Genomic DNA, 57,344 nt, shown 5'->3' on the forward strand with positions numbered 1-57,344 from the left:
CTTGGTCTCGTCCGTGAGCTCGCTGTGCGTCGTGTACGTGACCTCGGCGGCGGCCAGCGCACCCGCCCGCGTCTCCCGGTAGGTGACGGCGGAGGGCTTGTCCGCCGCCTTCACGAAGCCTTCGAGAGCGGCCCGGGCCGGACCCTTCGCGGCCGTCCACACCCGCAGGTAGCCGATGTTCCCGGCGGGCTTGGCGTCGACCTCGCAGCGCATGACGGCCGGTCCCTGCCGGGTGAGCGCCGCGAACTCCGGGTTCTCGGGATCGTCGATCGCCTTCGGCTTCCAGCCCTCCGCGAGCCCGAAGGAGACGGGCAGCGCGCAGGCCGTCCCGGGACCGCCGAGCGTGACGGCGGCCTTGAGGGCGGGGGCGGTGGTCTTTCTCGGGGCGGCCGGGGCGTCGGGCTTCGCGACCGTCCCGCAGCCGGTGAGCAGCAGCGCGGCCACCAGGGCGACGGCAGCCGTCGTACGTATCGGGAGTGCTCTGTCTGGCATGGCGCCATGATCCCCGACCCGACGCCCCGGGGTTGCGCCGGACGGGCGAATCCCGGACGGGGAATCCCGGACGGGCACCGGACAGCTCACCGCCCAGGTCCTCGCCACCTTCGACACCTCGGACCAGTCGCCGCCCGCGTTCGACATCGCCGTCACCGGCGGCACCGGCGACTTCAAGGACGCGCGCGGATACATCCGTACGACCCCGGACGGGGACTACGACCGGATGGAGTTCCACATCAACACGCGCTGAGCCCGTTACGACAGCTTGCCGCCGTAGTCCGGGAGCTTGAAGGCGCGCTCGGCGTGGCCGCCGACGAGGTCGGTCGTGTTGTTGCCGATGTTGGCGATGATCGTGTAGCCCTTGGCCTCGATCTCGGCGCGCTTCTCGGTCTTGTACGCGCTGATCTCGCCGAACAGGTCGGGGAGCGAGCGCACGTACAGCCCGTCGACGGGGTAGCCGGCCTTCTTCAGGTTCCAGTCCGTCAGGGAGTGGATGATCCCGGGCCGGGCGGTGACGAAGAAGACGGCCACCCCGCGCGCGTGGGCGTCGCGGACGAGCGCGCGCACGTCCGCGATGGCCGGGGTCGGCAGCTCCCAGAACGGATGGAAGTCCGTCTCCAGGGAGCTGTTGTCGATGTCGAGGACGATGGCCTGCTTCTCGCGGCCGGCGTTCTCGGAGCGCGCCTCGATGTAGGGGCGCGCCTCGGCGACGACGGCCGCCACGTCGCGGCGCCAGGTCGTGTAGTCGACGTCCGCGAGGGCCGCGGCCGACGTGACGTGGGTGTCCGGGTCGGCGGCGGAGGCGGCGGGCGCCGGGCCGACGACGAGGAGGGCCGTCAGACCGAGGGCCGTGGTGGCCGTGGCGGTGGCTTTGACGGAGGGCATGGGGGGCTCCCGAGGGGGTCGACCGGCTCAGTGGTTGACATGCTCGCGCCCCATACTGACCAGTAGGCGACGAGAGGGCTACCGGTCGGTAGCCACTTTCTGAGCGGAGATCGACACCGGGGACGACGGAACCCCCCGGTCCGGCGACGGACCAGGGGGCTCCGGGAGCTGCGCCGGTCAGCCGAGACCGGGACCGCGCACCGGGATGTGCGTGTTGTGATCCTCGGCGGCCCGGGGGCGGCCGCATGAAGGCGACGCTACGACAGCTGCGACCCCTGGCGCACCGGGATGTGCGTGAAGGTCGGCTCGGGCGCCGGGTTCTGGAAGAAGTCGTTGCCCTTGTCGTCGACGACGATGAAGGCCGGGAAGTCCTCGACCTCGATCTTCCAGACCGCCTCCATGCCGAGCTCCTCGTACTCGACGACCTCGACCTTCTTGATGCAGTCCTGCGCGAGACGGGCCGCCGGGCCGCCGATCGAGCCCAGGTAGAAGCCGCCGTGCGCGCCGCACGCGTCCGTGACCTGCTTGGACCGGTTGCCCTTGGCCAGCATGACCTTCGAGCCGCCCGCCGCCTGGAACTGCTCCACGTACGAGTCCATGCGGCCGGCCGTCGTCGGGCCGAAGGAGCCGGAGGCGTAACCCTCGGGGGTCTTCGCCGGGCCCGCGTAGTAGACCGGGTGGTCCTTCAGGTACTGCGGCATCTCCTCGCCCGCGTCCAGCCGCTCCTTGATCTTGGCGTGCGCGATGTCGCGCGCCACTACCAGCGGGCCGCTGAGGGACAGCCGGGTCTTGACCGGGTACTTGGTCAGCTCGGCGAGGATCTCGTCCATCGGCTGGTTGAGGTCGATCTTCACGACGTCCGAGGACTCGTCGAGGTGGGAGTCCTCCGTCTCCGGCAGGAAGCGCGCCGGGTCGGTCTCCAGCTGCTCCAGGAAGACGCCCTCGGCGGTGATCTTCGCGACGGCCTGGCGGTCGGCCGAGCAGGAGACGGCGATCGCGACGGGCAGCGAGGCGCCGTGACGGGGAAGGCGGACGACGCGGACGTCGTGGCAGAAGTACTTGCCGCCGAACTGCGCGCCGATGCCGATCTTCTGCGTCAGCTCGAAGACCTTCTCCTCCAGCTCCTTGTCCCGGAAGCCGTGGCCGGTCTCGGCCGAGCCCTCGGTGGGCAGCTCGTCCAGGTAGTGCGCGGAGGCGTACTTCGCGGTCTTGAGCGCGAACTCGGCGCTCGTGCCGCCGACGACGATCGCCAGGTGGTACGGCGGGCAGGCAGCCGTGCCGAGCGAGCGGATCTTCTCCTCCAGGAACTTCATCATGGAGGCCTCGTTCAGGACCGCCTTGGTCTCCTGGTAGAGGAAGGACTTGTTGGCCGAGCCGCCGCCCTTGGCCATGAAGAGGAACTTGTACGCGCCGCCGTCCGTCGCGTACAGCTCGATCTGCGCGGGCAGGTTCGAGCCGGTGTTCTTCTCCTCCCACATGGTGACCGGCGCCATCTGCGAGTAGCGCAGGTTCAGCTTGGTGTAGGCGTCGTAGACGCCCTTGGACAGGGCCTCCTCGTCACGGCCGGAGGTCAGCACGTTCTGCCCGCGCTTGCCCATGACGATCGCGGTGCCGGTGTCCTGGCACATGGGCAGCACGCCCGCGGCGGCGATGTTCGCGTTCTTCAGGAGGTCGAGCGCGACGAACTTGTCGTTGCTCGACGCCTCCGGGTCGTCGATGATCCGGCGCAGCTGGGCCAGGTGGGCCGGGCGCAGGAAGTGCTGGATGTCGTGGATGGCCTCGGCGGCCAGCTTGCGCAGTGCCTCCGGCTCGACCTTGAGGAACGTACGCCCGTCGGCCTCGAAGGTGGAGACACCTTCGGAGGTCACCAGGCGGTAGGGCGTGGTGTCCTCTCCCAGGGGGAGCAGATCGGAGTACGCAAACTCAGGCATGACGGCGGCCATTCCTCACTCGGCAGACAGCAGCGCCGCCTCCGTTGGCGGCGCGCCCTCCAGCGTAAGACGCGGGGGCGGGCGGGATCCTGTGAGGTAAGGCTCACTAAGCGCGGAGAACGCACCGGAATGGCGTGTTCGGGCCCTGGCCGCGCCCTCTGTCGGGCCCCGGTCGCGTCTCCTGTGGGTCCCTGTCGGGTCCCTGTCGGTCCCTGTCGGGTCCCTGTCGGTCCCTGTCGGGTCCCGGTCGTGTCCCCTAGGGGACACGACCGGAGTGTTGGGGGGTGCGCCCGGGGTGTTCCCTCTGGTTGCGATCTATCGCGTGTCGCTAGGCTGGTTCCGTGGACCTCGAAAAGCAGCCCGAACCCGAGAAGCAGCCGCGGCCGCAGCGGCCGGTCGCCCCCGCCGAGCCCGCTCTCGCCGGGCCCGCCTTCGCCGATCCGCAGGGCTCGCTGCGGGCCTCGGACGCGGACCGGGACCGGATCGCGGACATCCTCCGGGACGCCCTGGCCGAGGGACGGCTCGACGCCGAGGAGCACTCGGACCGGATCGACGCGGTCTACCGGGCCAAGACCGTCGGCGAGTTGGAGCCGATCGTCCGCGACCTGCCGAGCGCCCGCACCTCCCGGGACGCCGAACCGGCCTTCGCCTACGGCCCCGACGACTCCGAGGGCCCCGCGGACAACCTCGTCGCGATCTTCTCCAGCACGACCCGCAAGGGCCGCTGGCGGGTGAGCCGCCGGACGAACGCCTTCGCGCTCTTCGGGAACGTCGAGGTGGACCTGACCGAGGCGATCTTCGCCCAGCGGCTGACCACCATCAACGCCACCTCCGTCTTCGGGAACGTCGAGGTCCGGGTCCCGGAGAACATCAGCCTGCGCGGCAGCGGCAGCGGCGTCTTCGGGAACTTCGAGGTCGTGACCCTGGAAGGGGCCGACCCGCAGGCGCCGGTCGTCGTCGTCAACGGCTTCTCGATCTTCGGGAACGTCGAGGCCAAGCCCAAGCGCGGCAAGTGGATCACCGACCTCCAGGGCAAGCTCCGCAAGAACCTCGGCCGCTGACGCCCGGGAGCCGCCCGGCGGCGGCCGGAAGGTGACCGGAATTCGCCTTCGGATATCCGCAGTGCGGAACGGCGGGGCACGCAGTGCATAGGCACGCGCACAGCGGGTAGGGCTGGTGCATCGCCGCTCGCTCGCGAAGCCGTCGTCAGGAGTAGACCGTGCTGCAACTGCCGCATCAGCCCCTCCAGGTCGCCGCCGTACCTCCTCAGCGCGCCCCTGCCCGGGAGGACGAGGCCGGGCCATGGCACGCGGAGGCGGTGTGCCGCCGGGACGAGGCCGGGCTCTTCTTCGCCCCCTCCAAGGAGCCGACCGCCGCGCGGCTCGCCCGCGAAGAGGCGGCCAAGCGGGTCTGCGCGCGTTGTCCCGTGATGGTCGAGTGCCGGGAGCACGCGCTGCTCCAGCCCGAGCCGTACGGGGTGTGGGGCGGGCTCACGGCGGCGGAGCGCCGCGTCGTCCTCGCCCGGCGCCGGCGGCGCGAGGTGGAGCTGCGGAAGGCGGCAGCGACCGAGCGGATCGCCCAGGCGGGCTGACGGGACCGCGAAGTCCAGCGCCCGGTCCGTACGGGAAGGGGCGCCCCCACCGCACATGGGGGCGCCCCTCTTCGTACGGCCGGCTCCCGGCCGCCCCGCTACTTCGCCCGGTCGAAGTCGATCTGGCTGTACGCGCGCAGCTTCGAGAGCCGGTGCGTCGAGTCGATCTGGCGGATCGTGCCGGACTTGGAGCGCATGACCAGCGACTGCGTGGTCGCGGTCTCGGCGCGGTAGCGCACTCCGCGCAGCAGCTCGCCGTCGGTGATGCCGGTCGCGACGAAGAAGACGTTGTCGCCGCTGACCAGGTCGTTCGTGGAGAGCACGCGGTCCAGGTCGTGGCCCGCGTCCAGGGCCTTCTGGCGCTCGGCGTCGTCCTTCGGCCACAGCTTGCCCTGGATCACGCCGCCGAGGCACTTGATGGCGCAGGCGGAGATGATGCCCTCGGGCGTGCCACCGATGCCCATGAGCATGTCGACGCCGGTGCCCTCGCGGACGGCCATGATCGAGCCGGCGACGTCGCCGTCCGAGATGAACTTGATCCGGGCGCCGGTCTCGCGGATCTCCTTGACGATGCCCTCGTGGCGCGGGCGGTCCAGGATGACGACCGTGATGTCCTCGGGGGAGGAGTTCTTCGCCTTCGCGACCCGGCGGATGTTGACCGAGACGGGGGCGTTGATGTCGACGAAGTCGGCGGCCTCCGGGCCGGTGACCAGCTTGTCCATGTAGAAGACCGCGGACGGGTCGAACATGCTGCCGCGGTCGGCGGCGGCCAGGACGGCGATCGCGTTCGGCATGCCCTTCGCGTTGAGCGTGGTGCCGTCGATCGGGTCGACCGCGATGTCGACCTCGGCGCCGGTGCCGTCGCCGACCCGCTCGCCGTTGAAGAGCATGGGGGCTTCGTCCTTCTCGCCCTCTCCGATGACGACGACGCCGTTCATCGAGACGGTGGAGATCAGGGTCCGCATGGCGTTGACCGCCGCCCCGTCCGCGCCGATCTTGTCGCCGCGGCCGACCCAGCGGCCGGCGGCCATGGCGGCGGCCTCGGTGACGCGGACCAGCTCCAGGGCGAGGTTGCGGTCGGGGGCCTCGGGAGAAACGACAAGCTCGGGCGGAAGGTGGTGGTGCTCGGTCATCGGAACGCACCTTTCTGTACGGCGACGGCCGGGGAAAAGAGGGTGCTGCGACTCTATCGGTACGTCGACAAAATGAGCAGAGGGGCCCACGTATGAGCACGGCACCATGATGCGACCATGGTGGGCGTGGCAGGTATGCGAGGCAGGCAGACGGTACGCGGGATGTTCCAGTCCCTCGGGGTGATCATGGTCGCCGCGGGCGTGATGTATCTCTTCATCCCGCACGACGAGAGCGCCGAACCGGTCAAGGCGAAGGACTACCGGGTCGAGCTCCTCACGGCCCAGCGGGCGGCGCCGTATCCGGTGCTGGCCCCCGAGGGCCTCGGCGAGGGATGGAAGGCGACGGTCGTCTCGTACAAGCGCGAGAAGGGCGACGCCTGGCAGCTCGGTTTCCTCTCCCCGGACACCCAGTACGTGGCGGTCAACCAGTCGACGACGGAACCGGGGAAGTTCGTGCCCGAGGTGACCCGGAAGGCGAAGAACACCGGGAAGACCCAGACGGTGGCCGGACGGGTCTGGCAGCGCTGGGAGGGCCCCAAGTACGACGCGCTGGTCCGTACGGAGAACGGCGCGACGACCGTGGTGACCGGCACGGCCTCCTTCGAGCGGCTGGCCGAGATGGCCGGCTCGCTCCAGGCGAAGAAGGTCTGAGACGGTCCAGTCGAACGGGAAGGGCCCCGCACTCGTGGAGTGCGGGGCCCTTCCCGTGCGCCGTTTCCGTGTGCCGTCAGGCTCAGACGGTGGTGACGACCTCGTCGTACGACAGGCGCGGGGAGCGCGGGAACCAGGCGTCCTCGCCCGGCTTGCCGATGTTGACGACCATCAGCGGGGTGTGGTCGTCGTCCAGGAACTCCTTCTGGACGCCGGCGAAGTCCAGGCCGGTCATCGGGCCGGCGGCCAGGCCGGCGGCGCGGACGCCCACGATGAAGTACGCGGCCTGGAGGGCGGCGTTCAGCAGCGCGGAGCCCTCACGGACCGGGCGCTCGGAGAAGAACGCGTCCTTGGCCTGCGGGAAGTGCGGGAACAGGGCCGGCAGCTCCTCGTGGAACTCGTTGTCGGCCGAGAGGATCGCGACCAGCGGGGCGGCGGCGGTCTTGGGCTGGTTGCCCTCGGCCATGTGCTTCACCAGGCGCTCGCGGGCCTCGGGGGAGCGGACCAGGGTGATGCGCAGCGGGCTCTGGTTGAAGGCGGTGGGGCCGTACTTCACCAGGTCGTAGATCGCCTGGACCTGCTCGTCGGTCACCGGCTCGTCGGTGAACGTGTTGGCGGTACGGGCCTCACGGAAGAGGAGGTCCTGGGCGACGGCGTCAAGGGCGAGAGACATGCTGCGTACCTTCCGAAACTGCACAGGGGGTTCGCTCGTACAAGATTCAAGCGATGCCTCGACAGTACGCCCGAGGTTGGTGAAAATTCAACTAACCTATCCGGATAGTGGTCCGTTTCACTCGGAGTCTACCCGGCGGGCCCTACTCGTCCTCCTCCTCGTCCGCCTCGGCCGCGTGCTCCGCCGCCAGCGAGGCGTCGAGCCGGGCCCGCGCCCCCTCCAGACGGCGCCGGCACACCTTCGCCAGCTCCTCGCCCCGCTCCCAGAGCGCGAGGGACTCCTCCAGGGACGTCCCGCCCGCCTCCAGGCGCCGGACGACCTCGATCAGCTCGTCCCGCGCCTGCTCGTAACCGAGGGCCGCTTCTTCCACGCCCGCGTCCGTGCTCGTATCCGCTGCCATGTGCCGCTCCATCCTCCGTGTCCGGTTCTTTCCTCGTCCCGCTGCCCGCTGCCCGCTCAGGCCGGGTCGGGCACGCGGCGCACCGTGAACTCGCCCTCGGCGACCCGGGCCCGCAGCTCCTCGCCCTCCGCGGCCTCCTCGGGGGAGCGGACCACCGCCCCGTCCGCCCGCTGGAGCACCGCGTACCCCCGCTCCATCGTCGCGGCGGGCGACAGCGCCCGGACCCGCGCCCGCGTGTGCGAGAGCTCCGAGTCCGCCCGGTCCAGAAGGTGCCCGAGCACCCGCCGGCTCCGGGCCAGGAGCGCCGCCACCTCGTCCTCGCGGACCTCCACCATGCGCTGCGGGTGCTCCATGACGGGCCGCGCGAGCGCGTGCGCCAGACCGCGCTCCTCCCGGTCCAGAAGCCCCTGCACGGTCCGCAGCGCCCGGTCCCGCAGCCCGCGCACCCGGTCCAGCTCCTCGCCGACGTCCGGGACGACCTTCTTGGCCGCGTCCGTCGGCGTCGAGGCGCGCAGATCGGCCACCAGGTCGAGCAGCGGGGAGTCCGGCTCGTGCCCGATCGCGGACACCACCGGCGTACGGCAGTCGGCCACCGTACGGATCAGCTGCTCGTCCGAGAACGGCAGCAGGTCCTCGACGCTGCCGCCGCCCCGGGCCACGATGATCACGTCCACGTCCTCGTGCGCGTCCAGCTCCCTGACCGCCTGGACGACCTGCGGGACCGCCTTCACCCCCTGCACCGCGACGTTCCGCACCTCGAAGCGGACGGCCGGCCAGCGGCGGCGCGCGTTCTCCAGGACGTCCCGCTCGGCCGCCGAGGCGCGGCCGCAGACCAGGCCCACGAGGTGCGGCAGGAACGGCAGCGGCTTCTTCCGGTCGAGGGCGAACAGCCCCTCCGAGGCCAGGCTCCGCTTCAGCTGTTCGAGCCGGGCGAGCAGCTCGCCGATCCCGACCGGCTTGATCTCCACCGCCCGCAGCGACAGCTGCCCGCGCGGCGCGTACCACTCGGGCTTGGCGTGCACGACGACCCGGGCGCCCTCCGACACGACGTCCGCGACCGCGTCGAAGACCTTGCGGTAGCAGGTGACGCCGATGGAGATGTCGTGCGAGGGATCCCGCAGCGTCAGGAAGACGACTCCGGCGCCCGGGCGCCGCGACAGCTGCGTGATCTGCCCCTCGACCCAGATCGCCCCGAGCCGGTCGATCCACCCCCCGATGAGCCGGGAGACCTCACCGACGGGAAGCGGTGCTTCGGCGGACGTAGTCAGAGCCATGGACCGAGCGTAACCGCGCGGTACGACAACGTCAGGGGTGCGCGGCGGCCGCCCGGCCCGCCCGGGAGCTCCGAGCGGCGTCACGCGCGCGTGGACGGCCTCGTCGCGCCCTGGACGGCGAGGACGACGAGGCCCACCCCCAGCCACACCACGCCCACCACCTGAGCGGCGGCCGAGGCCTCGACGATCACCGCGATCAGGATCGCCGCACCGACCACCGGCAGCACGACGTGCTTCAGCCAGTGCGGCGGCCCCTCCGCCCGCCGCACGGCGAACCAGCCCACCACGCTCGCGTGCAGCAGGACGAAGGCGGTCAGCGCGCCGACGTCGACCACCGAGACCAGCTGGTCGAGGCCGTCGTCCCGGCGCGCCGCCCACACCGCCGCGATCATCGTCACGGTCGCGGACACGAGGAGCGCCACCCGGGGGACGCCGCCGTCGGTGCGGGCCAGCAGGTGCGGAAGACGCCGGTCGCGGCCCATCGCGAACAGCAGCCTGCCGCCCGCCGCCTGCCCCGCGAGCGCCGCGAAGGCCGCGCCGATCGCCTTCGACACGGCCACCAGGTCGTGCAGCCAGTCGCCGACCGAGGCGTCCATGGCGTCGTAGAAGGCCGAGCCCTGCTTGGCCGGGTCGGCGGCGAGCTCCGCCGAGGAGACCGGTTCGAGGAGTGCCACCAGCCAGGTCTGGGCCACGAACAGGACGCCCGCCAGCGCCAGGCAGAACAGCACCGCCCGCGCCACCTTCCGCGAGCCCCCCGTGACCTCCTCCGCGAAGGAGGCGATCGCGTCGAAGCCCAGGTATGACAGGACGGCCACCGAGACCGCGCCCACCACCGCGGCGAGCGAGAACGAGCCGTCACCGGCGAGCGGCGACCACCCGTCGCGCAGCGCCCCGTCCCGTACGAGCACCACCACCGCCGACACGACGAAGACCAGCAGGACGACGATCTCCATGGCGAGCACCGCGAAGCCGACCCGGGCCGCCGCCCGCACGCCCCACAGGTTCAGCAGCGTGGTGACCACCACGGCGATCCCGGTCCACACCCACCGGTCCACCTCCGGGACCAGCGCCTCCATCGCGATGCCCGCGAAGAGGTAGGCGACGGCCGGGATCAGCAGGTAGTCGAGCATCGCCATCCACCCGGCGACGAACCCCGGCCCCTCCCCGAGGCCCTTGCGCGCGTACGTGAAGACGGAGCCGGCCTGCGGCGCGACCCGCACCATCTGGGCGTAGCTGAACGCCGTGAACGCCATGGCCACGGTCGCCACGACGTACACCAGTGCCACGGCCCCGTGCGACTTCGCGTCGAGCGTCCCGAAGACGCCGACCGGTGCCATGGGGGCGATGAACAGCAGTCCGTACACGACAAGGTCACGGAATCCGAGATTCCGACGGAGCCCCTCATGGTCCGCCACCTGCGTCTCCTGAGCCATGGCGCCAGTTTCGGCCACGGCGCCGCTCCAACCGCTCACCGACGCGGCCTTACGATGGGACGCATGACTGCAACGCCCGCGCCGACGCCCGATTCCGCCTCCGCGACGAACCGCCCGAAGCGTGTCCTGCTCGCCGCTCCCCGTGGCTACTGCGCGGGCGTGGACCGTGCCGTGATCGCCGTCGAGAAGGCCCTGGAACAGTACGGTGCGCCGATCTACGTCCGGCACGAGATCGTCCACAACAAGTACGTGGTCCAGACGCTGGAGCGGAAGGGCGCGATCTTCGTCGACCAGGCGACGGAGGTGCCGCCGGGCAACATCGTGATGTTCTCCGCGCACGGCGTCGCCCCCACCGTCCACGAGGAGGCCCGCGCGGGCCGGCTCGCGACCATCGACGCCACCTGCCCGCTGGTCACCAAGGTCCACAAGGAAGCCGTCCGCTTCGCCAAGGAGGACTTCGACATCCTCCTCATCGGCCACGAGGGCCACGAGGAGGTCATCGGCACCTCCGGCGAGGCACCCGACCACATCCAGCTGGTCGACGGCCCCGAGGACGTGGCCAAGGTCGAGGTCCGCGACCCCTCCCGGGTCGTCTGGCTCTCCCAGACCACGCTCTCGGTCGACGAGACGATGGAGACGGTCGACGCGCTGAAGGAGAAGTTCCCGCAGCTGATCTCCCCGCCGTCCGACGACATCTGCTACGCCACGCAGAACCGCCAGACCGCCATCAAGGAGCTCGCCGGTCAGGCCGAGCTGGTGATCGTCGTCGGCTCGAAGAACTCCTCCAACTCGATCCGCATGGTCGAGGTCGCCAAGCAGGCCGGCGTCCCCGCCGCGTACCTCGTCGACTTCGCCAGCGAGATCGACGAGGCCTGGCTGGAGGGCGTGACCAGCGTCGGCCTCTCCTCCGGCGCCTCCGTCCCGGACGTCCTGGTGCAGGAGGTCCTGGAGTGGCTCGCCGAGCGCGGCTACGCGGACGTGGAGATCGTCAAGACGGCGGACGAGTCCCTGACCTTCTCCCTGCCCAAGGAGCTCCGCAACAAGGACCTGCGGGCCGAGGCCGAGAAGCTCGCGGCGTCCGCGCCCGCCGCGTCCGTCGAGGAGTAGCGCGGCGCGCCTGCCTTTACCGTGGGGTCCATGAACGTCTTCGGAGTGGACATCGGCGGCTCGGGCATCAAGGGCGCTCCCGTGGACCTGGAACGCGGAGCGCTCGCCGAGGAGCGCCACAAGGTACTGACCCCGCAGCCCGCCACACCCGACGGTGTGGCGGGCTGCGTCGCGGAGGTCGTGACGCACTTCGGCTGGACGGGGCCGGTGGGGGTGACCTTCCCGGGCGTCGTGACCGGCTCCACCGTCCGTACGGCCGCCAACGTCGACAAGTCCTGGATCGGCGTCGACGCGGGCTCCCTGATCAGCGACCGCCTCGGCGGGCGCCCGGTGACCGTCCTGAACGACGCGGACGCGGCCGGGGTCGCGGAGATGACCTTCGGCGCGGGCCGGGGCCGCAAGGGCACGGTGATCCTGCTGACCCTCGGCACGGGCATCGGCTCCGCCGTCTTCGTCGACGGCCGGCTCGTCCCCAACACCGAGCTGGGCCACCTGGAGCTCAAGGGCCACGACGCGGAGACCCGGGCCTCGACCAGGGCCAAGGAGGACGAGGGCCTCAGCTGGGAGCACTGGGCGACCCGGCGGCTGCGCAAGTACCTCGCGCACGTCGAGATGCTCTTCTCGCCCGAGCTGTTCATCATCGGCGGCGGCGTGAGCCGCAAGGCGGACAAGTTCCTGCCGCTGATCGAGGGCATCCGCGCGAAGATCGTCCCGGCGGAGCTGCAGAACAACGCGGGGATCGTGGGGGCGGGGATGGCGGCGGGGACGGAGGCGAGGGTGGTCTGAGGGGGCGGGGGCTGGGGCGGGGCGGGGATCCGGGATCCAATATCCGGCATACGAATACCGAATATTGGATCCGAATATTGGATCCGAGCGGTCGGATCCAAGCCAGCGGATCCGACCTACGGGATCCCGTATCCGGGTTACGCCACGGTCCGCCGCGCCGCCGCCGCCGCGGCAGCACGCTGATGGCGCCGCCCCATGTCCCGCACCTTGCGGACGCTCGCGATGAGGCCGGCGACGAGGGTGCCGCCGTAGAGCCAGCCGGCGTGCACGGCGAGGGCGGTCACGACGGCCATGGCCTGGCCGCCGAAGCCGCCCGTACCGCCCGCGACCGGGACGATGCCGACGGCGAAGGCGATGGGGACGCCGATCGGGGCGGTGACCAGGTCGGCGGTCCGGACCCAGAGCGCGGTCAGGGCGCTGACCGGCAGGAACAGCAGCCCGTAGACGACGGGGGAGCCGTCCAGGAGCAACTGGTCGAGGAGACCGAGGGCCAGCATGACGGCGGAGGCGAAGAGCCCGGCACCGAGCCCGGTGAGACGGGGCGAGGGGAGCCGGCGCAGGGCGAGGACGACCGGCGGCACGGGCCGGCGCCCGGCGGGCCGCCCGGACGCACGGGCAGCCGGGCGGTCGGCGACCACGGCCCGCTCCACGCGGGCGCGACCGGACGCGCGGCCGGCTCTGCCGGTCACGCGGTAGACGGCCGCGCCCTCCACGAGAGCGCCGGGCGGTGCGACCGGCGGCGTGGCGGGGGTCTGCGGCCTTCGACGGCCTTGCGGCTGACTTGTCCTGTGCTGCTCCACCCGACCAACGTAGGTCGGAAAGGGGTGGTAACCGGGTCCGGGACACGCCCTTTGGGTGACCTTGCCCCCGAGAACGACCGAAGGTCTCCGTCACTGGCCGGTTCGGCCCGCCCGTAAACTGGGGAATCGGCCCACCATCCACACTTCAGGAAGTCGCCACCGTGTCGCTCACGATCGGAATCGTCGGTCTGCCGAATGTCGGCAAGTCGACCCTGTTCAACGCCCTGACCAAGAACGACGTGCTGGCGGCCAACTACCCGTTCGCCACGATCGAGCCCAACGTCGGCGTCGTCGGTGTCCCCGACCCCCGCCTGGCCAAGCTCGCGGAGATCTTCGGCTCCCAGCGCATCCTCCCGGCGACGGTCGACTTCGTCGACATCGCCGGCATCGTGCGCGGCGCGAGCGAGGGCGAGGGCCTGGGCAACAAGTTCCTCGCGAACATCCGCGAGTCGGACGCGATCTGCCAGGTCATCCGCGCCTTCAAGGACGAGAACGTCGTCCACGTCGACGGCAAGGTCTCGCCGAAGGACGACATCGAGACGATCAACACCGAGCTGATCCTCGCCGACCTCCAGACCATCGAGAAGGTCCTCCCGCGCCTCCAGAAGGAGTCCCGGATCAAGAAGGACGTGGCGCCCAAGGTCGCCGCCGTCGAGGCCGCCCAGGCGATCCTGGAGAAGGGCGACACCCTCTTCTCGCAGGGCATCGTCCAGGGCTCGGAGAAGGCGGAGCTGCTGCACGACCTCCACCTCCTCACCACGAAGCCGTTCCTGTACGTCTTCAACGTGGACGAGGACGAGCTCACGGACGACGACTTCAAGGCGGAGCAGAGCGCCCTGGTCGCCCCCGCCGAGGCGATCTTCCTCAACGCCAAGCTGGAGGCGGACCTCGCCGAGCTCGACGAGGAGGACGCCATGGAGCTCCTCCAGTCCGTCGGCGCCGAGGAGCCCGGTCTCGCCATCCTCGCCCGCGTCGGCTTCGCCACCCTCGGTCTCCAGACCTACCTGACGGCCGGCCCGAAGGAATCCCGCGCCTGGACGATCAAGCAGGGCGCGACGGCCCCCGAGGCGGCCGGTGTCATCCACACCGACTTCCAGAAGAACTTCATCAAGGCCGAGGTCATCTCCTTCGCCGACCTCGTCGCCACCGGCTCGGTCGCCGAAGCCCGTGCGGCCGGCAAGGCCCGCATGGAGGGCAAGGAGTACGTCATGCAGGACGGCGACGTCGTCGAGTTCCGGCACGGAGGAACGTCCGGGAGCGGGAAGAAGTAGCTGCTCCAAGCCCCTTGAGCCAAGGTCGCACGGTTCGAACACGGTTCCTGTGCGGGTGACCTCTTGGCGGTCGGGGCACAACGTCAGGGCCTCCTGGTGGCTCGGGGTCGCGATCCCGACCGAGCAGCACCAGGAGGCCCTGTGTCGCCGTCTTCCGTGCTCGCGTCTTCGGAGTCCAACGCGCCGTCTCCGGCGTGTGACCGTCTCGCGCACGGGCTCGGGCGGGACGGCGGGAAGAAGGCGGGCGGCCGCAAGCGGGGTGAACACCCCCGGCCGCACCTGGAGCGCCCCTCCCCGCTCGCCCTCCTCCCGCTGTTGTCGTGGACGACGGCGATCATTCCCGGGCTTCGCTGCCGGCCGGCCCTCGGGACAGGGCTCGCGGTCAGGCCACGTCGCCCAACGCCGCAACCAGCAGCCCGCAGCGGGTGGGCCTCAGGAGCACCTGGCGCACCTTGGCGAAGAGGGTGACCTGATCGCCGTGCGAGGAGTGGCCCATGATCGCGCAGTTGGCCACCACATGCGCGTCGCTGCGCAAGTGAGGTCCGGTGGCGTCGCGCGGTACGGTCCAGTCGACCCGGTCGAAGGCTTCGGACGCCTCGGAGGCGAACAGCCCGGCGACCGAACGGGCGCTCCGGGGAAGGAGGTTGAGGGCGAACTCCCCGAGGGTGAGCGCCGCTTCGGCGGTGGGGCTTCCGCTGCGCAGGCTCACCAGGACGGCGGGCGGATCGAGGGTGACCGTCGACAGAAAGGTGCACGCCGTGCCCCAGGGGCGGGCCTCGGTGTCGAAGGCGGTGGCGATGGCCACGCCCGCGCGCATGCGTGCCGCCAAGCGCTTCATGCCGTCGGCGCCGGCCGGGCGCATCCGATGGGCCGCGCGCGTACGCGCTGTTCGGATCACGCGATGCTCCGCGCGCTGCTGGCCGGACGGCTGCGTGGCACGGGACACGGTGCCGCGGTCCGGTCGCCCGCTCCCTTGCGACGAAGGACTCGACTCCAGAAACTCGCGTCGTTCATGGCACCCTCCTGAGCTGTGCGGCAGCGGATATCCCATCGCGCCGTGGCTGTTCAGGAGAAGCGCGGCCCTCTCGACGGGTCCCGGGAATTCGGAACCTCACCTGGAAACCGGGGGCCGCGCTCCGCCGTCGGCCTCTGCCCGAGTACAGGAAACGCTCTGGACATTACCAGCGGAATTCGCTTCGCAGCAGATAGTTACCGCATGAATGCGCGTGTGTTTCCCACATGCCACCGGGCGTTCAGTGCTGTTCGGCGCCCTCCGCGTCGGGACCGGTGCGCGGCAGGACGGCGAGGGCGAGCAGGACGCCGCCCACCACGACCACGGCACCGATCAGCATGCCGAGCGCGTAGCCGTCCGTGAGGGCCTCCATCGTGCCGGAGTCCCCGGTGCGCGCGTTGGCGGCGGTGCCCAGGGCGGCCAGCCCGAGCGCGGCGCCGATCTGGCGCGAACTGTTGAGCAGACCCGAGGCGGCGCCCGCCTCGTGGGCCGCGACCCCCGTGGTGCCGAGGGAGGCCATCGGAGCGAGACAGAGCCCGATGCCGATGCTGGCGACGATCGACGGCCCGAGGACGTCGGTGGCGAACGAACCGTTGGCGGTGAACAGGCTGAACCAGGCGAATCCGATCCCGGTCAGCGCACCGCCGATGACGAGCACCATCCGGGGCGCGAGACGGCCGCCCAGCTTGATGGCGAGCACCGAGCCGAAGACGACGCCGAACGCGAGCGGCAGGAATTCGACGCCGCTGCGGGCAGGGCTGCTCCCCAGCACGCGCTGGAGGTACAGGGAGACGAAGTAGAAGGCCGACGCCATGGCGCCGCCGAGGAGGAGGACGAAGACGTTGGCGCCGGCGACCGAGCGGTTGCGGAACAGGCCGAGCCGGATGAGCGGGTCGCGGGAGGTGGTCTTCTCCACGAAGAGGAAGGCGACCAGCAGGACGACGGCCGCGGCCAGCGTCGTGAGGGTCGTGGACGAGGTCCACGGGTGCTGGTCGGTGCGGACGATGCCGAACACGAACAGGCCCATGCCGGCGGTGGCGAGGACGGCGCCCAGCACGTCCGGGCGGCCGCGCTCGACCGAGGGCCCGTCGGCCGCGATGCCGCGCCAGGCCAGGACCAACGCGACGACGACCATCGGCACGTTGACGAACATCACCCACTCCCAGCCCGCGTACTCGGTGAGCAGACCGCCGATGAGGACGCCGAAGGCCGCGCCCGCGGCGTTCACCGCGCTCCACACACCGAACGCCTTCACGCGTTCCGGGCCGGACGGGAAGGTCGAGGTCAGCAGCGCCAGCGCGGCCGGAGCCAGCGCGGCGGCCCCGATGCCCTGCCCGGCCCGGGCGGCCACCAGATGCCCCGGTTCCGTCGCGAAGCCGCCGAGGAGGGAGCCGATGCCGAACAGGGTGAGGCCGATCAGCACGAGCCGCTTCCGGCCGAACAGGTCGGCGATCTTGCCGCCCAGGAGGAGCAGCCCGCCGAAGGTGAGGGCGTAGGCGTGGATCACCCAGGTCAGGCCCACTTCGCTGAAGCCCAGGCTGGTGCGGATCTGGGGGAGTCCGACGTTCACGACCGACAGGTCGAGGGACACCATGAACTGCACGACAGCCACCGCGGCGAGCGTGAGCCCCGGCCGGGCGCCCCCATCAGTGGCCGGCGTTTCCTTTAACGAATCCGTATTGGTCACTGCGTCTCAATCTCTCTGTCGTCGCGTGTCTCGGTGGATTTTCGAACGCTTTCTAAAATGACATCGCGGCAGTGTACTGTCCATCAAGTAACCTGAGAAGTAACCCAATTGAGTCACGTCAGACGAGCTGGGCGCGGGCCACCCAGTGGTGGTCGTGGGGCGGGCAGAGCCGCTCGGGCGGAGGCGGCGCCCACGCGCAGTCGCCCGCGGCGAGCCGGCTCAGCGTGTACGCCTCCGACCGCCAGCCGTGCCGGTCGAGGAAGCCGCCGAGGTCGTCGATGCCGAGCCGGAACGCGGACCCCCGGGACTCCATGAACGCCAGGAACCTCGCATTGGCCGGATCCTGGAAGTACGCGGCGTGCGGTGCGTCGACGAGCAGCTGGGAACCGCGACTCGACAGCTTTCCGACGTCGGTGACCAGCCGGGTGAAGTGTTCGACGCGCAGGTACGGAAGCAGTCCCTCGGCGATCCACACCGCGGGTCTGTCCGGTTCGTAGCCCGCGTCCACCAGCCGCTGCGGCCACGTCTCGCCGCGGAGGTCCTCGCTCAGCGCCACCCGACGGCAGGTGAGCCGGTCCGCGACCGGAGCGAGCAGGGTCTCCTTCGCCTCCAGCTGGCCCGGCAGGTCGACCTCGAAGTACCGGGTGCCGGCCGGGAGTCCGAGGCGCCAGGCCCGCGTGTCGCCGCCCGCCGCCAGGCACACCACCTGCGTGATGCCGTCGGCGACGGCCCGACGCAGTGCGAGGTCGCCGAAACGCCCCCGCACGATGACGGAGCCGACCGTGCCGCCCGCGGCCAGCGCCTCCTCCGCCATCCTCCTCGACCGCGGCGTGCACAGCAGTTCGGCGTACTCGTCCGCCAGGTACGGGTCGGGACGGTCGTTCTCCATGGCCCTGATGACGGCGGTGATGAAGCCGGTCTCCTTGACGGCTGCCGCCTCGTCGCTCTGCCGTGCCGTGTCTGTCACTCCGCACTCCCGATGTCGCGCCGCACGGTCGGCCGCCGACGTCGGCCGACAGAGAGAGTGGGCCGCGAGTTGACCCACTCCTGATCGAACTTCCCCGTCTCCGCGTAGCTGCGGGAGATCTCCGCGAGTTCCTCCTCGCTGAAGAAGTCCCCGATGCTTTCGAACCCCCGCGGGGCCCTCTGGTGCGCCAGCGTCAGCATCCTCTCGGGCCCCATGGAGCGGTTGCTCCTCTGCAGTTCCGTCATCTGGGGCAGACGGTCCGCCTCGTACGCGCGCAGGGCGTCGGCCGGGTCGGAGTGCGAGGCGAGGTGCCACGCCAGCACCCGCGCGTCGACGACGGCCTGCGTGGCGCCGTTGGACCCGGCGGGGTACATCGCGTGGGCGGCGTCCCCCAGGAGCGTCACGCCGCCGAACGACCACTGGGGGACGGGGTCCCTGTCGGCCATCGGGTACCGGTGGATCCGTTCGGTGTCCTCGAGCAGGCGGGCCAGGTCCGTGTCCGGCGGTGACCAGTCGCCGAACTCGCGCAGGAGGAGCCTTCGCATCCCGGGGAGGTCCTCCGGGGGAGCGCCGTCGGCGGTGAAGTCCGGTGAGGCGGCGACCCAGTTGACGAGACAGCGGCCCGTCGTCCCGTCCCTGTCGATCGGGTACAGGACGAGCCGCCTCCTGTCGTCCCCCAGGACGACCATGGAACGACCGGTCAGGAACCCGCGGCCCCAGGCCGTCCCCCGGTACATCGTCACGCCGTTGGTCCGGGGCGGGCCCTCGTCCGGGTAGAAGGCGGCGCGCACGGCCGAGTGAATGCCGTCCGCCCCGACGAGGACGTCGGTCTCGACCGTGCGCCGGGCGCCGTCCCCGTACGCGAAGACCCCTCGCGTCCTGCCTCTTCCGTCGTCCAGGCCGACGAGCCGGGCGCCGGTGACGATCGCGCCGTCGCCCAGGCGACGCCGGACCTCCGCCGCCAGGACCGCGACGAGCCGGGAGCGGGACACGGAGAGCTGGGGCCATGTGTGGCCCGCCGACCGTCCTCGGTCCTCCCGCCACACCAGGCGGCCCTGCGGGTTGCACATCACCAGTTCCCGCGTCTGGACCGCCTGGTGCCGCAGCTCTTCCAGCAGCCCGAGTTCCGCCAGCTCACGGACGGCGTTGGGCAGGATGTTCAGGCCGAATCCGAGCGGACGTGGACGGGGAGCGGCCTCGAAGACGGTGACGTCCTCGAAGCCCGCGGCGTGAAGACTCGTCGCGGTGGCCAGTCCGCCGATTCCGGCCCCGACAATCGTGATTCTCATCGCCCTTCCCCACTCCGGGTCGTGACAGTGACCTCACTGCGCGGCGGTCGAGCCGGTCGCGGCCTGGTTCTGCCGGGTGAGGGTGAGGATCTCGTCGAGGAGGTCCGTGCTTCCCCCGCCGCTGCCCAGTTCGTAGAGCCGCAGCTCCTCCTGGTAGGCGCGCCGCGCCATCACCAGATGCTTGCCGCGGAACGAGGCCAGTGTCCTGAGCGCCTCCCGCAACGCCCGCACGCCGGCCTGTACGTGCCGCGTCTCGTCCGGCGAGAGGGAAGCTCCGAGGGCCGCGGCGTAACGGGAGGCCAGGGACGGCACCGCTCTCCATTCCGCGTACCGGTCCCGCCAGTCGGGGAGCGTGTGCGAGGCGAGTTCGTCACAGAACGCCAGGTACTCCTCGCTGCCCCGGTCGGATGCCCACAGCAGTACGTCGACCAGGAAGAGGGGGACATGGGCCGCGGCCGGGCCCATGTACGTGCGGCCCGCCACGCGGACGTCCTCGAAGTACGGGCGGAGCTCGCGGGCGAAGAACTCGTGCGAGACGCCCGCGAGGACGCTCCGCATCGCCGTGTCGACCGCCGCGACTCGGGAGTTGAGGCACGCCCAGTCGTCGGCCTGCTCGGGACTGCGCGGGTCCAGGGCGCACAGGGAGCGGCCGGCGTCGAGGGCGAGCACCAGTTCCGGTACGCAGGTGCGCACGGCGCCGATGAGGCTGCGCTCCATCGGGTGCCCGGTGTAGAGCCGCTCGCGCTCGCCCACGGGGTTCCAGCACGTGTAGTGGTAGACCGTGTCACGGGGGATCAGGCCCGTACGCCGGCCCAGCAGTTCGAACGGCGCGGTGGCGCCCGCGATGACGTCGAAGGCCACCACGCCGTGCCTCCTGAGGCTGCCGAGGTACATGCCCAGGTCGCGCATCGCGGCGAGGCATTCCGGCAGCGTGAAACCGGCGATGCTCTCCGCCGTGGGGAGCGCATCGCCGAGGACCCGCGCCAACGCGTCGACGTCCGCGGATTCGTTCATCTTGGGAAGTTGCCGGAGGTCGTCGTCGAGGTGCAGCGGATCGAGCCGTCTGACCCCCTCGCCGAAGTCCTCGGAAGCGAGGTCTATGTGCGCTCTGGAATGCATCTGAACCAACTTCCGGTGGGATCCCTTGGTCACGTGACGGCGCAGAAGGGGTGCGAGCCGCCCTCCCCTCCCGGCCCGCGACCTCTGTACGCCGCCGGGGCACCGGGCCGAGGAGGACGGCTCGCGGATTCCCGCGCCCGGGCGCACACCGGGCGCGGTCTCTTTCAGACTGCGGCCCGCTCAGTGGCCGATCGCAGGGCCGCGATGATGACGTCACTGGCGAAGTCGATGTCCTGCGGGCTGTGGGCGGCCGTCGCGTTCAGACGCAGGCGGGAGGTACCGGGGGCCACCGCCGGCGGCAGCGCCGAGAGCACGAAGACGCCCTTCTCCTGGCAGAGCCTCGTCCCTTCCAGGGCGACGAAGTCGTCTCCCACGATGACGGGAGTGATCGGCCCCAGGACGTTCGGGACGTTGAAACCCGCGTCCTGCAGACGGCTTCGGAGGTGGTTCGTGTTCCGCTGCAGCAAGGAGCGGCGCTGAGCGCCCTCCTGCTGGAGCACACGCAAGGCGGCAAGGCTGGCGGCAGCTCCCATCGGGGACGACGCGCCGCTGAACATGTACCCCCGCGTGCAGAACCGAAGCGCGGCGATGATCTCTTCCGAACCGGCGACGAAACCACCGGAGGACGGGATGGTCTTGCTGAGGGTGCCCATGACCAGATCGACGCTGCCGGGCAGTCCGAAGTGGTCCTCGACGCCTCCGCCGTTGGGCCCGATCACGCCCAGGCTGTGGGCCTCGTCGACGAAGAGCAGGGCGTCGTAGCGCCGGCACAGTTCGGACGCGCCGGGAAGGTCGAAGACGTCCCCGTCCATACTGAAGATGCCGTCCGCCACGACTATTTTGGTGGCGTCCGCAGGCGCTTGGCGCAGCAGCTCCTCCAGGTGGCCCATGTCGTTGTGGCGGTAGACGCGTACGGTCGCACCGAGGGTCTTGGCCGCCATGCATCCGTCGACGATGCTCGCGTGGTTGAGTTCGTCGGAGAGCACCCAGGTGCCGGGCTTGGCCATCGCGGACAGCACGGAGTAGTTCGTCACGAAGCCCGAGCTGAACACCAGGGCGTCCGCCCTGCCCACCCATGCGGCGACTTCCCGCTCCAGCTCCCGGTGAAGGTCGAGACTGCCCCCCAGGACCCGTGAGCCGAAGCACCCCGTCCCGAGGGAGTCCGCCGCCTCTTTCGCCGCTTCGTTGATCCGTTCGTCGCCGAGCAGACCCAGGTAGTCGTAGGTGGTCAGCACCATTCTCGAGGAGCCGTCACCGAAAGTGGCGTGTACACCGTCGTACTTGGCAACGGTCCCCTCGTACAGGTGACGCAGATCCCCCAGATTGGGCTGGCGTGTCTGCAGGTGGCTGAGCACGCGAGTCACGCTGTTCTGCCTGGCCTCGATCGTCATGGTTCCCTCCGGTTCGGTGGCTTTCTCCATCAATGCGTCTCCTTCATCCGGCGCATGGGCATGTGGGGACGTGTCCGCGCCGTTCACCGCCGGATCGCCACGGCGAACGACAGATCGGCCCAGGAGCCGACCCACACCGCTACCGGCTCGTCGCGGTACGAGGCGACCAGCCCGTCGCCGGACCGGCGCAGCCCGATCCGCCAGAACGTGAAATCGCCGAGCTTTCCCATGCTGCTCAGGGCCTTGAAGGCCGCTTCCTTCGCGGTGAACAGATCCCGCGCGGTGTACCCGCCGGCCGGCGCGAGCAGCGTGCGCCGCTCGTGCTCGGACAGGACGAACGCCGCCATGCGAGGACTGACGGCCGCGCTCTCGATGTCGACGCCGACCGCCTCGGCCCCGGGGACCACCACCGCGACCGCCCGGCGCTCGGTGTGGGAGATGGACCCGGCGAAGCCCCGGGGGAAGCGTGGCCGCCCGTCGGCCTCGCGGGGAACGATCCGGTCGGCCGATCCGGCGGCCGCGAGAGCCTCGGCGGCCGCGCGGCGCCCCGCCGCGGACTGCTGAGCCGGTCCGTAGGGGCGCGCCACCGGGTGGAACGCGACCGACGCCTCGGGACCGACACCCGCCGGCGGTTCCCACGCGACAGCCACCGGACGGCCCCGTGCCCTTCAGTTCCGCAGCGCCAGGACGTGCCGCGCCAGCGAGTCGATCGAGCGCAGCGCCTCCGGTTCGACGTCGTCGTCCCACTCGAACCCGAACGCGTCCTCCATCGCCACCAACAGGCTCACCAGGCCGGTGGAGGGCAGTCCGGCCTCGCGCAGGGAGGCGGAGTCGGGGACGCCGTCGGCGAACCGCTCGCTGCCGAACAGGTCGACCAGCAGTCCGCGGATGCGCTGCCGGATCTCGGCCTCCACGTCAGGCACGCGATTCCACTTCCTCCACGAACGCGCCGACGAGCGCCTCGAAGCCCTCGGGGTCGTCCAGGAACGGCACGTGGCCGGCGTTCGGGATGATCTCGCAGCGCCCGTCGGGGAACAGTGCGGCGACCTCGTGGCCGCGCTGCGGGTTCAGCAGCATGTCGTCGTCCCCGATGACGAGCAGGGTGGGCGCGGTCACGCGGGACAGCAGCGTGGAACTGGGGTCGCCCGTCTGGACGAGGGCCATCCCGTTGGCGAGCTCCTCGGGGGTGGACATCGCCATGAAACTCTCCCGGAGGCCGAGGAATCCCGGCGTGCCGCCTTCCTCGTTCATCTGCCCGCTGATCACCTGGGCGTAGATCTGGGTGTACAGGGCGGCCATGCCGTGGCTCTGCATCAGCAGCAGCCACGAGCGGTTGAACTGCCGGTGGCGCCGCATGCCCTCGAGGCCGAAGACCGGTCCGGCCAGCACCAGGCCCTTGACCCGGTCCGGGTGCGCGAGGGCCACGTCCCTGGCGAGCTGCGAGGAGGAGGACGTGGCGAGCAGGTACGTCGCGTCGACCTCCAGCGCGTCGAGCAGCCCGATCAGGTCCGCCGCGTGCTCTTCCCAGGTCGGCTCCCGGTCGAGCCGTGCGGACGCGCCGTGGTTGGCCAGGTCGTAGCTCACGACGCGGTGGTTCTTCACGAGCGCCTGGGTGTGCGCGCGCCAGAACGGAGCGGTGAGGAAGAAGTTGTTGAGCGTGGTGATGACCGGGCCCTCACCGCTGGACTCGTAGTAGAGCTCGACGCCCTCCCTGGTGCGTATGCGGGGAGTGTCGTCGCGGTACGTCAGGTCGTACGGCTGCTGGGCTTCACTGTCCGACACGGGTTTCCGTCCTTCTCTGAGTTTCTGTGGTCTGCGGACCGTGCAACACGTCCGCGTACGCGGCGACGACGTCGGCCGCCGAGGCTTCGGCGGAGACCGCGGTGCAGGACCGGCCGCAGTACAGCGCCATCTCCTCGATCCGCCCGCTGGTCGCCTCGGTCGGCACCGCCGCGCTGAACCGCGGCACCAGATACGGCTTCCCCTCGACCACCGTTCGGCCGATGAACTTCCTGGGCTGTCCGGGATCGGCGGTCACGGCCGTCGCCAGCACCCGGTGCCTGCGGCCGGGCCACCCGATCTCGTAGACGTCGGTGATCACGGTGTCGCTCGCGTCGGCCGCGGTCACCGCCGACTTGAACCGGCCGTGGGCCCGCGACTCGTGCGCGACGACGAACGCGGTGCCGAGCAGGATGCCGTCGGCTCCGGCGGCGAGGGCCCGCTCGGCCTCGGCCGGCCCGCCGATGCCGCCCGCGGCGGCGAGGCAGGCGTCGGGCAGCCGGTCACGCAGTGCGGCGACCAGCTCGTCCCGCCGCATGGTGCCCAGCAGGTGGCCGCCCGCCTCGATGCCCTGGGCCACCACCACGGCGCCGTGCTCGGCCGCGCGTACCCCGTCCTCGACGGTCCCCACCTGGACCACGAGGTGCCGTCCCGCCGCGGTGACCCGTTGGAACACCGCGTCCTCGGGCATGCCGAACAGGGACACGTACACGTGCCGCGGCGTCTCGGCGAGCACCTGCGCCAGCTGGCGGTCGAACTCCTCGGGCCCGACCACCTCCGGGATCAGGTTCACGCCGACCGGCCGGTCGGTGCCGGCGACCAGTCGTTCCAGTAGGGCCGACAGCGCGTCGCCGACCAGTTTGTACCCGCCCACGCAGCCCGCCGCGCCGGCCCGGGACACCGCGCAGGCGAGTTCCGTGCCCGCGACGCCGCCCATGCCCGACTGGAGTAGGCTCACCTCGGTACCGAGTACCGCCGCCACCGTGGAGCGCATCAGCCGATGCCCTCCAGCGCGGACACCGCCGCGGCGGTGGTGCCGAACCGGTCGGTCAGGGCGTGCACCCAGCGCTCCAGGCCGAAGGCGAGGCAGCTGGTGTGCGCCGTCTCGTCGCCCGCCTGGATCTCGCACCGCTCGCCGAAGAAGTTCCGGTGGTAGTTGACGGAGCCGATCGCCACGCCGTTGACGACGAACTCCTCCTTCACCGGGAACAGCCGCTGCATCTTCGCCTTGCCGCCGTTCTTGTCGAAGAACGGATCGGTGGCGACCTCCAGCTTGAGGTCCAGGCCGAGTTCGGCGCACAGGGCCGTCACCGTGTCCTTGGCGCGGGTCAGGTGGGCCTTCGCGGCCTCCTCCGGCCCGACGCAGACGATCTCCCGCATGGTGAAGCCGAGCAGCCGCCGCAGGCCCTGGTAGTGGTCCTCGTTGCGGAAGCACGTACCGACCGTGGTCCGCAGCGTGCCCTCGGCGGGCAGCGTGGAGCCGGCCAGGTCCAGGTAGATCGAGTAGCACGCCGCCGAGGGCAGCGCGAACGCGGTCGGCTCCATGACCTCGGTGGGCATCAGGTCGACCGGCCGGGAACTCTGCCCCAGGTGGGCGCCGAGGCGCTGGGGATCGAACCGGGTCGCGGTGAAGCCCAGGTGCGGGAAGTTGTCGTAGTAGTCGAAGGTGTCCAGGTCCTGACAGCGCATCAGGAACGGGTACCGGAACTCCGGGGCGCCCCAGTCGCCGGCCCAGCGCAGGACCAGCGCGTCGAACGCCCGCAGCAGTCGCAGCTGGCCTCCGTCGAGAACTCCCAGACCGTTGTCGGTCGCCGCTGTGGTCATCGTGCCACTTCCTTCGTGAAGAACGCCGCCGCGATCGCGTCGAGCGTGCGGAAGTCGTCCAGGTCCACGTCCTCCGGATCGATCGGCTCGCCGGTCAGCTCCTCCAGCAGGAAGATGAACTCGACGAACGCCAGCGAGTTGATGGCCCGGCTGTCGATCAGGTCCAGATCGCTGGGCAGGTCCTCCAGCTTGGGGTTGCGGCTCAGGATGAACTCCCGCACCGCCTGCATCGGTTCGGCCGTCACTTGATCAGTTCCATTCCCACGCCCGCCTTCGACAGGAACTTCCTCGTCCGCTTCAGGATCTGGTCGTGCGCCTCCACCCGGGCCGGGTGCTCCAGCGCACGGCGGCGCAGCGCGAGCGCGTCCGGGATCCCCGCGTCGCGGTAGGCGGCCGGGTTGTAGAGGGTCGCGATGCTGTACTGGAGGTAGTTCTCCAGGTACTCGGCGACCACCGGCACCTCGTCCGGGTCGCGCTTGACCACCTGGCCGAGCAGGTTGGTGAAGATCATCCGGCCGAACGCGACGTGCCGGCTCTCGTCCTGGTGGTGCACCCGGTTGATCTCACGGGCGATGTGCGGCAGCGACTCGTCGGTCGCCATGTACGCGTTGTAGTAGTCGACGATCTCCTCGAAGATCAGGATGCGTGCGAACACGATGAGCTCGCGCGCCACCGGCGACAGGTGCTGCACCGAGTCGGCCTTCAGCGTCGGCTGCGCCGGGTACAGCTTGCCGCCGTAGCGCAGGCAGAACTGCGCGAAGAACCACATGTGCTCGTTTTCCTCACCGATGAAGTGGTGCAGGAACTCCGAGGCGTCCGCATAGGTCTTCTCGTGGATGCGCATCACGACCTCGCTGAGGAGTTCGCGAATTCCATGGATGTTGAGGCTGAAGAAATTGATCGCCTCATAGCGGGTCAGCGCGAGCTGCTGCTCACGCGTGAGCTCGTCCCACATCGGGGTACCCGCCAGCGTGGTGAGGCTCTCGCTCATCCAGGGCATGTCCGGCTCGATCGTGTCAGGCCAGTCGAACATCGTGTACGGGTTGTAATACCCGGATTCGGCCATGCTCTCCAGCCGGTCCAGCTCGAGCACGATCGGTTCGATCTCAGACACCGCCATTTACTCGCCCTTCCGCACAATGATGCAAATAATTCGGCTTCAACGAGCCGATCGGATGTCCGCGCGCACATGGGCCGGCACTGGTGAACCGCATTCGTGGTGACCGAAGGAGGCGTTACCCGAAGCGGTGGACTGAATCACCTTGTTGTACGTCGACCCCAGGCACAGTTCCTGGAAGTCCTTGGTATCCGGAGACAGCCGCGCGGCCAGCTGCGCCTTGGCGATGTCGACGCTCTTGAGGACCCCGTCCTCGTCCTCCACCTCCACGCACGCGTGCGGCAGGTCGAGGGCGCCGCCGAGCACCCCGCAGAACCAGCCCCGCTTCGCCTCGGCCCGGTACCCCGCCTCACGGAACCGCTCGGCCAGCAGCAGGCTCGCGGCGATGCAGCTGGTCGAGCCCAGCTCGTGCACGAGCTTGTAGTCGGCCTGCATGGCGACCGGGATCATCTGCCAGCGGTAGCCGGCATCGAGGTAGTCGTGGGTCAGGGTGCGCAGCTCGGGGGAGACCAGAGGCGTGCGTGCGCCCGTCGTGGTGATCGTCGCCCCGTACTCGGCCGTCCCGGAGCCCGGCTCCGGGGCCGCCCCGCCGGTGATGCTTCCGCCGAAGCGGACGACGTCGGGCGCCTCGAAGCGCCAGGGCGCGGGCCCTTCGCACTCCGGGCACTCCAGGCGGACGCGGAAGTCCCAGGACTTCGGGCGCAGCAGCGGCTCGACCGGACGGCCGGCGAACCGGAACAGCATGCGGAACGTCAATTCCGGCTGCGTGTCCGACTTCTGTGAATACATGCCGAGGTTGTACAGGTCGTTCATGTCGAAATAGCGCACTCCGGCACGTTCCTCGAACGGCAGAGACGCCTCGACCAGCCTGTCGATCTCGGCCGGGCCGCAGCGCAGCAGCTCCTGTGCCACGGTCTCCGACTCGGTCTTCTTCGAATACTCGGCGGGCACGAATTCGATGGAATCCGCCACCTTTTCCCAGGGTGTGCCCGGGACTTCTGTTCGGTCTGACACGGGCTACCCCTCCAGCAAGAAGAAAGCGCCGACGGTTCGGGTCCGCCATGTGCGGACACCCCTGGCTCCTGCCTGAATCCCCGGAACGGGCTCGACGGTACCAGTCTGCAATTGCTCTGCAACAGGCCGATTTCACACGCTCCCCCGTGCGTTTTGCACAGAGAAAATCGACGACCGGCTACGCCTTTCCGGCTGCGGCGCCGACACCCGAGGCCGCGATCCGCAGTTCGCCGTGCTCGTAGCGCCGCTTGCACTCCCTGCGCTGCACCTTGCCGCTCGAGGTCTTCGGCAGCGCCCCGCGCCGTACGACGACGATGTCGTCCGGCGTGATCCGGTGACCGCTCCGTATCGCCTCGTACACCCGCGCCCGCACGGCCGCGGCGCCGGGGGAGTTGAGGAGCCGGCCGTCCGCCTCCACGACCAGCACGAGCCGCTCGGTCACCCCGTCGTCGCAGGAGAAGGCGCTCACGCTGTTCGGGTGCAGACCCGGCACGGCACGTTCGGCGGTCAGCTCGAAGTCCTGCGGGTAGTGGTTCCGGCCCTTGCGGATGATGACGTCCTTCAGGCGGCCGGTGACGTACAGCTCGCCGTCGTGCAGGAAGCCGAGGTCGCCGGTGCGCAGATGAGGCCGGTCGGAGGCCGCGTCCTCACCCACGAGACGTGCCCGGAACGTCTCCTCGGTCTCCTCGGCCCGCCCGAGGTAACCGGCGGCCGTGCAGGGGCCGTCGATCCAGATCTCGCCGACCCGTCCCTCGGGCAGCGCCCGCCGGGTGCCGGGGTCCACGATCCGCACCCGGGTGCGGCCTGCCGTACCGCCGTTGCTGACCAGGGGGACCGCGCCCTCGGTGTCTTCGCCGACGGGCCGCACGACGCCTTCGCCCAGGGCCGCCGCGGAGACCCAGAGCGCGGTGGGCTCCTGGTCCGCGCGGGAGGCGGTGGTCTTGAGCGTGTTCTCCGCCAGACCGTAACCGGGGCTCATGGCACGTGGGTTGAAGCCGTACGGCGCGAACGCGTCGATGAACGACCGGAGGGCGGCCCAGCGCACCGGCTCGGCTCCGTTGGCGGCCGTCCGCCAGCGCGACAGGTCGCCCACGGCGCCGGCCTTGCCCTCCGCGGCGGCCCGCGCGCACAGCTCGTAGGCGAAGCTGGGCGCCGCCGAGTGCGTTCCGCCGAACCGGGCGATGGCTTCGAGCCAGCGTGCCGGGCGGCGGATGAACGCCTCGGGTGCCATCAGATACGCGGGCATGCCGGCCCACAGGGGCATGACGATGCCGAAGAGCATGCCCATGTCGTGGAAGTGGGGCAGCCAGCTGACCACGGTGCCGTCGGGCTCGCACGGGCACGCCTCGTCGGTCTCGGCCGCGTTGGCGAGGAAGTTGGCGTGGGTGACCACCACGCCCTTCGGGTACCCCGTCGAGCCGGACGTGTACTGCAGCAGCGCGGTGTCCCCGGGGCTCGGCAGCGGCGGCTGCGGGGCGTTCGCGTCGTACTCGAGGGTGTCGGTGGCCAGCAGGGTGAGCCCGTCCAGGGCGGGCAGGTCGCCGAACCTCTCCCGGAGGTCGCGGGCGTCCTCGGCGGTGGTCAGCACGGTCGAGGTGCCGGCGTCGTCGGCGATCCGGCGCATCCGGTCCACCTCTTCACGCCGCCGGGGCATCTGGACGGGAGCACCGGCCACCCGCCCGTACATGCACCCCAGGACGGTCCTGACGAACTCCAGGCCCGCGGGGTACATGAGCACGGCGCTGCCGCCGGCGAGGCCGGCGGCGGCGAAGGCGGCGGCCCGCCGACCGGCGATCTCGTGGAGCTCGCGGTAGGCGAGCGTCTCGTGGGGCACCTCGCCGTCGCGCAGATAGACGAAGGCGGTCTCGTCCGGTTGTTTGTCGCTGCACAGCCGCAGGGCGTCGGGAACGGTACGCACGTCTGCGGTCGGCTGCGGTTCGGTGGTGCTCACGTCAGGATCTCCTTGTCGGCCGGTCGTGCACGGAAGAGTTCGGCGGGGAGGCCCGGGGCCGCGGCGCCCGGGGCCTCGAAGGCCGACCGGGCGCGTCGTGGTGCCCGCCGCGCGCGTACGGCGGGCCGCCGGGGCCGGTGTGGTCGAGGAGCGGTCCAGGTCAGGAGTCGGACGGTCCCGGCGGAACGGCGTTGCCGGCCGGGACGGGGGCGTCGGCGGACGGGCTTTCGCCGGGTTCGCCGAGCGGCCTCGGGGCGGGGGCCCCGGAACCGGAGGAGCGCTGGCGGGGGACCCGGCGTGGCTCGTTTCCCCGTCCCGGGGCGTCCGCCGCCGTCGTGAGGGTCCTCTCCAGCGCGTCCAGTACCGCGGTGGTCGCCTCCGCGGCCGCCGGGACGAGGTCGGTCAGGAGCAGGTAGCCGTGCACCAGGCCCGGACCCGGGACGTGTTCCACCGGGACGCCGGCGGCGGCCAGCCGGGCCGCCAGTTCGACCCCCTCGTCGTGCAGCGGATCGAACTCGGCCGTACCGAGCACCGTCGGCGGCAGCCCGTGCAGATCGGCGCGGAGCAGGTCGATCGCCGGGTCGGTGCTGTGCCGCGGATCCTGCACGTACTGCTCGTAGTACCAGCGCAGATCGTCGGCGTCCGTCAGGTAACCCGAGCCGTAGGCGCGGATGGACTCCGACTTCATCTCCGGGTCGGCCGGCGGGTACACGAGCAGCTGCGCGGCGAAGTCGACGTCCCCGTGGTCGCGTTCGTGCAGGGCGATCCCCACGGCCAGACCGGCCCCCGCGCTGTCGCCGGCGATCACGTGCTCGCGGCCGGGGAACGCGGCGGCCGCCCATTCCGCAGCGGCGGTCCCGTCCTGGAGGGGGCCGGGATAGGGATGCTCCGGCGCGCGCCGGTAGTCGGCGGAGACCACGACCGCTCCGAGGGCGGCGGCGACGCGGCGGCAGACCGTGTCGTGGGTGTCGACGTCGCCGACGGTCCAGCCGCCGCCGTGCAGGTACGTCACCAGGCGGCCCCGGTCGGTCACCGGCCGGTACGTCCGCACGCCGAAGCCGCCGTCCACGCCGTCGATCCGCTGATCGGTCACGCCGGCGACGGGTTCCCGGGTGGCGTCACGGCGCGTGTTGGCGGCGCTTTCGGCGTACCTCCGGCGCACCTGGTCGACCGTGAGCGTGCGCGCCGGGGCCTGTGGGTCGCCCGCCTGCCATGTGATCAAGGCGCGGATGAAGCGGTCCATGGGCACGAGACTCTCCTCGGGTCACACCGGCCAGGTAGTCAGCAGACGCTCATCGGACCCCGTGCGATCGGGGCGGCCGCGAAGGCGGGCACGGCGGGCACGGCGGGCGGGCACGGCGCCGTCGCGCGTGACTATTCGCCCGACGCCGTGCGAACGGGCAGAGGATCGCCCGAATACGCCCGAATCAGGTGAGCGGGCGGGACAGTGGCCGATACCGGCACGCTACAACGCCGGCCCCCGTCTCTCGCATATGCAGTTCTCACGACTTGCGGTTAAAACTCCAGCCGCAGTTCGTGATCTTGATGTGTCTTGCTTCCGAGGGCGGCGCATGCGTCCCGTGAGAGTCGGGTGACAATCGGATTGGCCGCTGCTAGCGTGGGCGGCCATTAACGGGTAGAAGATGGGGGAGACATGTTCGCCGAGGTTGTGATCTTCTGTTCGCTCACCGGCCCCGCACTTCTGAGTTGACGTGCGACAGGCGGTCGCGGCGGTAGTCGGTGGCACTTTCGGCAGCTCCAGCTGCCGAGATCTCGTTCCCCACGCCCGAGCGCAAGACTTTCGAAGCGGCATTCGGACTCGTCGCCTCCGCTGAAATCGACATCTCGCCACACCACAGACTGCCCCGGACAGCCGCGTAGTCGACGGGTGTTCGCGATGACATGCCCGGATTGTCCGACCCTTGGCGCGAGCGGTGCACTGCGGTTATGGTCCTGCGCGCCAGGCGTATCGGAATGCCGTAATTCCGGTGCGACTTTCAACTTTCACCATGGTGAAAGGCGCCGGAGAAAGCACCGCCAGCCCTTCGCACACCAGTGCTAGTCTCGACGCGAGTTACCTGCCACGAGTCGGCTCGCCGCGGGTTCCGACAGGCGGCGAGATTCACGATGACGGCCGGCGAACCAGAAGGGCTGACAGCCCACACGGCTTGGCTGATGATCGACAATCTACGTTGGGGGACGAGTGAGAATCGATGTATTCATGTCCGACGGCCTGCATCTATCGCGTTTCGGGCTCACAGCACTGCTGGAGCGCCACGAGGACATCCGAGTCGTCGGATCCTCGGAGGACAACCTCAGCGCCCTGGAGTTCGCCCAATTACACAGCCCCGACGTAGTCATCCTCAGCTTAGAAGGCGCTGACAGCGACGCCATCTCCATTGCCGAAAAGATAGCGAGCCTCCCGGGCTGTCGCAGTATGCTGCTCGTCACGTCGTCCACCCGGTCGATCGTCCGCCAGGCATTCGCCGCCGGGATCGGCGGAATCGTCGAGCGAAGCATGCGGCCCCGCCAGTTCTTCGAAGCCATCCACCGTGTCCACCAGGGCGAAAGGGTCTTCGACGCGGAGCTGACGGTCGCCGCCCTGGTCAACGAGGACTGCCCGCTGACCGAGCGGGAATTCGCCGTGCTGGAGAACATCTCCCGCGGCGACACGATCGACGAGGTCGCGGCGCGGTTGCACCTCTCCCGAGGAACCGTACGCAACTACCTCTCGTCCGTGGTGGCGAAGTTGCATGCCCGCAACAGGATTGACGCCTTGCGGATCGCCCAGAAGTCGAACTGGATCTGACCCCGCATTCGCCGACGCGGACTCCGCGTGCGCCGGGGCCGCTCTCAAGGGACGTCGCGTCCCCTCCAGCCGTCCCGGCGCACCCGCTGCGTCGCGACAGCCCGGCCCCTTTGCCTCTCCACGACAGGACAGCCATGAAGGGCCAGACAACCCGTGAACATATCTGAGTTATTGACCCATGCGCTGCATGTGATCGCGGCGCTCACCGTCGTTCTGCTTCTGGCCCGCATGGGGCGGACGTGCGCCCGGTGGCTCCGGCAGCCGGAAGTCGTCGGGGAGGTCACGGCCGGGCTGCTGATCGGCCCCGCCGTGCTCGCGCTGGCCGACCGCGAACTGTTCGACATGCTGCTGCCGCCCTCCGTGCTCGCGGTGCTCAAACTGGTCGGCCAGACCGGGCTCGTCCTCTATCTGGTCGGTCTCGCCCACAAGTTGGCGCTGGGCTCGGAGGGACCGTCGAAGCGCACCCTGTCCGCCCTCGTCGCCGGCGCCTTCGCGCTGCCCTTCGTCACCGGCCTGATACTGGTGGGCGTCATCGAGGTCTCCGGCGACTCGGGGGCCCGCGGCGAAGCGTCGTTTCCCGCCTTCCTGCTGATGGTCGCGGTGGCGATGTCCATCACCGCGGTCCCCGTCCTGTCCCGCATCCTCGGCGACCGGGGCATGAGCGACTCGCTGGAAGGGCGGTTCTCCCTGGCCGCCGCCGTGGCCATGGACGGCCTCGGCTGGATCATGCTCACGCTCGCCATCGGACTCGGCGCCGGCAACCTCTCGGGGCTGGGCAGATCCGGCATCGCGCTCCTCGTGGGCGGCGGCTGCGCCTACCTGCTGCGCATGGGGCTGCGCACCGGGCCGGCGCGCCGGCTGTGCGTACGGATGCCCAAGACCTCCGCGACCCTCCTCGGCGCGGCCGCGCTGGGTACGGCGCTGCTGACCGAGCACCTGGGCATGACCGCCATCGTCGGCGCCGCGCTGGTCGGCCTGGCGATCACCGGTGACACCATGGCCGTATGGGCCGGGCCGGTGGCCTCCGTGTCGCGCGCCGGCCGGGCGCTGACACCCGTCTTCTTCGTCGTCACCGGCGTCACCGTGCTCATCGGCGCCTTCTCCGCGGCGCCCTGGCTGCTGATCGCCGCCGCCCTGGTCCTGGGCTGCGTGGGCAAGCTGGCCGGTGGCTACCTCGGAGCCCGGCTGGGCGGCATGGGCCGCACCGCGGCCTGCCGGGTCGGGGCCCTGATGAACACCCGGGGCCTCACCGAACTGATCGTGCTGGAGGCCGGGCACCGCGCCGGCATCCTGTCCGCCCAACTGGTTCTGGCCCTCATCGTGATGGCCCTGGCGACCACGGCGATGACGGGACCGCTGCTCAGCCTCGTCGACCGCGCCGAGCGGCGCCGCGGCACCGCACCGGCCGTCCCGCCGGCCTCCCACGCCGTGCCGGCGGAGAGCGGTTCCCGCTGACCGGATTTCACTCCTCTCGTCGGCTCGAAGAGAGGAACACCGCGCCGGGCATGTGAAATTCACAGGCCGTGGTGCGACTCTAACCTCGCGCGGATACCGCAACTGTGGATAGCGTGATCACCGGAAGTCCGGCGAGGAATCCTGGATTGCGATTCCGGGCGTTGCGTCGGCCGCCGAGCCGCCGGCACCCCGAAGTATCCGACCTTGTGCCGCTCCAAGCGACGTCTTCGAGCGCGATTAGGATCGAGGAGAAACCATGGCTCGCACAAAAACGTTCGCGCTGAGCGCCGAAGAGCTTGAACAGTTCGCCCGGGACGGCTACATCGGCCCCTTCGACCTGTATACCGAAGACGAGATGGAAGCCCATTTCAAGGAGATCAGGCCGAAGCTGCTCCGGACCAAGACGTCCATCTACAGCGGGGGGCAGACGGAGTCCGGCAACACGAACCTGGCGGCCAGCTACGACCGCCACCTCGACGTCGACTTCCTCGCCGAGCACATCACCCGGCCCGAGATCGTGGACCGGGTGTCGAGCATCCTCGGCCCCGACACGCTCTGCTGGCGCACCGAGCTCTTCCCCAAGTACCCGGGTGACGAGGGCACGGACTGGCACCAGGCGGACAACTTCTCCAGCGTCGACGGTGCCAAGCACCCGCACATCGTCTGGCCGGAGGACGCGGAGTTCGGCGGCACCATCACGGCCTGGACCGCCTTCACCGAGGCGACGGTCGACAACGGCTGCCTCCAGTTCATCCCGGGCACGCACACGTCCATGAACTACGACGAGTCGAAGATCATGGAGTACAACCCGGACGTCATCAACAAGGTGGAGAAGGACGGCGTCAGGCGCGGCCTCTTCGGCTACGACTACCGGCAGCTGCAGAAGGACCCGGACTGGTCCCCCGACGAGTCCAAGGCTGTCTCCCAGGTCATGCGCCGCGGGCAGTTCATCCTCTTCTGGTCCACGCTCATGCACGCCTCGCACCCGCACAGCGGCAAGACGGACCAGATGCGGCTCGGCTTCGCCTCCCGCTACCTCCCGACCCAGGTCAAGGTCTACCCGTACTCCGACGAACTCTACGAGTTCGGAGCGCGGGCCAGCCTCGAGAAGTTCGGCAACGTGCTGGTCTCCGGTGAGGACCGGTACGGCCACAACCGCTTCGTCGACACCACCGTCAACGGATTCCGCTTCCCGGTGCACTAGGAGAAACGACACATGAGCGACACGGACAACCGCATGGCCACTGAAACGCTGCAGGCGTGGGTCATCGACGAGTGCAAGCAGCTCGGCCTGCGGGTCACCGACGGGGCCGACGACTTCTTCGAGGCCGGCGGCACGTCGCTGACCGCGGTGAAGCTGATCGAGCGGGCGGAGCGAGAGTTCGGCGACGACTCGCTCCCCGCGGACGAGCTGTTCACCACGAGCAAGATCGCGGAGATCGTGGCCAGCATCCAGCGGAACACCAAGCCCGCCGACTCGGTGTCGGACTGACGGGGTGGGCGTGGCGGCGGCGGGCGACAAGTGGGTGATGACCCTCAAGGCGGTCGCAGAGCCCTCCGGGACGTTGATCTGCTTTCCCTACGCGGGCGGGAGCCCCGAGACCTTCCGTGCCTGGTGCGACGGGATCGCGGACGACGTCGAGGTGCTGTGCGTGGTGCTGCCCGGCCGGGGGCGCCGCCTCAAGGAAGCGCGCTACGAGCAGTGGCAGCCCTTGGTGGACGACGCCTTCGAGGCGCTCTCGCCGTACCTGAACCGCCGCCACGCCTTCTACGGGCACAGTTTCGGTGGCCGGCTGGCCTACGAGCTGGCCCACCGGGCCTCGGCCGAGTACCCGGGGCAGACGAGCCGGCTGTTCGTATCCGGCTGCCGGAGCCCCGACACGCCGCAACGACGCCCCTACATGCACCAGATGACGGAGAGCGATTTCCGCGGTGCGGTGGCGGACATGGGCGGCACGCCGGCGGAGCTGTTCGAGCAGGAGAACCTGATGCGCCTGCTCCTGCCGACCGTACGAAGCGAGATCCGGCTCGCCGAGATATGGGGTGACCGTCACACCTCGGGTGTGGACGTTCCCATCACCGCCATATACAGCCCGGACGATGCGATTGACAGCTGGAGAACCATGCACGGCTGGCAGAAATTCACCACGCGGCAGTGCGAGCTGGTCGAAGTTCCCGGCGGACATTTCTTCGTGGACAGCCACCCGGAGCACGTAACAAGAATCGTCAACACACGTCTGGGGAATGTGGATGGATAAGATCGCCTTCTCGGAAGAGGCTCTGTCTGTTCATCGGAAGATCAACAGGACCGATGCCGCGTATCCCGAGGAGAGCCTGAAGGAGCTCTTCGAGGCCGCCGTCGACCGCCGTCCGGAGGCCGTCGCGGTCGTCCACCAGGAGCGCACCCTCACGTACCGCGAGCTCAACGGCCTGGCGAACAGCCTGAGCGTGCGGCTCGCCGCTGCCGGAGTGGAGCCCGGCCACGTCGTGGGCCTGTCCGTCAAGCGTTCGCCGGAGATGATCGTCGCCATGCTGGCGATCATCAAGCGCGGCGCCACGTACCTCCCCGTCGACCGCACCTGGCCGGACGACCGCCTGAACGGCATCCTCGACCGGGCCGGCTGTACGGCCCTGCTGACCGACGCGCCGGACGAACTGAGGGCGCGCTTCGGACAGTTGCGGGTAGTGCCCGTCGACCCGCCGACGCTGGACGCCGACGAGAAGAACCCCTCCCTGCGGGTCGATCCGGATTCCCTCGCCTACATCGTCTTCACCTCGGGGTCGACCGGAACCCCCAAGGGCGTTCCGATCCGGCACCGGGGCGTCGTCCGCCTGGTGTCCGACCCCTCCTTCGTCTCCCTCGACGAGAACGCCGTCGTCCCGCAGCTGGCATCGGTGTTCTTCGACGCCGCGGCCTTCGAGATCTGGGGCGCGCTGCTGAACGGCGGGACGTCCGTGCTCTACCCGTCGGACCACATCCGGCTCTCGGAGCTGAAGCGGCTCGTGGAGCGGAACGGCGTCACGGCGCTCTTCATCACGACGGCCCTCTTCAACGTCATCGTGGACGAGGCCCCGGGCACGCTCGACAGCGTGCGGACGATCCTCACGGGCGGCGAGGCGCATTCCCTGGGGCACATCGAAAGGGCGCGGAAGCACTACGGCGACGGAAAGGTCGTCAGCGTCTACGGACCGACCGAGTGCTCGGTGTTCGCCACGCACTATCCCGTCCGGAGTTCGGTGCAGGGTGAATCCGCCCTGCCGATCGGTCTGCCCATCCAGAACACGTCGCTGTACATCGTCGCGGACGGCGCACTGTGCGCGCCCGGCGAGGTCGGCGAGGTGTGCCTGGCCGGCCCCGGCCTGTCCCCGGGCTATCTGGGCATGGACGAGCTGACGAAGAAGAAGTACGTCGAGTACGACATCGACGGCGAGAAGGTCGTGCTCTACCACACCGGAGACCGCGGTTTCTGCCGGGAGGACGGCAACGTCGTCTTCCAGGGCCGCCTGGACGACCAGGTGAAGGTCAACGGCTTCCGGATCGAACTCGGCGAGATCACGCACTTCATGAACGAGGTGCCGTACGTCAAGCAGAGCTACGTCACCACGAGCGAGAAGGAATCCGGCGAGAAGGTCGTGGTGGCTTTCGTCGTGCCGGCCGACGCCGACTGCACCCCCCAGGCATGCCACGACCACCTGGTCACCAAGGTGCCGCGCTACATGGTGCCCGGAGAGATCCACGTGCGCGACAGCCTGCCGCTGACGGGCTCGGGCAAGGTGGACCGAAAGGCCCTTCTTGCCGGCCTCGGAAACCCTGAGTGAGAACGAGAGAAGGGCACGATCCAGTGACTGCGACCGGGTTGAGCATCAAGGCGGCGACCCTCTGGCTCCCGCCGGACAAGAAGGGCCCCGCGGAGGGCGAACTCACCGAGGCGGACTTCGAGCGCATCGGCGTCTCCGAACTGTACGTCGCTCCGGACGACATCGCCCCGCCCCAGATGGCCGTACTGGCCGCGGAGAGCGTTCTGGAGAAGAGCGGAGTCGAGCCGAACTCCGTCGGCTCCCTGGTCCATGCCTTCAGCTACCACCAGGGCTTCGACATGTGGTCGCCGGCGCACTACATCGCCCACCAGGCCGGGATCATCGACGGGCTTCCCGTCAACGTCCAGCAGTGCTGCAACGGCGGCGCCGTGGCGCTGCAGATAGCCGCCAAGTGGCTGGCCGCCACTCCCGAGACGAGCACGGTCCTCGTCACCAGCGCAGACCGGTTCGCCGCGCCGGGCTTCGACCGGTGGTTGACCGACGACGACGCGGTCTACTCGGACTCGGCGACCGCGGTCCTGCTCGGCCGTACCGGAGAGGGCGAGGACTTCCTCCATCTCCGTGCGCTGGAGATGGCCACGGACAGCTCGTGGGAAGGGCAGTTGCGCGGGAGCGCCGAATTCTCCTCCGTACCGCTGGGGCACGGCGCTCCGATGTCCCTCCGGCCCGCCAACCAGGAGTTCAGGGAGTCCGGTGCGGCGGCGGAGATGGTCAAGCTCGCCGTTCCCAAGGTCCACGATCTCGTCCGGCGGGCTCTGCGCACGGCCGGGATCGAGTCCGATGACCTCAGCAGCATCGCGCTGCCGCGTCTCTCCCGGACCATGCGCGAGGGCATGTTCAAGCCACTCCTCGGTGAACTGATCGGCCCGGACCACCGCTACCTCGAATGCGACACCGGCTCCCTCGGCGCCGGCGACCACCTCGCGAACCTGGTGGCCCTCGAGGAGAGCCTCGAGCCGGGCCAGTACGGAATGGTCATCCAGGGCACCGCCGGATACACGTTCTCGTGTTCCGTGGTCCAGGCGCCCGAGAAGTAGCGCGGAGACGGGAGGCACGGCCATGACGCCGAGCACATGGGACCGCGACACGTACGCCCTCTGGCACGGGACGGTGCCCACCTCGACGATCCTCGACCGGAGTGGACCGCAGGACCTCTGGGTCAGGGGCGAGGGGTCCTGGTTGATCGACGCCTCGGGACGTCGGGCCCTCGACGCCCGCGCGGGGGTCGGCAACATGGTGCTCGGCTACGGCCGTGCCGACGTCGTGGAGGCGATGAGCCGCCAGGCGCGTGAGCTGCCGTACGTCTGCGCGGTGCGGTGGGAGCTGCCGGCCCCCGTGGTCGTCGAACTGGCGCAGGAGCTCACCGCCGTGGCCCCTTCCGGCCTCGACCGGGTGCGGTTCTGCCATACGGGCGGCGCGGCGGTCGAGAGCGCGATCATGATGGCCCGCTCGTACCACCGGAACAACGGCCGGCGCGACAAGCGCCTCGTCGTGGGCCTCCGCGACAGCTACCACGGCACGCCGATGGCGGCCATGGCGGCGAGCGGGCAGCGCATGATGCACTGGGTCTTCGGTCCGATGCCGGAAGGGTTCCACCATCTTCCGGAACCGACCGACGACTCCGGCGCCGAGCTCGCCGCACAGCTGGACGAGCTGGGGCCGGAGCGCATCGCCGCGCTGATCGTCGAACCGGTGAAGGGCCGGAACGGACAGCCCCTCCCCGACGCGTACCTGCGAGCGGCACGCGAGTACTGCACGAAGAACGACATCCTGCTGATCTTCGACGAGGCGTTCACGGGGTACGGGCGGATGGGCGAGATGTTCGCGGCCGGGATCTCCGGGGTCTCGCCGGACATCATGTGCCTCGCGAAGGGCATCACCGCCGGTTACTCGGCGCTGGGCGCCCTCCTGGCCACGGAGCGGATCTACCAGGCGTTCGACAGCAGCAGCACGGTGTTCGCACACCAGTCGACCACGGACGGCCACCCGGTGGCCTGCGCCGCGGCGCTCGCCACGCTCCGTGCGTTCGCCGCCGAGGACCTGGTGGCGAACGGCCGGGTCCTCGGCCGGCTCCTGGGCGACCGGGTGAACGACCTGCTCAAGGGGACGCCCGCGTTCGGGGGCGTCCGGGTCGTCGGCGCGTACGTGGGAATCGACCTCGTGGACCAGGACGGCAACCCGCTCTCGATGCGGGCCCGGAGCGATCTCGAGTCGGCGTGCCGGCGCGAGGGCCTGCTGATCCACTACACGCCCGACACGGTCGTGCTGATGCCTCCGCTGACGATGACCACGGAGGAAGCGGACTTCGCCGCGCAGACCTTCGCGGGCGTCGTGTCCACGCTGGAGCCGGCCGCCGTCTCCTGAGGGCCGTCCGGCCCGCACCGACGACCGTCACCGGTGGTGTCCCCGAGGGGAAACCACCGGTGACGGTCGTTTCTGCACGACCACGCGCGGACGGACGCGTCAGTGCCGTTCCGGGATCTCCGGGTAGCGGGCGGCGATCGCCGCGCCGGCCCTGGGACCGCGGGCGAAGGCGAAATCGGCGGTGTCCAGCGGACGGCCGGTGACCCGGTCCACCACGACCGGGTCCGCGGCCACGCCCGTTTCGACGTCGACCAGGACGAGACTCCGGTCCTCCGGGGCCAGGTGATGGTTTCCATAGGCCGCCATGACCAGGATGAGCGGACGCAGTGCACGCCCCCGATCGGTCGGCCGGTACTCCCGGTCGGCGGGATCAGGGGCGCCGGCCTCGGCCTCGAGGAGGCCCTTCGCCGTCAGGTGGTCCATCCGCTCCGCGAGCACATCCGCGGACATGGCCAGGTTCCGGCGGATCGATTCGAACCCGGTGTGGCCGTCGAAGACCTCGTGCAGGATCTCCAGAGTCCACCAGGGGCCGATGGTCTCGACCGTGCGCGCCAGCGGGCAGTCGGGAATTCGCGCCTTGCTCACCGTCAGCTCCCATCGTGGGCCGGGAACGGTCGCCGGAATGATCTGGTGACCGGGTCTGTGTCATCGGGCCCGCCGGGAAGGGCGAGCGGAAAGAAAGCGGCAGGGAGCCCGGGCTCGTCCTCAACCGGAGTGAACCTTCAACGACCCGTACTGCCGCAACCCGTACAGCAGCGGGCTCGACGGCTGGTTCGCCCGTGTCTCCACCTGGAGGACTTCCCCGAAGACCACGACGTGGTCCCCGACGGGCCGCGTCTCGCTGACGCGGCAGTCCGCGATCGTGTGGGCGTCCTCGATCAGGTGCGGCAGTCCGGACTCCGCTTCCGGGATCCATTCGACCTTGTCGAATCGGTCCGGCGAGCCGGAGGCGAAGAGATCGGCCACGGGCCCGGCCCGGTCGTGCAGCAGGTTGACGGCGAACGCCGACACCTCCAGCAGCGCCGCCAGGGTCGGGCTTTCGCCGCGCAGGCACACCAGCAGGGTCGGCGGCTGCAGGGCGACGCTGCACAGCGACGAGCACGTCATGCCCCACGGCCGGCCGTCCGGTCCGGCAGTCGTCACGATGGCGACGCCGGCCGGATGCGTCGTCATGAGGGAGCGGAACGTGGCCTGGTCGACCGGTGCTCGCGCCACCGTGCCAGTGACGGGATTCGGCATGGCTTGCTACCTCCTCGCTCGGCCGCGCAGCCGACTAGGAACGCATTTCCTTCAGCCCGTGGACGTGTGCCAGGTACTCCGAGTGGCTCGGCAACTTCTCGACCAGCGAGGCGGCCTGATCGCGGATCAGGCGCAGTTCCTTGGTCGCGGCGATGTCGTCCATCATCGCCAGGCCGGGCAGCGAACGTACGTCGAGCCCACCGAGGCCCAGAATCATGGCGGTGTAGGAGTAGGGCTCGAACCCGTGGTAGTAGGGGAAGACGGTGTCCGGGTCGGGCAGCTTCACCTTCCACTGCTCGATTCGCTCGGCCAGCGCGTCCGGCATGGTACGCGTTTTGGCATCCCGCCAGTACTGGTTGTCGGTGCGCTTGGCCGCGACGTAGTGCAGCACGAGGAATTCGCGTACGCCGTCCATGACGTTGGCCACTTGCCGGTTGTAGGACTTGCGCAGCCGGTCGTCGTCGCGCCCGCCGGGGAAATGCTTCACCAGCTGTTCGATCGCGTTCTGGATGAAGAAGATGCCCGTCGATTCGAGCGGCTCGACGAACCCGCTGGACAGGCCGATGGCGACACAGTTGTTCACCCAGGAGTTCTCGCTCCGGCCGATCCGCATCCGGATGTGGTTGGCGGTCAGGTCCTTCGCCGCGGGGCCCACGTACTCGCGGAGCGTGCGCTCGGCCTCGTCCGGGGTGCAGTAGTCGCTGGCGTACACGTAACCCGTGCCGATCCGGCCGAACAGCGGGATCGTCCAGATCCAGCCGGCGTCCTGCGCGCTGGCCCTGGTGTACGGACCCATTCCCTGGTCGGACATCTCCATGGGCACGCGCAGGGCGACCGCACTGTCGTTCGGCAGGGTGTCCTGGTAGGAGAGGAACGGCACCTCGAGCCGCTTGTTGAGCAGCATGCTGCGGAACCCGGTGCAGTCGATGAAGAGGTCGCCCGTCAGGTCGCCGCTCTCCTTCGTGCGCACCCGCGTGATGTCACCGCGCTCGTCCACCTCGGTGTCGACCACGTCGTCCAGCACGTGCCGGACTCCACGATCGGTTCCGTACCGGGTGAGGAACCTGGCCAGCAGCGTGGCGTCGAACTGGTACGCGTAGGGGAACTGGGCGGTCTGCTCCGCCATGGTGGAGCGCTCCGCCTCGCGCTCGCCGGCGTCGAGACCCAACAGGCTTCCCCCCAGCTGCCGGGGCGAGCGATTGGCCTCGCAGAGCGCGGCGATCAGCGAGCAGTCCCTGTCGTAGTCCGCGCTGGGCCGCTTGTGCAGCCACCAGTCCGCGAGCGACACGCCCTCCACCGTCCGCGGCCGCTCGAACGGGTGGTAGAAGTGGTGCCCCTTGGCCCGCCAGTTGTCGTAGCGGATCGCCAGCTTGTAGGTGCCGTGACACTCCGGCATCCAGTCGGTCTCGGCGAGGCCGAGATAGGCGAAGAAGTGCCGGATGGTACTGAAGGAAGCTTCACCCACACCGACGGTGGGCACGTTCTTGGACTCGACGAGGGTTACCGCGAGCCGATCGCCGAATGTCGCTTTCAGATACGCCGCCGTCATCCAGCCCGCGGTCCCGCCACCGACGATGACAACACTCTTCGCCATGATTCCTCACTTCTTTCCTGCTGACCCGAATTCCGGAAGGACCTCGTACACCGTCGGTTTCGGTCTATGCGGCAGAAGGGGCGCCGCTGTCGCCGCATTCGTCGACGAATTCCAGGATCTTGCGCACCCCGGTGTCGAGTGCCGTCGGATCCACACAGAACGCGACCCGGACCAGGTGGCGCGCCCAGGGCGCGTAGTCGTGGGAACGGATCCGCCCCTGCTCGTCGACGTCGGGACGCATGGCGAACCCGTTGCCGGGCACGACCGCGACGCCCTTGCTCTCCAGCAGCCGGGTCGCGAACGTCTCGGCGTCCAGCCCGGTCCGGGCCACGTCGAGCATCGCGTACCACCCGCCGGCGGGCAGTTCACGCAGCAGTCCGGCCTCGACCAGCGGCGACAACGCCACGTCCCGGTTCCGCTGCACCAGCTTGCGGTTGAGCGCCGTCGCCTCGGACCGGCTGTCCAGTGCGGCGATGCCCGCGTACTGCACCGGGGTCGACGTGCCGATGATGTTGGCCTCCTGGGCGACCTTCATGACGTCGGCGGCCCGGTCGTTGGCCAGCGCGATGTAGCCCAGCCGGTAGCCGGTCATCGCGAAGCTCTTGGAGAAGCTGAAGACGCTGTGCACGATACGCTCGGCGACCGGGACGTCACGTTCGAGCGAAGCCGTCGAAACGTGCTCGCTGTCGTAGAGGAAATGCTCGTACGCCTCATCGCTGATGACGTGCCAGCCCCGGCTGCGCGCCAGCTCCAGCAGGGCCCCGAGTTCACCGCGGTCCAGGACGACGCCGGTCGGGTTGGCCGGCGAGTTGATCAGCAGGACCCGGGTGCGCGGCGTCGCGGCGGCCGCGATCGTCTCGGGGTCGGGCCGGAAGTCGTCGCCGAGCGAGTACAGCACCGGCCGGAAGCCGGCGAGCAGACTCTGCTGCAGATGGACGGGCCAGTGCAGTTCCGGCAGGAGGATCTCGGCTCCGGGCTCGGCCAGCGACTGCAGCAGAGCGGCCAGGCCCTGGCACGAACCGGGTGAGATCAGCAGCCGGGACACGGCGGTGTCCACCCCGTTGTCCGTACGGAGCTTGTCCACCAGGGCCGCGCGCAGCTCGGGCAGGCCCTCCACGCCGGTGTACTTGGTGTCGCCGCGCCGTACGGCGTCGACGAACGCGTCGGCGACGTTGTCGGCGGGGTCGAAATAGGGATCGCCGACGTGCAGCTTCACCACGTCGACGCCGGCCTCCTCCTCTCGTGCCTCCGCTGCTCGGTAAATCCGGTGCAGACACGACGACGGAACGGATCCGGCGACGGAGAGGATGTCGGGACTCACGCTCGTACCACCTTCGCTACGTTGAGAATTCTGGGGAGTCACAAGAGGCGTCACGCTGTGCGGCCGCCGTCGACGGGTATCAGTGCTCCGGTCACCCAGCCCGACAGTTCGGAGTCCAGCAGCGAGCACACCCACCGGCCGATGTCCGTGCCGTCGCCGAACCGCCCCATCGGAGTCGACGCGAGAAGATCGACGCGCATGCGCTGGGTATCCGCTTCGTCCAGTCCGGTCTCGTTCCACATCGGTGTGTCCACCGGGCCGGGCATGATGGCGTTCACGCGTACGTCGGGTGCCAGCTCCCTCGCCAGCGAACGCGTGAGGCTGTTGAGAGCCGCCTTGGTCGCACCGTAGAAAGCGCGGCCGGGCATGGACAGCGCACCACCGACCGACGAGATGTTGACGACGCTGCCGCGGTGGGTCCGCAGCTGCGGCAGCGCACAGCGGATCAGTTCGGCCGGCGCGCGGACGTTGACGGCGAACATCGCGTCGAACAAGGCCGGGTCGATCGCGTCGAGTCGGCCGAACCGGGCCAGACCCGCGTTGTTGACCACGGCGTCGAGCCTGCCGAAGGCGTCGGTCGCGGCTGCGACGATCCGCTCCGCGGCGCCCGGTACGGCGACGTCCTGAGCCACCACCGCGACGGCGCTCCCGTAATGCTCCGCGAGGTCGCGCAGAGGCTCCTCACGACGCCCGACGACCGTGACGCGGGCGCCCGACTTCAGCACGCATTCCGCGATCCCCAGACCGATACCGGTGGCCGCGCCGGTGACCACCACGGACTTTCCGTCGAGCGTCATCGCAGCACCTCGCTCTCCGCCAGAACCGCGCAGATGTCGCCGACCAGATCGGTCGGGTCCGAGAGGAACCAGAAGTGCCCACCGGGCCAGGCCCGCACACTGAACCGTCCGGTGCCCACGCCGGCCCAGGCGTCGAGCTGCGCACCGGTGACCAGCGGATCCTCGGTCGTGTAGTAGCCGCGCACCTCGCAGTGCAGCGGTTCGGGGTGCTTCGCCGGCCGGTAGGTCTCGTTGAGGGTGATGTCCGAGCGGAGCACCGGCAGCAGCAGCTCGCGGAGCTCGGCGTTGTCGGCGACGTCGGGGTCGATCCCGCCGAGGGCCCGCAAGGCGCCCCACAGCTCTTCGTCGCCGGCCCGGTGCGTGGTCCCGCCACCGGCCAGCCCGGGCGCGGGCGAGCCCGACACGAAGAGCCGGCGCGCGGCACTGCCGCTCGACTGCAGGACTCTCGCGGTCTCGTACGCGGCCAGGGCGCCCAGGCTGTGTCCGAACAAGGCGCAAGGAGCCGGATCCAGCCGCAACAGCTCCTCGGCGACGCGCGATCCGATCTCGGCGACGCTGCCCGCGGGTGCCTCGGCTATCCGGTCGGCGTGTCCCGGGTACTGCACAGCCAGCAGCGACGCGTCCGTGGGCATCGCCGCCGACCAGGCACGAAAGGTCGCCGCCGAACCGCCGGAATGGGGAAAGCAGACCAACCGGACGGCCGGGCTCTCCACACCGTTGAGAGGACGCAACCAGCCCCGGTCACGCGTTCTTATGCCGTTCACGTCTCCGAGCTTCACCCGAACCCTCGGCCCGCCCACGGCAATCTGTCAAAGCTCTGTCGGGCCCGACGCGGCTCACGGCCCACTGTCCGAACCTGAAGGCGGTCGCAACCTAGGAGGACACATGCTGGACGGGTTCGTGCCCTGGCCACCCGAATACGCCGATCGCTACCGCCGCGCCGGCTACTGGCGCGGCCTCTCGCTGCGGCAGCTCGTGGCCGACAGCGCCGCACGCCACCCGGACAAGGTCGCCGCCGTGGACGCCACCGGCCGGGTCACCTACGCGGAGTTGCTCGACGAGGCCGACCGCGTCGCCTCCGGTCTGCTCGATCTCGGCATCGGCCGCCACGACCGGGTGGTGGTGCACCTGCCCAACAGGATCGCGTTCCTGTCCACCGTCCTGGCCTGTTTCGGCATCGGCGCGATCCCGGTGATGGCACTGCCCGGTCACCGCCGCGACGAGATCCTCCACCTGGTGCGCTCGTCGGGCGCGGTGGCCTACGTCGGCCCGGACCGGCTGCGGGGGTTCGACTTCCGCGCGCTGGCCCGCGAGGTCCGCCGCGACGCGCCCGGTCTGCGGCACGTCGTGATCGCGGGCGAGGCGGACGAGTTCACGCCGCTGCACGAGCTCGCCCGTTCCGGCGTACGCGAACTGCCGCCGGTCGACTCGTCCGAGGTGGCGCTGCTGCTGCTGTCGGGCGGGACCACGGGTGTGCCGAAGCTGATTCCCCGGACCCACGACGACTACGCGTACAACATCTCCGCCTGCGCGCAGGTCGTCCAGTTCGACGACAGCGGCGTCTACCTCGCCGCGAACCCCGTGCCGCACAACGCCGCACTCGGCTGCCCCGGAGCGCTGGGCGCCCTGCTCCTCGGCGGAAAGGCCGTACTGGCCGCCAGCCCCAGTCCCGACCAGGTGTTTCCGCTGATCGAACAGGAGGGCGTCACCCTCACGACGCTGGTGCCCGCCCTGGCCCTGCTGTGGGCGGAAGCGGCTCGCTCCACTCCGGTCGACATGAGCGGCATGACCATCCAGGTCGGCAGCTCGAAGTTCGGACCCGCCGCGGCGGAGCGGGTGAGCGAGAGTCTGGGGTGCCGGATCCTCAACGTGTACGGCATCGGTGAGGGACTGATCACCCACACGCGCCTCGACGATCCGCCGGCCGTCGTGTTCGGCACCGAGGGCAGGCCGGTGTCTCCGGACGACGAGATCAGGATCGTGGACACCGACGACAAGGACGTCGTCACCGGTGAGACCGGCGAACTGCTCACCCGCGGTCCCTACACGATCCGTGGCTACTTCGCCGCGCCGGACCACAACCGCCGGTCCTTCACCGCGGACGGCTTCTACCGCACCGGCGACCTGGCCCGGATGACCGAGGACGGCAACGTCGTCGTCGAGGGCCGGCTGAAGGACATCATCCATCACCTGGGCGAGAAGGTGTCCGCGGAGGAGGTGGAGGGCCACGTCCTGACCCACCCCCTGGTCCTGGACACCGCCGTGGTGGGCGTCCCGGACGGTGACCTCGACGAGCGCGTCTGTGTGTTCGTCGTTCTCCGCGGTGACGCGGACACGGCGGCGGCGCCGGTCTCGTTGCGCACCATCAGGGAGCACATCCGCGAGCGCGGGCTGGCCTCCTACAAGCTGCCGGACGAGGTGATCGTCGTACCCGAGCTTCCGCGTACTCCGGTCGGCAAGATCGACAAGAACGCGCTGAAGGCCACACACCGCGAACGCCAGACGGTCTAGGGCCGCCGGCCCGCGTCGGACCGGACGAGCCCCGGTCGACCTGCCTCAGGGGAGGGTCGACCGGGGCTCGTCGGTTGTTCCGATCCGGATCAGTACTTCGGATCCGGCTTCATCAGGCCCATCGCTATCAGTACCCGCGACACACCGCTGACCGCCAGGATCGTGAGAGCCTGGGGGACCCCGAACGCCGTCGGCACGCCCATGATCGCCTTCCGCGCCGTCCGGTGATCGCTGTGCGGACCGAACAGCCGGTAGATGTGGGGCATCTGGGATCCGACCCACAGCCTGTAGGCCAGCCGCGGATTCAGGAAGACGGCCGGACGCCACGGGGAGCATCCGATCACCTTCGCGAAATCGATCATGTAGTGGTTGTAGTGGACCAGGGTCCGCAGCTGGGGATTGCCGTGGAAGACCTCGTTCTCGTACGACGCCTGCCGCTCGATGAGCCCCCGGAGTCGCACGGGGTCCGGCAGCTTCGCCTTGCCGCTGCACAGGAGGGCGAAGTACCGGCTCTGCATCTCGGAGCAGGCCGGAACGCCGCCGGCGGCCGGCCGCGCCCACCCGATGAAGACGACACCGGTGCCGAGATCCGGATGGATCATGTGCTTGTACAGTCTGCGCACGTCGGTGATGTCGGAATCCTTCAGGATGCCGAAGTCCTCGACGTAGCCCGTGTTCAGCATGATCGTGTCGATCTCTTCCCGGCGGCCGTCCTTGAAGAGGACGTAGTCCTTGCCGAGGCGTTCGATACCCGTGGCGTTGACGGAGAGTCTGCCGTCGACGATCCGGTGGATGAACGCCTCGTTCTTGGTCAGGAAGTGGTGGAAGAAGTGCCGGTTCTTCGAGTTCCACGCCGCCACGGCCCTGGCGGCGCCCGTCCTGCCCCGGCTCCTGGTCCTCCGCATGCCGAACCGCATGAACGCGCCGGCGGCCGCCAGGGGCACCGAATGCAGCAGGTGTGAGGTGTAGGCGTCGTTCGTGTGCTCCCGGCCTCCGGGGTACCTCTCGACGATGGGCTGGTAGCGACGCACCGACAGCGTGCAACTCTCGGCCACCTGGGCGATCTCGTTCACGACGTCCGCTGCCGTCTCGCCGATCCCGATGCACAGGACTCGTTTTCCGCGGAACGGTTCGGCGTTCCGGTAGTGGGCCGAGTGCACGATCTCGCCCGCGAAGTCCTCCTGCCCGGGAAGCTCGATGTAGTTCGGGACCCGGTGGGTTCCCGTGGAGACGACCACCGCGTCGAACTGATGCGCAACCCTCTTCTCGGGGGCGTCCGTCGGTGCGACCTCGACGGTGTAACCGCCGTCGTCGTTCTTCGAGATGCTCAGCACATCGGTCCCGACCTGAACGGTGGGGCCGAGGTGGAACTTCTCGGCGAAGTCGAGCAGGTACTGCCGGTATTCGCCGGCCGACCAGAACCGTCGCTCCTGGTTCTCCGGCGGCGGGAAGCTGGAGAACGTCATCATGTAGTTCGAGATGGTCAGCATCGTCGAGTCGTAGGCCCCCGCTTCGTCGGCGCCGACTCCGGAGCGGAACACTCCGCCGATCTCGGTGCTGCGCTCGAAGCAGGTGACCGAATGGCCTTCGTCCAGCAGCTCCTTCACCGCGACCAGGCCCGACGGACCCGCACCGATGACGCAGACGTTCTTCCTCATCTTCACCTCTCGACTTCGGTCGTGCTTTCTCGGATGTGATGCCGCCTCACCGCGGCCGGCGTGCGAAGTGAACCGGCAGGCTCTCGTAGCCGGTGAGGAAGTTGGAGTAGATGGGGCGGGGCGTTCCGCGCAGCTCCATCCGTTCGACCTCGGCCACCAGGGCGCTCAGCAGCGCCCGCAGCTCCGCTCGGCCGAGGTGGGCGCCCAGGCAGTAGTGCGGGCCGTGGCCGAACGCCAGGTGCCTGTTGGGGGAGCGGGACAAGGTGAAACGGCGCGGTTCGTCGAAGACCGACTCGTCGTTGTTGGCCGAGATGTTCCACAGCGTGACGATGTCGCCCTTCCGTATCTTCTTTCCGTGCAGCTCGAGATCCGATACGGCGGTACGCGCCAGATGGATCCCCGGTGTCGACCAGCGGATGATCTCCTCGACAGCCGAGTCGAGGGAGACTTCGCCCGTCCGCAGGGCCTGCCACTGATCGGGGTTCTCGATGAGCGCGAGCACCGCGCATATCGCCGATATCCGAGAGGTCTCGTCCCCGCCGAGAATGAGGCTGTAGCAGTTGACAGCGATTTCCTCGAGGCTGAGCGGGCGGTCGTCGATCTCCGCGGTCGCGAGCATGCTGATGACGTCGTCGCCGGGGTTGTCCCGCCGGTCCTGGCCCAACTCCATGAAATAGAGCACTATCTCGTTGCGGGCGCCCAGCGCATCGAGATCGCTGCTGTCCGCATGGCCCGAGGACAGCGCCATCTTGTTCCACTCGAGCAGGCTCTTGCGGTCCGCGGCCGGAACGGACATCAGATCGCAGATCGTGTTCATCGGAATCTGCTCGGCCACCGAGGCGGCGAAGTCGAACGTGTCCAGCCCGACGACCCCCGACACCAGCTCGGCAGTGCGCCGGCGGACGTTCTCGACGACCTCGCCGAGGACCCGTGGGGTGAACGCGCTGAACATGAGGTTACGGAGCTGCCGGTGGCGCGGGCCGTCGGTGACCGCCAGCATGCTGCCGCCTGCGGAATCGTCGCCGCGCAGCACGACATCGAGGACGTTTCCCCTGGCGGAACTCAGAGCCGCGTCGTGGAACAGCGACTGGATGTCGGCATATCGGGACACCACCCAGAACCCCGGGTACCGGTCGGTGGGTCCATGCCAGTAGACGGGGCGCTCGGCACGCACTTCACGCCAGAACTCGTGGACGTCGTTCTCAACGAATGTGGCCGGATCGGTGAGATCCAGGGAACGGAAACCGAGAGCGGACTGAGTCATTGCCCGATGGTGACAGGCGAAGACCGGCCACTGTCCGAACTCTTGCCCGTTCCTTTCGGCCGGTCCGGTCGGGCGCGACAGCCGGGCCGGTCGTCGCCGCTCGGCGAACCGGCTGCCCGGGCGTCGGGCCGGGGGAGCGCGGGCTGGAGCACGGCACGCACGCGCCGGCGGGCCTGTCAATATGCAGAATGCACGGGGACGAATGCAGAGTGAAGCTGTCTACATATGACAGCCGACTGCTAATGTCGACACCGCTTCCGGGGTGCGGCGGCAGGAATTGACGGCCGCTGTTCGCATTATAGGCAGGTTTCAGAAATTCTGCTCGAAGAGGGGAATTAAGTAATGCCGCATCCATTCGAGGACGACAGTCGAGACTATCTGGCGCTGCTCAACGAGGAAGAGCAGTACTCGTTGTGGCCGCAGGACATCACCGTTCCCGACGGCTGGCGGGTCGCGTACGGCCCGGCCGCCCGGGCCGAGATCATCGACTACATCGACCACGCCTGGACGGACATGCGTCCGAAGAGCTTACGGGACGTGATGGCTGCGAACGGCGGCACGCCGGCCGAGGCGTGACCCGTGGATCAACGGAACACGGTTATTTGGGGGAGATGCCTGTGAATGTTGATGTGAAGAATCGGGTCAAGTTCGTCCGCTGGCCGGCGGAAAGAAAAATCCGCGAGGAGTGTAAGGCCCGGGGACACCTGTGTCTTCTGGTGGTCGAGTACGGCGCGTCCCCGCCGGAGCATCTGAGTCTCTACGAGGACTGGGTGCGTCCTCCCATCGTTCAGGAAGATCTTCAGGCCCGGCTCCGCCAGCTGGAGCATCGGGCCGTTCTCAAGTCGAAGCCCGTGGTGGACCCGACAGGAATCCTCTACTTCGAGGATTCGTCCGTCACGCTCTCCTTGACGCAGTGCGAGATGCTGGCCCCGCTGGTGGACCGGTACGGCCAGATCATCTACCGCACCGAACTGCGCGAGATCCTCAAGAAATCCGGTTCCAGTTCGTCCAGCAACGCGCTGGACCTGCATGTGATGCGGCTGCGCCGACGCCTGCAGATCGTGGGTCTCGCGGTGCGGAACGTCTGGGGACGCGGGTTCGTCCTCGAGCCCATCTAGGGCCTGCCCGGCCCTGATCCGCCGGACACCCCCTAGCGGCATCGGCGCCACCAGGCGTCACGGCGTCGCGACGCTGAGACCGACGTGTGCCTGACTGCGCAGCTCGCGCAGCTCCGCGAACGGGAGGGTGCAGCGGCTGACCAGGTGGTCGGCTCCCGCTGTGCCACCCGTTCCGGCGTGGTGGCCCAGCACCCGGGTGATCAGGCTGATGTGGCCCACCTGCCATCGCCAATAGCCGTTGCCGACGTCGAGCAGGGCTTCGATGATGCGGTAATAGACGCCCGCTTCGATGCCCTGCCGGGCCACGTCGGAAACGGTGTGGCCCGACCTGGCCACCCACGCGGCGAACGATTCGTACAGCGGCCCCTCCTGCTCGGCGTTGCCGATGAGGTGGGCCAGCCGGTGGAATTGCTCCGACTGCGCGCCGCTCGCGGTACCGAGCAGCGTCCGGAACGTGGCGAAGTCGCGCAGCGGCAATCTGTCGAGAGCGGTCAACTGGGCGTGCAGCACGCGCATGAGTTCCGCGGCACGCTGGAGGAGATCGACGATCCATTCAGCGGTGGACGTGTCGTCGCTCGTCGTCAGTTCATCGACGACGGCCTCCAGGTCGGAGATGATCTGCCTGAGCCAGAGTTCGCTCGCCTGGTGCGTGATGATGAAGAACTGCTCCGAAAGCACAGTGGACTTCATTGCCACGGATTCCGCGGCGCGGGGCTTCTGGAGGGACAGCAGAGTATCCAGTTCGAGGTAGTCACGATACTTTACGTCATCGGTCACTTTGATTCCTTCTCTCCATGCGGAAGGCTCAACGTCGCCAGGCCCTGTCTCATCATGGAGCGGCCGGCGGCCCGGTGAGCGCGTGGAGAAAGAGTTCTTTCACGGCCCGGTCGGCCGGCAGGGAGCCGTGCCATCGTCGATGACCGTTGCCCAGTTCATGCTGAAACCCTGTTTCGGAGGCGGAGCGGAGTTGAACACTGTTTCGGACATATTCGAGTCCGTGGTGGCCAGGTCGGGTGATGCGCCGGCCGTCGTCTTCGGAGACATCGTCGTCGACTACGCGGAGCTGAACGAGAGCGCGAACCGGCTCGCGAGGCGGCTGATGGCGGCCGGCGTGGGGCCGGACTCGCTGGTCGCCGTCGCCGTGCCGCGGTCGGCCCGGCTGATCATCGCGGTGCTCGCGGTGCTGAAGGCCGGTGGCGCGTACCTGCCGCTGGACCCGAGCTATCCGACCGAGCGGCTGGCCCACATGGTCGTGGACGCGCGGCCGGTGCTGTTGCTGCGGACGGAGGACGTCAGCTCACTGCGTCTGGACGTGCCGGAGGTCGTGCTCGACGACGCCTCCTTCGAGGCCGCGTGCGCGCAGGAGCGCAGCGACGACATCGCCGCGGACGAGCGTCCCGTGCCGCTGCATCCGGACCATCTGATGTACGTCATCTACACCTCCGGTTCGACCGGCGTCCCCAAGGGGGTCGCGGTCAGCCATGCCGGCGTCGCGGATCTGGTCTCGACGCAGCAGCGGCTGTACGGAGTCGGTCCCGGCGAGCGCGTCCTGCAATGGGCCTCCTTCAGCTTCGACGCCTGGTTCTGGGACTTCGCGCTGGCGCTGCTGAACGGCGCGACGCTCGTCATGGCCGAGCAGCACGCGCTGATGCCGGGAGAGTCGCTGCGCGAGACCATGCTGAAGTACGACATCGATCACGCGGTCCTGCCGCCCGTCGCCCTGGGCGTCACCGAGAGCGAGGGACTGCTGGTCGGCGGAACGATCACCTCCACCGGCGACGTCTGCACCCGGTCCCTGGCCGAGGAGTGGTCCAGGGGCAGGCGCCTGTTCAACGCGTACGGTCCGACGGAGGTGACGGTCGGGACGTCCATCGGCGGACCGATCGAGGGTGTCCAGGAAGAGGTGACCGTCGGCACGCCGTGGGACGGCGCCGCGGTGTACGTGCTCGACGAGGGCCTCCAGGACCGCCGCGACGGCCAGGAGGGCGAACTGTTCCTGGCGGGAACCGGCGTGGCTCGCGGCTACCTGAACCGGCCGGGCCTGACGGCGGCCACGTTCGTCGCCGATCCGTACGGCCCGCCCGGAAGCAGGATGTACCGGTCGGGCGACCGGGGCAGGGTCGCGGCCGACGGCGAGCTCTACTTCACCGGCCGGATCGACAATCAGGTGAAGGTCCGCGGCTTCCGCATCGAACTCGGCGAGATCGAAGCGCGACTGGAGAGTCACCCCGCGGTGGAGATCGTCGTGGCGGTCGTCGGCGGTGACGACGTCGCCAGCGAGCACATCGTCGCCTACGTGAAGACGTCGGCACGCCACGAGGTCTCCGAGGCGCAGTTGCGGGAATACGCACGCGGCAGCCTTCCCGAGCACATGGTGCCGTCGAGCATCGTCGTGCTCGAACACGTTCCGACCCTGCTGAACGGAAAGGTCGACCGCAAGGCGCTCGCCGAGCGGGCCGTGCGCACGGCACCGGGCAGGACCGGCACGGACGGCGCCTCTCCGCGTGCCGTTGCCGCCGCGACCTCGTACGAGGAAGTCCTCTGCGGCATGGTGCGGGAGACGCTGCAGGTCGACGAGGCCGGCCCGCAGGACAACTTCTTCGACCTGGGCGGCCATTCGATGCTCGCCGCGAAACTGGTCAGCCGCATACGCAAGGAGCTCGGCGTGACCGTGCCGATGCGTTCGATGTTCGAGGCCGGGACCCTGGCCGAGCTGGCGCAGGTCGTCGAGCAGGCCGAGCAGGCCGAGCAGGCCTGATCAGCACCTGTCGAAGTGAGCGTGGGGCGCGGCGAAGTCATGAGCGTGCAAGGGAGCTTGGAAATGTCATCGGAGATTGTTGACCGCAGCGCGGGGGATCTCGCCGCCACTGATGCCGGGATGGACCGGGACGCCCTGCGCCGTGAGGTGTCCGGCCTGCTCGGCATCGAGGTGACCGAGGCCGACGACGACAGCAACCTCTTCGAACTCGGCCTGCAGTCCCTGGGGATGATGCGGCTGGCGAGCCGGCTCAGCCGTACCGGTTCCGAGGTCACGTTCGCCCAGTTGTCCGACGATCCGCGGCTGTCGGCCTGGTTCGAGCTCCTCACACCCGGTGCGGGGACCGAGCCGTCACCGCGGTCGCGGAGCGACGCCGAGGCGGAGCACGAGGTCGGGGCGGAGCACGAGGTCGGGGCGGGGCAGCCCTTCCCGCTCACGCCGGTGCAGCAGGCCTATCTGATCGGCCGTGCCGACGACCAGCCACTCGGCGGAGTCAGCTGTCACGCCTACCTGGAATTCGACGGGCAGCAGGTGGACCCACAGCGTCTCGAGGACGCCGTTCGCGCCCTGATCGAGCGCCATCCCATGCTGCGCGTGTCGTTCGCCGACGACGCCACCCAGCACGTCATGTCCGAATCGCCCTGGCCGGGTGTGACCGTCCACGACCTCCGGGACCGTGCGGGCGACGAGGCGGCGAAAGCCGCCCTGGCTCTTCGTGACGGGCTGTCGCACCGGCGCCTGGACGTCGACCGGGGCGAGGTCATCGACGTCCAGCTGACCCGGCTCCCCGGTGGCGTGGACCGGCTCCACTTCAACGTCGACCTGCTGGCCTCCGACCTCGCCAGCATCCGCGTGCTGCTCGGTGATCTGGCCGTCCTGTACGACAACCCCCTCGGCCTCGGCGACCTCACCTACACGTTCGGCCGGTATCTCGCGGATCAGGACCGGACCCGCGGCGCGGACCGAGAACGGGCCCGCGCCTACTGGCAGGAGAGGCTGCCGTCGCTTCCGGGAGGGCCGAAGCTCCCGCTTGCCGCCGATCCGGAAGCCGTCGTACCGAGGTTCGTCCGCCGTTCCTGCGAGCTCACGGCGGACGAGTGGCGCATCCTGGAGCGGCGGGCCGGCGAGGCGGGTCTGACGCCCTCCGTGGTGCTGGCCACGGCGTACGCGATGGTTCTGGGGCGCTGGAGCGGGGACGAGCACTTCCTGCTCAACCTGCCGCTGTTCGACCGCGACCTCGACGCACACCCCCAGGTCGACCGCATCGTGGCCGACTTCACGGGGCTGGTCCTCGTCGAGGTCGACCTGTCCGGCGGCGGCACCTTCGCCGACTGCGCCCGCGCCATGCAGAAGCGGATGCACGAGGACATCGGCAACTCCGCCTATTCCGGTGTCGACGTGCTGCGTGACTTCCACCGCACCGACCCGGACGCACCCCGCACGGCGCCGGTCGTCTTCGCCTGCGACCTGTCGGCGCCGCTGGTTCCGGACGCGTTCGCGGCCCGCTTCGGCGAGCCGACGTGGATGATCTCCCAGACCCCGCAGATCTGGCTCGACCACCAGGTCTACCGCAACCGCGACGGCGGCGTGCTGCTGGTGTGGGACGCCGTGGAGGAGCTCTTCCCGGACGGTGTGCTCGACGCGATGCTGTCGGCCTACGAGGCCCTGGTCCGCGGCCTGATGGACGGCGAGTGGGCGGCGCTTCCGGAGATCCCGCTGCCCGCCGAGCAGGAGGAGCGGCGAGCGGCGGTCAATGCGCAGACCCGTACGGTGACCGAGAACCTTCTGCACACCGCGTTCTTCCAGCGGTCCGGCGAAAGGGCCGGGCAGCCCGCCCTGTTGTGGGGCGAGCAGGAGGTGATGGCTCACGACGAGCTGGCGCAGCGCGCCCTCGCCATCGCCGGCGCACTGGTGGAGCGTGGCATCGGCCGCGGCTCGTACGTCGCCGTGACCGCGCCGAAGAGCGCCGAGCAGATCGCGGCCGTGCTCGGAGTTCTCGCGGCGGGCGCCGCGTACGTGCCGATCGGCGTGGACCAGCCGGCCGAACGGCGCGCCCGCATCCTCGAACTCAGCGGCGCCCGGGTGATGCTCGCCGGCAGCGGGCTCGTGGAGCCGTCCGATGCCGGGATCGAGGTGCTGACGATCGAGGCGGCGATGCGCGCGCGCCCCCTGGGGGCGCCGGTGGCCGCCGACCCCGGTGACACCGCGTACGTGATCTTCACCTCGGGCTCGACGGGCCTGCCCAAGGGCGTCGAGATCAGCCACCGCGCTGCGGTCAACACCGTCGAGGACGTCAACGAGCGGTTCGGGATCGGGGCCGGTGACCGGGTGCTGGCGGTGTCCGCGCTGGACTTCGACCTCTCGGTGTGGGACATCTTCGGGTTCCTCGCGGTCGGTGCGGGCGCCGTGCTCGTGCCGGAGTCCGGTCGCCGCGACGCCGCCGAGTGGCTGACGCTGTGCCGACGGCACTCGGTGAGCGTCTGGAACACCGTGCCGGCCCTGCTCGACATGGCGCTGACCTCGGCCGAGGCGTCCGCGTTCCCCGCCACGTTGCGCCTGGCCCTGCTGTCCGGCGACTGGATCGGGCTCGACCTGCCCGAGCGGCTGGACCGGGCGACGAACGGCCGGTGCCGGCTGATCGCGCTCGGCGGCGCCACCGAGGCCGCGATCTGGTCGAACGCGTACGAGGTCACCGCGGTACCGGACGGCTGGCGATCGATCCCGTACGGAAAGCCACTGCGGAACCAGAAGTTCCGGGTGGTGGACGGACGCGGTCGGGACTGTCCCGACTGGGTGCCCGGTGAGCTCTGGATCGGCGGCGCCGGTGTCGCGCTCGGCTATCGGGGCGACCCCGAGCTGACCGCGGCGCGCTTCCCGCGGCAGGACGACGAGCGCTGGTACCGCACCGGCGATCTCGGCCGCTACTGGCCCGACGGCAACCTGGAGTTCCTCGGCCGCCTCGATCACCAGGTGAAGATCAACGGCTTCCGGGTCGAGCTGGGAGAGATCGAAGCCTGCCTGCAGGCGCATCCCGCGGTGGCGCAGGCCGTGGCGGTT

53 protein-coding genes (1 of these 53 running past the window's edge) are annotated in these 57,344 nt (G+C 69.7%); 19 read left to right on the plus strand and 34 right to left on the minus strand.

What is annotated here, in order from left to right; translation table 11 throughout:
- The 3 genes from ABZ318_RS06220 to ABZ318_RS06230 form a co-directional block, all read right to left on the minus strand.
- Positions 1-492 (minus strand): lipoprotein (locus tag ABZ318_RS06220; RefSeq protein WP_356901323.1); only part of this gene is annotated, 492 nt, incomplete at its 3' end.
- Between the two features lie 258 nt (positions 493-750).
- Entirely contained in the window at positions 751-1,380 is a 630-nt protein-coding gene (locus tag ABZ318_RS06225; RefSeq protein ID WP_356901324.1) for an HAD family acid phosphatase, read from the minus strand.
- A gap of 257 nt (positions 1,381-1,637) precedes the next feature.
- The gene (locus ABZ318_RS06230) at positions 1,638-3,311 is read right to left on the minus strand and encodes a fumarate hydratase (protein WP_356901325.1); all 1,674 of its coding nucleotides are present in this window, start codon (positions 3,309-3,311) and stop codon (positions 1,638-1,640) included.
- Positions 3,312-3,652: 341 nt separating this feature from the next.
- Between ABZ318_RS06230 and ABZ318_RS06235 the strand changes: the two genes are divergently transcribed.
- The gene (locus tag ABZ318_RS06235; protein ID WP_356901326.1) at positions 3,653-4,372 is read left to right on the plus strand and encodes a DUF1707 domain-containing protein; all 720 of its coding nucleotides are present in this window, start codon (positions 3,653-3,655) and stop codon (positions 4,370-4,372) included.
- Positions 4,373-4,530: 158 nt separating this feature from the next.
- Positions 4,531-4,902, plus strand: coding sequence for a WhiB family transcriptional regulator (locus ABZ318_RS06240; RefSeq protein WP_030692804.1), 372 nt, complete (start codon positions 4,531-4,533; stop codon positions 4,900-4,902).
- A gap of 98 nt (positions 4,903-5,000) precedes the next feature.
- On the opposite strand, the gene glpX is transcribed toward ABZ318_RS06240, so the two are convergent.
- A complete protein-coding gene (glpX, locus tag ABZ318_RS06245; protein ID WP_356901327.1) occupies positions 5,001-6,035 on the minus strand; it encodes a class II fructose-bisphosphatase in 1,035 nt (344 codons plus the stop codon).
- Between the two features lie 117 nt (positions 6,036-6,152).
- Here glpX and ABZ318_RS06250 point away from each other — a divergent pair, with 117 nt between their 5' ends.
- The gene (locus ABZ318_RS06250) at positions 6,153-6,686 is read left to right on the plus strand and encodes a DUF4245 domain-containing protein (RefSeq protein WP_177181643.1); all 534 of its coding nucleotides are present in this window, start codon (positions 6,153-6,155) and stop codon (positions 6,684-6,686) included.
- A gap of 82 nt (positions 6,687-6,768) precedes the next feature.
- Here ABZ318_RS06250 and ABZ318_RS06255 read toward each other — a convergent pair whose 3' ends face one another.
- The 4 genes from ABZ318_RS06255 to ABZ318_RS06270 form a co-directional block, all read right to left on the minus strand.
- Entirely contained in the window at positions 6,769-7,359 is a 591-nt protein-coding gene (locus ABZ318_RS06255) for a malonic semialdehyde reductase (RefSeq protein WP_356901328.1), read from the minus strand.
- 142 nt (positions 7,360-7,501) lie between these two features.
- On the minus strand, positions 7,502-7,759 hold the full coding sequence (locus ABZ318_RS06260; protein WP_356901329.1) for an exodeoxyribonuclease VII small subunit: 258 nt from the start codon (positions 7,757-7,759) through the stop codon (positions 7,502-7,504).
- Positions 7,760-7,815: 56 nt separating this feature from the next.
- Entirely contained in the window at positions 7,816-9,033 is a 1,218-nt protein-coding gene (xseA, locus tag ABZ318_RS06265) for an exodeoxyribonuclease VII large subunit (protein WP_356901330.1), read from the minus strand.
- 80 nt (positions 9,034-9,113) lie between these two features.
- Entirely contained in the window at positions 9,114-10,466 is a 1,353-nt protein-coding gene (locus ABZ318_RS06270) for an APC family permease (RefSeq protein ID WP_356901331.1), read from the minus strand.
- Between the two features lie 54 nt (positions 10,467-10,520).
- Between ABZ318_RS06270 and ABZ318_RS06275 the strand changes: the two genes are divergently transcribed.
- Positions 10,521-11,573, plus strand: coding sequence for a 4-hydroxy-3-methylbut-2-enyl diphosphate reductase (locus ABZ318_RS06275; protein WP_356901332.1), 1,053 nt, complete (start codon positions 10,521-10,523; stop codon positions 11,571-11,573).
- Between the two features lie 30 nt (positions 11,574-11,603).
- The gene (gene ppgK, locus ABZ318_RS06280) at positions 11,604-12,359 is read left to right on the plus strand and encodes a polyphosphate--glucose phosphotransferase (protein WP_356901333.1); all 756 of its coding nucleotides are present in this window, start codon (positions 11,604-11,606) and stop codon (positions 12,357-12,359) included.
- A 137-nt stretch (positions 12,360-12,496) separates the two neighbouring features.
- Here ppgK and ABZ318_RS06285 read toward each other — a convergent pair whose 3' ends face one another.
- Positions 12,497-13,159 (minus strand): DUF6542 domain-containing protein, encoded by a 663-nt coding sequence (locus tag ABZ318_RS06285; protein ID WP_356901334.1) that lies wholly within the window; start codon positions 13,157-13,159, stop codon positions 12,497-12,499.
- Between the two features lie 161 nt (positions 13,160-13,320).
- Here ABZ318_RS06285 and ychF point away from each other — a divergent pair, with 161 nt between their 5' ends.
- Positions 13,321-14,430 (plus strand): redox-regulated ATPase YchF, encoded by a 1,110-nt coding sequence (gene ychF, locus ABZ318_RS06290; protein WP_356901335.1) that lies wholly within the window; start codon positions 13,321-13,323, stop codon positions 14,428-14,430.
- A gap of 382 nt (positions 14,431-14,812) precedes the next feature.
- Here the strand turns inward: ychF and ABZ318_RS06295 are convergent, their stop codons facing one another.
- From ABZ318_RS06295 to ABZ318_RS06370, 16 genes are all read right to left on the minus strand, one after another.
- Complete coding sequence (locus ABZ318_RS06295) at positions 14,813-15,328, minus strand: flavin reductase family protein (protein WP_356901336.1); 516 nt, start codon at positions 15,326-15,328, stop codon at positions 14,813-14,815.
- 355 nt (positions 15,329-15,683) lie between these two features.
- Entirely contained in the window at positions 15,684-17,054 is a 1,371-nt protein-coding gene (locus ABZ318_RS06300; RefSeq protein WP_356901337.1) for an MFS transporter, read from the minus strand.
- 193 nt (positions 17,055-17,247) lie between these two features.
- A complete protein-coding gene (locus ABZ318_RS06305; protein ID WP_356901338.1) occupies positions 17,248-18,096 on the minus strand; it encodes an SAM-dependent methyltransferase in 849 nt (282 codons plus the stop codon).
- The gene (locus ABZ318_RS06310; RefSeq protein WP_356901339.1) at positions 18,093-19,385 is read right to left on the minus strand and encodes an FAD-dependent monooxygenase; all 1,293 of its coding nucleotides are present in this window, start codon (positions 19,383-19,385) and stop codon (positions 18,093-18,095) included. The genes ABZ318_RS06305 and ABZ318_RS06310 overlap by 4 nt, the downstream gene beginning before the upstream one ends.
- A gap of 33 nt (positions 19,386-19,418) precedes the next feature.
- Complete coding sequence (locus ABZ318_RS06315) at positions 19,419-20,504, minus strand: monodechloroaminopyrrolnitrin synthase PrnB family protein (RefSeq protein ID WP_356901340.1); 1,086 nt, start codon at positions 20,502-20,504, stop codon at positions 19,419-19,421.
- 164 nt (positions 20,505-20,668) lie between these two features.
- The gene (locus tag ABZ318_RS06320; protein WP_356901341.1) at positions 20,669-21,982 is read right to left on the minus strand and encodes an aminotransferase class I/II-fold pyridoxal phosphate-dependent enzyme; all 1,314 of its coding nucleotides are present in this window, start codon (positions 21,980-21,982) and stop codon (positions 20,669-20,671) included.
- A complete protein-coding gene (locus ABZ318_RS06325) occupies positions 21,979-22,545 on the minus strand; it encodes a 4'-phosphopantetheinyl transferase superfamily protein (protein ID WP_356901342.1) in 567 nt (188 codons plus the stop codon). Before ABZ318_RS06325 ends, ABZ318_RS06320 begins: the two co-directional genes overlap by 4 nt.
- A gap of 18 nt (positions 22,546-22,563) precedes the next feature.
- Positions 22,564-22,818 carry a hypothetical protein gene (locus ABZ318_RS06330; protein WP_356901343.1) on the minus strand — a complete coding sequence of 85 codons (255 nt, stop codon included), beginning with the start codon at positions 22,816-22,818 and terminating at the stop codon, positions 22,564-22,566.
- Positions 22,811-23,677, minus strand: a complete 867-nt coding sequence (locus ABZ318_RS06335; protein WP_356901344.1) for an alpha/beta hydrolase — start codon at positions 23,675-23,677, stop codon at positions 22,811-22,813. The genes ABZ318_RS06330 and ABZ318_RS06335 overlap by 8 nt, the downstream gene beginning before the upstream one ends.
- On the minus strand, positions 23,664-24,668 hold the full coding sequence (locus tag ABZ318_RS06340) for a nitronate monooxygenase (RefSeq protein WP_356901345.1): 1,005 nt from the start codon (positions 24,666-24,668) through the stop codon (positions 23,664-23,666). Before ABZ318_RS06340 ends, ABZ318_RS06335 begins: the two co-directional genes overlap by 14 nt.
- Entirely contained in the window at positions 24,668-25,498 is an 831-nt protein-coding gene (locus tag ABZ318_RS06345) for a hypothetical protein (RefSeq protein ID WP_356901346.1), read from the minus strand. Before ABZ318_RS06345 ends, ABZ318_RS06340 begins: the two co-directional genes overlap by 1 nt.
- Positions 25,495-25,743, minus strand: coding sequence for an acyl carrier protein (locus ABZ318_RS06350; protein ID WP_356901347.1), 249 nt, complete (start codon positions 25,741-25,743; stop codon positions 25,495-25,497). Before ABZ318_RS06350 ends, ABZ318_RS06345 begins: the two co-directional genes overlap by 4 nt.
- Positions 25,740-26,618: a diiron oxygenase gene (locus ABZ318_RS06355; protein WP_356901348.1), complete on the minus strand. Its 879-nt coding sequence runs from the start codon at positions 26,616-26,618 to the stop codon at positions 25,740-25,742. The genes ABZ318_RS06350 and ABZ318_RS06355 overlap by 4 nt, the downstream gene beginning before the upstream one ends.
- 39 nt (positions 26,619-26,657) lie before the next feature.
- On the minus strand, positions 26,658-27,587 hold the full coding sequence (locus ABZ318_RS06360; RefSeq protein ID WP_356901349.1) for a hypothetical protein: 930 nt from the start codon (positions 27,585-27,587) through the stop codon (positions 26,658-26,660).
- 220 nt (positions 27,588-27,807) lie between these two features.
- Entirely contained in the window at positions 27,808-29,580 is a 1,773-nt protein-coding gene (locus tag ABZ318_RS06365) for a fatty acyl-AMP ligase (RefSeq protein ID WP_356901350.1), read from the minus strand.
- Positions 29,581-29,740: 160 nt separating this feature from the next.
- Positions 29,741-30,823, minus strand: a complete 1,083-nt coding sequence (locus ABZ318_RS06370) for an alpha/beta hydrolase (RefSeq protein WP_356901351.1) — start codon at positions 30,821-30,823, stop codon at positions 29,741-29,743.
- 978 nt (positions 30,824-31,801) lie between these two features.
- On the opposite strand from ABZ318_RS06370, the gene ABZ318_RS06375 reads away from it, so the two are divergent.
- The 8 genes from ABZ318_RS06375 (at position 31,802) to ABZ318_RS06410 (ending at position 40,027) form a co-directional block, all read left to right on the plus strand.
- On the plus strand, positions 31,802-32,389 hold the full coding sequence (locus ABZ318_RS06375) for a response regulator transcription factor (protein WP_356901352.1): 588 nt from the start codon (positions 31,802-31,804) through the stop codon (positions 32,387-32,389).
- A 171-nt stretch (positions 32,390-32,560) separates the two neighbouring features.
- On the plus strand, positions 32,561-33,844 hold the full coding sequence (locus ABZ318_RS06380; RefSeq protein WP_356901353.1) for a cation:proton antiporter: 1,284 nt from the start codon (positions 32,561-32,563) through the stop codon (positions 33,842-33,844).
- 256 nt (positions 33,845-34,100) lie between these two features.
- Positions 34,101-35,048, plus strand: a complete 948-nt coding sequence (locus ABZ318_RS06385) for a chlorinating enzyme (RefSeq protein WP_356901354.1) — start codon at positions 34,101-34,103, stop codon at positions 35,046-35,048.
- 12 nt (positions 35,049-35,060) lie between these two features.
- Complete coding sequence (locus ABZ318_RS06390; protein WP_356901355.1) at positions 35,061-35,336, plus strand: phosphopantetheine-binding protein; 276 nt, start codon at positions 35,061-35,063, stop codon at positions 35,334-35,336.
- A gap of 4 nt (positions 35,337-35,340) precedes the next feature.
- Positions 35,341-36,102, plus strand: a complete 762-nt coding sequence (locus ABZ318_RS06395) for an alpha/beta fold hydrolase (protein ID WP_356901356.1) — start codon at positions 35,341-35,343, stop codon at positions 36,100-36,102.
- Positions 36,095-37,663 carry an amino acid adenylation domain-containing protein gene (locus ABZ318_RS06400; protein WP_356901357.1) on the plus strand — a complete coding sequence of 523 codons (1,569 nt, stop codon included), beginning with the start codon at positions 36,095-36,097 and terminating at the stop codon, positions 37,661-37,663. Before ABZ318_RS06395 ends, ABZ318_RS06400 begins: the two co-directional genes overlap by 8 nt.
- 23 nt (positions 37,664-37,686) lie before the next feature.
- Positions 37,687-38,700, plus strand: a complete 1,014-nt coding sequence (locus tag ABZ318_RS06405) for a ketoacyl-ACP synthase III family protein (RefSeq protein ID WP_356901358.1) — start codon at positions 37,687-37,689, stop codon at positions 38,698-38,700.
- A 22-nt stretch (positions 38,701-38,722) separates the two neighbouring features.
- Positions 38,723-40,027, plus strand: a complete 1,305-nt coding sequence (locus ABZ318_RS06410; protein ID WP_356901359.1) for an aminotransferase class III-fold pyridoxal phosphate-dependent enzyme — start codon at positions 38,723-38,725, stop codon at positions 40,025-40,027.
- 99 nt (positions 40,028-40,126) lie between these two features.
- Here the strand turns inward: ABZ318_RS06410 and ABZ318_RS06415 are convergent, their stop codons facing one another.
- The 6 genes from ABZ318_RS06415 to ABZ318_RS06440 all read right to left on the minus strand — a co-directional run bounded on the left by ABZ318_RS06415 (position 40,127) and on the right by ABZ318_RS06440 (position 45,778).
- On the minus strand, positions 40,127-40,612 hold the full coding sequence (locus tag ABZ318_RS06415; protein ID WP_356901360.1) for a helix-turn-helix domain-containing protein: 486 nt from the start codon (positions 40,610-40,612) through the stop codon (positions 40,127-40,129).
- Positions 40,613-40,732: 120 nt separating this feature from the next.
- Positions 40,733-41,266: a flavin reductase family protein gene (locus tag ABZ318_RS06420; protein WP_356901361.1), complete on the minus strand. Its 534-nt coding sequence runs from the start codon at positions 41,264-41,266 to the stop codon at positions 40,733-40,735.
- A 34-nt stretch (positions 41,267-41,300) separates the two neighbouring features.
- Positions 41,301-42,860, minus strand: coding sequence for a tryptophan halogenase family protein (locus tag ABZ318_RS06425; RefSeq protein WP_356901362.1), 1,560 nt, complete (start codon positions 42,858-42,860; stop codon positions 41,301-41,303).
- 64 nt (positions 42,861-42,924) lie between these two features.
- Entirely contained in the window at positions 42,925-44,181 is a 1,257-nt protein-coding gene (locus ABZ318_RS06430) for a pyridoxal phosphate-dependent aminotransferase (RefSeq protein ID WP_356901363.1), read from the minus strand.
- Between the two features lie 50 nt (positions 44,182-44,231).
- Positions 44,232-44,978: a glucose 1-dehydrogenase gene (locus ABZ318_RS06435; RefSeq protein ID WP_356901364.1), complete on the minus strand. Its 747-nt coding sequence runs from the start codon at positions 44,976-44,978 to the stop codon at positions 44,232-44,234.
- On the minus strand, positions 44,975-45,778 hold the full coding sequence (locus tag ABZ318_RS06440; RefSeq protein WP_356901365.1) for an alpha/beta fold hydrolase: 804 nt from the start codon (positions 45,776-45,778) through the stop codon (positions 44,975-44,977). Before ABZ318_RS06440 ends, ABZ318_RS06435 begins: the two co-directional genes overlap by 4 nt.
- 85 nt (positions 45,779-45,863) lie before the next feature.
- Between ABZ318_RS06440 and ABZ318_RS06445 the strand changes: the two genes are divergently transcribed.
- Positions 45,864-47,489: an AMP-binding protein gene (locus ABZ318_RS06445; RefSeq protein ID WP_356901366.1), complete on the plus strand. Its 1,626-nt coding sequence runs from the start codon at positions 45,864-45,866 to the stop codon at positions 47,487-47,489.
- An 89-nt stretch (positions 47,490-47,578) separates the two neighbouring features.
- Here ABZ318_RS06445 and ABZ318_RS06450 read toward each other — a convergent pair whose 3' ends face one another.
- The gene (locus tag ABZ318_RS06450; protein ID WP_356901367.1) at positions 47,579-49,147 is read right to left on the minus strand and encodes an NAD(P)-binding domain-containing protein; all 1,569 of its coding nucleotides are present in this window, start codon (positions 49,145-49,147) and stop codon (positions 47,579-47,581) included.
- A gap of 46 nt (positions 49,148-49,193) precedes the next feature.
- Positions 49,194-50,411, minus strand: coding sequence for a cytochrome P450 (locus ABZ318_RS06455; protein WP_356901368.1), 1,218 nt, complete (start codon positions 50,409-50,411; stop codon positions 49,194-49,196).
- A 342-nt stretch (positions 50,412-50,753) separates the two neighbouring features.
- Between ABZ318_RS06455 and ABZ318_RS06460 the strand changes: the two genes are divergently transcribed.
- Both ABZ318_RS06460 and ABZ318_RS06465 read left to right on the plus strand, forming a co-directional pair.
- Positions 50,754-50,987, plus strand: coding sequence for an MbtH family NRPS accessory protein (locus ABZ318_RS06460; RefSeq protein WP_356901369.1), 234 nt, complete (start codon positions 50,754-50,756; stop codon positions 50,985-50,987).
- Positions 50,988-51,028: 41 nt separating this feature from the next.
- Positions 51,029-51,529, plus strand: coding sequence for a winged helix-turn-helix domain-containing protein (locus ABZ318_RS06465; RefSeq protein ID WP_356901370.1), 501 nt, complete (start codon positions 51,029-51,031; stop codon positions 51,527-51,529).
- 57 nt (positions 51,530-51,586) lie between these two features.
- Here ABZ318_RS06465 and ABZ318_RS06470 read toward each other — a convergent pair whose 3' ends face one another.
- Positions 51,587-52,306: a tryptophan 2,3-dioxygenase family protein gene (locus ABZ318_RS06470; RefSeq protein ID WP_356901371.1), complete on the minus strand. Its 720-nt coding sequence runs from the start codon at positions 52,304-52,306 to the stop codon at positions 51,587-51,589.
- A 190-nt stretch (positions 52,307-52,496) separates the two neighbouring features.
- Between ABZ318_RS06470 and ABZ318_RS06475 the strand changes: the two genes are divergently transcribed.
- Positions 52,497-54,287 (plus strand): non-ribosomal peptide synthetase, encoded by a 1,791-nt coding sequence (locus ABZ318_RS06475; RefSeq protein ID WP_356901372.1) that lies wholly within the window; start codon positions 52,497-52,499, stop codon positions 54,285-54,287.
- A 63-nt stretch (positions 54,288-54,350) separates the two neighbouring features.
- Positions 54,351-57,344: the 5' portion of an amino acid adenylation domain-containing protein gene (locus ABZ318_RS06480; protein ID WP_356901373.1), read on the plus strand. The gene runs 1,626 nt beyond the window's last position; 2,994 of the gene's 4,620 nt are visible here — the first part of the coding sequence; its start codon is at positions 54,351-54,353; its stop codon lies beyond the right edge, outside the window.

It is taken from the genome of Streptomyces sp. NPDC006197 (assembly GCF_040613865.1).
Classification (GTDB): domain Bacteria; phylum Actinomycetota; class Actinomycetes; order Streptomycetales; family Streptomycetaceae; genus Streptomyces.

Excerpts from the sequence above, each read along its gene's own strand:
- ABZ318_RS06225 (WP_356901324.1), bottom strand. The coding sequence starts at position 1,380 with ATGCCCTCCGTCAAAGCCACCGCCACGGCCACCACGGCCCTCGGTCTG.
- ABZ318_RS06230 (WP_356901325.1), bottom strand. The coding sequence starts at position 3,311 with ATGCCTGAGTTTGCGTACTCCGATCTGCTCCCCCTGGGAGAGGACACC.
- glpX (WP_356901327.1), bottom strand. The coding sequence starts at position 6,035 with ATGACCGAGCACCACCACCTTCCGCCCGAGCTTGTCGTTTCTCCCGAG.
- ABZ318_RS06250 (WP_177181643.1), top strand. The coding sequence starts at position 6,153 with ATGGTGGGCGTGGCAGGTATGCGAGGCAGGCAGACGGTACGCGGGATG.
- ABZ318_RS06255 (WP_356901328.1), bottom strand. The coding sequence starts at position 7,359 with ATGTCTCTCGCCCTTGACGCCGTCGCCCAGGACCTCCTCTTCCGTGAG.
- ABZ318_RS06260 (WP_356901329.1), bottom strand. The coding sequence starts at position 7,759 with ATGGCAGCGGATACGAGCACGGACGCGGGCGTGGAAGAAGCGGCCCTC.
- xseA (WP_356901330.1), bottom strand. The coding sequence starts at position 9,033 with ATGGCTCTGACTACGTCCGCCGAAGCACCGCTTCCCGTCGGTGAGGTC.
- ABZ318_RS06270 (WP_356901331.1), bottom strand. The coding sequence starts at position 10,466 with ATGGCTCAGGAGACGCAGGTGGCGGACCATGAGGGGCTCCGTCGGAAT.
- ABZ318_RS06275 (WP_356901332.1), top strand. The coding sequence starts at position 10,521 with ATGGGACGCATGACTGCAACGCCCGCGCCGACGCCCGATTCCGCCTCC.
- ppgK (WP_356901333.1), top strand. The coding sequence starts at position 11,604 with ATGAACGTCTTCGGAGTGGACATCGGCGGCTCGGGCATCAAGGGCGCT.
- ABZ318_RS06310 (WP_356901339.1), bottom strand. The coding sequence starts at position 19,385 with ATGAGAATCACGATTGTCGGGGCCGGAATCGGCGGACTGGCCACCGCG.
- ABZ318_RS06315 (WP_356901340.1), bottom strand. The coding sequence starts at position 20,504 with ATGCATTCCAGAGCGCACATAGACCTCGCTTCCGAGGACTTCGGCGAG.
- ABZ318_RS06340 (WP_356901345.1), bottom strand. The coding sequence starts at position 24,668 with ATGCGCTCCACGGTGGCGGCGGTACTCGGTACCGAGGTGAGCCTACTC.
- ABZ318_RS06345 (WP_356901346.1), bottom strand. The coding sequence starts at position 25,498 with ATGACCACAGCGGCGACCGACAACGGTCTGGGAGTTCTCGACGGAGGC.
- ABZ318_RS06355 (WP_356901348.1), bottom strand. The coding sequence starts at position 26,618 with ATGGCGGTGTCTGAGATCGAACCGATCGTGCTCGAGCTGGACCGGCTG.
- ABZ318_RS06370 (WP_356901351.1), bottom strand. The coding sequence starts at position 30,823 with ATGGACCGCTTCATCCGCGCCTTGATCACATGGCAGGCGGGCGACCCA.
- ABZ318_RS06375 (WP_356901352.1), top strand. The coding sequence starts at position 31,802 with ATGTCCGACGGCCTGCATCTATCGCGTTTCGGGCTCACAGCACTGCTG.
- ABZ318_RS06385 (WP_356901354.1), top strand. The coding sequence starts at position 34,101 with ATGGCTCGCACAAAAACGTTCGCGCTGAGCGCCGAAGAGCTTGAACAG.
- ABZ318_RS06390 (WP_356901355.1), top strand. The coding sequence starts at position 35,061 with ATGAGCGACACGGACAACCGCATGGCCACTGAAACGCTGCAGGCGTGG.
- ABZ318_RS06400 (WP_356901357.1), top strand. The coding sequence starts at position 36,095 with ATGGATAAGATCGCCTTCTCGGAAGAGGCTCTGTCTGTTCATCGGAAG.
- ABZ318_RS06410 (WP_356901359.1), top strand. The coding sequence starts at position 38,723 with ATGACGCCGAGCACATGGGACCGCGACACGTACGCCCTCTGGCACGGG.
- ABZ318_RS06420 (WP_356901361.1), bottom strand. The coding sequence starts at position 41,266 with ATGCCGAATCCCGTCACTGGCACGGTGGCGCGAGCACCGGTCGACCAG.
- ABZ318_RS06425 (WP_356901362.1), bottom strand. The coding sequence starts at position 42,860 with ATGGCGAAGAGTGTTGTCATCGTCGGTGGCGGGACCGCGGGCTGGATG.
- ABZ318_RS06435 (WP_356901364.1), bottom strand. The coding sequence starts at position 44,978 with ATGACGCTCGACGGAAAGTCCGTGGTGGTCACCGGCGCGGCCACCGGT.
- ABZ318_RS06445 (WP_356901366.1), top strand. The coding sequence starts at position 45,864 with ATGCTGGACGGGTTCGTGCCCTGGCCACCCGAATACGCCGATCGCTAC.
- ABZ318_RS06450 (WP_356901367.1), bottom strand. The coding sequence starts at position 49,147 with ATGAGGAAGAACGTCTGCGTCATCGGTGCGGGTCCGTCGGGCCTGGTC.
- ABZ318_RS06455 (WP_356901368.1), bottom strand. The coding sequence starts at position 50,411 with ATGACTCAGTCCGCTCTCGGTTTCCGTTCCCTGGATCTCACCGATCCG.
- ABZ318_RS06460 (WP_356901369.1), top strand. The coding sequence starts at position 50,754 with ATGCCGCATCCATTCGAGGACGACAGTCGAGACTATCTGGCGCTGCTC.